We start from the raw sequence: 57,671 nt of genomic DNA, 5'->3' as shown, positions 1-57,671 counted from the left end.
CCAAAATTTTAGGGGCTAAAAAGGTAAAAATCCCGTTTAGTTGGAGATCAATTTTTTAAAAAATGATTTTTATCTCCAACTAAGACGATTTTTTACCACCGTTGCAATTTTTTATCTGCGAAAACTCGCTATGCATAAAAATGAAACTCCAACTAAACGCATTTTTTACCACTTTGACGAAAATCAGCACTCGGTATTACTGGACACCACTCAATCAACTGGGCATCTTTCACTCGGCTGTTCATCGCTTGACTACCGGACACCGTAGAGCATTACTTAACAACACCCGACAGCTACTGCCCTTCAAACTTGTTGATCTTTCGATCGTAAGTAAGCAGGCCGTTTACCTCTTCCTCAACATCAGATACCTGCGTGTAAACGTATCCCGCAAGGCCTTCAACCTGCAGCGATTCCGCCACTGCGAGCAGCTTTTGGACAGCTCCTCGCCAACCCTCAACTGTGGCAAAATCCCCGTATCCATAAGAATGGTCAAGTGACGTATGACCTGATATCATCTGCGCCAGACCACCAAACTCAGAAATTATTGCTGCTCGATTTCCCCGTTGCTTTCCATGCCAACCTGCACGAAGCGGTCGGAAATAATTGTGAATGCTCAGGAAATCGCCGCATCCCTGGTCGTACCAGCCGCTTGTTGCATCAATTGGTCGTGTTGCATCCAAGGCGCGAACAGCCTCAGTAGCAGCCCGTGCATCAAACTGTCCCCAACCCTCGTTAAAGAGCGTCCAAAATCCAATCGAAGGATGTCCATCCAGGAGCTTGACCATTTCCTGACAAGTTTCTGTCCACTCCTCGCGATAGCCATCTTCACCTGCGGATAAAGCCTCGTGATGACTTGGTGTTGTGTCGTCAAATCGACCCCAGGTAAAACTGAACAGCGTCGGCTTCTGACTCGTGTGCCAGGGACTATACGCGCTTCCACCCGAAACGCAATCCTGCCAAACCAGCATGCCGAGTCGGTCGCAATGATAGTACCAACGCTCGCTTTCAATCTTGATATGTTTACGCAGCGTATTAAAACCGGCCGATTTCATAGCCTCTATGTCATATACCAGCGCATCATCGGACGGCGTGGTCATCAATCCGTCAGGCCAGTAGCCCTGATCCAGCACGCCGCGCACAAAATATGGTACCCCGTTCAAGTGCACCCTTGGCACGCCCGCCACGTCTTTCTTTACCTCAACAGTACGAAACGCGCAATAGCTCCGAACAAAATCGACCACCGCACCATCCTGCCAAAGTGTTGCCTCCACGGCATAGAGGTGCGGACTCTCCGGCGACCAAAACAGCGGGTCATCCACATGCTGCTCGGCGGATATCTCCCCTGCCTCGTCCACCGGAAGTGTGGCGAGAAGAACGTCTTGTCCAAGCTCATCTTTGAGCGCCAACTCCAGCTTAAACGCGCCCGTTTGTACACCTTCCAGCCCGCTTACCTGCACGTTCGCCTTAACTTCAAGCGTGCCAAACATATCACCCTTCAGCGTTAGCGACTCAAGGTGAACCGCAGAAACAACCTCGTACCATACGCTTTGCCAAATGCCACTCTGAGCGGTGTACCAAATGTCGCCACGCGAGAGTCGCTGCTTTCCACGCAGTTGAGAGCCAGTGTCACTTGGATCCCAAACACAAAGCACGAGCTCAGCCGTGTCCGCACTGTCTGCCGTTGCCGCACTTTCTGTCCTCGCAGCAGACGCAGCACTCTCTCCCGTTTCAGGTGAGCCAAGTAAATCCGTCACATCAAAGGAAAATGGCAGGTAACCGCCAGTATGCGTACCAGCAAGCTTGCCATTCACAAAGCACGCGCACATCCAGTCAACCACTTCGAAATGCAGAATAAGTCGCTGGTCATCGGCCAGTTTAGGTAATTCGATTTTTCGCTTATACCACAAAAGCTCATTTGGATGTACCGTACGACCAACACCAGAGAGCGGAGCTTCTGGCGAGAACGGCACCACAATCTGTCCGTCCCAACGAGAAGGAATTGCCTGTCGTGCAAGGGTCTCTACATCAACCCCGCCATCTACCGGCACAATCGCATAATCCCACGCGCCGTTCAGCATCACGTAATTGTCGCGCTGCATGCGAGGACGCGGATACTCAGGCAATACGTTCGATGGGTCAAGCGCCTCTCCCCAAACAGTCGTCAGAGAATTCAGTGTCTCCTCCGTATGCTTTTTGGGCGCACTTGCCAAAACGCGACGAATATCCAGCATGGTATCTCTCGTTTCTCCTGAAGCAGCAGGTACAAGCACATGACAAGCCAGCATGACGTATGTATATCATAGCCACTTCGTAAAAGAATTTATATAGCGAGAAAACCGAACAAACCCCAGCTCAATTACGAACTAAGGCTCAAATAAGACTGGAGCTCAAATAGGGCTGAAGCTTAGCACTACTCAAAACCCACCCAAACGTTAGCGCTTGGGAAACCATGGAATGCAGCGATTGACTCGTTTGCAGTACTCTTTGTACTCATCGCCAAACTGCTCGAGAAGCCACTTCTCCTCTGTAGCCTGCATCATCACAGTTAAAAGCGCCCAAAACACAAGGGGTAGTGGTAGCAGATAAAGGTTACTAGAGAGCAGCGCTGCACCTGACATGACAAACGCAAATGCGGAGTAGATAGGGTTTCTGACCAGCGCATAAACACCGCTCGTTACCAGCTGATTTGCAATGATTTTTTCACGAAGCTTTTCTTTGATAGCGGCGGAAACCCAAAGCCAGATGCCCACAATCAGAAAAGCTGTACCTACGGCATGCATTACGCCAACCGTTGCTCGAATGCGAAGATACGGAAGAAATCCCAGTTTAGACAAGGTAATGCACGCAACTGTCAGCGCCGTGATGGCAATCACGTAAGCGGGGCCGACACCGAGTACCGGAAGGTGATCCTTCTTCTCGTTCTGAGCAGGCATGGGTAAACTCCGTTCGATTGGAAGTTTGTTAGCTTTAACTAACTGCGATATTAAGTTTACACTTAAAACTGCACTTTTACGTGGGTTTTTTGTTTGACTTCATTGATTTTGTTTCTTCGAATTTTCAAATCAATCGCTTATCAAGGTATTGAAAAAATACCTATCTAAGTGTCCATTACACTGGACACTCAAAATCTTTTTTGAACCTATGATTATTCAACGATGAGAAATAAATTACCTGTTCAAACGGCTGATTTTTTCTCTAACATCTCTGAAAGGAACATACTATGGAACGAACGATTGACGTATCTACAAAATTGAGCACGCAAGTTCCGCCTGACACCATTAACGTTGATATCACAATTCGAGGAACTTCCAAGATCCGTGAAAACTGCACAGCCAAATATAATACGCTGCTTCAAACAATAAAAGATGCTCTAGAGAAAAACGGGTTACCTGCCTCAATTCTAAAAAACAATAACTATTCAGTTTCTGGACACGAAGTAAACTGGTACAAGAAAGATGATGAGGGTGACTATTATGTCGCCGAGAAAAAATTTCTGGGATATGATTTCCGCGCAGAACTATCTGTTGAAGAACATCTTGAAGAAGATCTTGTCGAGAAAATCTGGAAAGCACTCAGTTCATGTGGTGATGAAGTGACCTTTTCAGTTGAGTTCTCGATAGCACATAACGACACCATTAAAGACAACCTATCTGCAGATGCTATTATTGCCTGTCATCAAAAAGCAAATCTTCTTGCTAAGGCTGCCGGAGCAAAGGTGGTTGGGCTTAAGCATGCAGACTACGACTTTAACGGAAGAGAACTAGCGTATAAAGCCTGCGATCATATAGCTTTTTGTGAATCTGATTATGGAAACCAAGTTCCTACATTTGATTCATCAGACATAGACATCTGTTGCTACGTCAGCACCTCATGGGACATCGAGCTGCTCCCACCGGATGATCTACTGTAGCTGAACAAACCACCGCACTTAAAAGGGTTTCTCGCCTGGCGAGAAACCCTACTTGTAGTACGTCATTTACTTTCAGCAAGCGGTCTGTGACCGCAAGCCGTTTCGAACGCACCCCGTTTACTGGTAGCGAAGCGACTCAACAGGATTGAGCTTTGAGGCTCGTCGAGCAGGCCAGTAGCCAAAGATGAGTCCGATGCCAATGCAGATTCCCGAGGTAATCATCACAATGTTTGGGGTGATGATGGGCGTGATACCAGTTTCAAGCTGTATCATGCTGCCAAACGAGCCGGCCAATCCCCATGCTCCGGCGTAACCCAGGGCAATGCCAATCACGCCACCCATGATGCAGATTAGGATAGATTCGCACAAGAACTGCTTGGTGATGTCGGACGCGCGAGCGCCAAGAGCTTTACGCAGACCAATCTCCCTAATACGCTCCGTCACGTTGGTGAGCATCATATTCATGATGCCAATACCGCCAACCAGAAGTGAAATACTTGCCGTGGCGGTAACCAGAACCTGGAACGACATGAGCGTAGCATTCATCTGCTCAATAATGGACGAGAGCGTCATGACCGTTACGCGGTCTTCTGCCTGCGCGGAAGGAATGTTAAACCAGTCCAGCAACCAGGACTTTGTTTCATCCGCAAGCGCCTTCATGTCAACGTTTTCGCGAGCGTAACCAAAGACCTGGCTGATAGTTTTGGTGCCCGTCAGACGCGCGGAATACGTGGAGTACGGCATGTAGGCCAGCAGCGTATCGCCTTGCCCGCCGCCGTTTACCCCACTGTCAACCACACCAACGATGGTGTAGCTGTCGTTATTAATGCGGACAACCTGTCCAATGGACGCATCTGCACTGCCAAAGAGTTTCTCGGCAGACAATTTGTCGAGAAGAACGTTTCTAGATGTGTCATCTACGTCGGACTTTGTGAAGAGTGAGCCCGCGGATGCCTTGAGGCCCATGACGGTAAAGTAGTCAGGCGTGCAGCCGATGATTCGCGCGTCAAACTGCTTCTCTGCCGAGTTGACGCGGGCCATGGTGGAGTCGATGCCGGTGACAAGCTCGTAGCCAGGAACGCTGAGCTGCAGCATGTCAAGATCTTGCTGCGTGACCTCGCGGTCTGGCCACGCGTATATCATGACCATACGCGACTGATTGAGGCCCAACGAGCTGACCAGCGAATACTTGATGCCGTCGATAAGAGCCGTCATAGCAATAACTGCGCTGATGCCAATAACAATGCCCAGTACTGTCAACAAGCTGCGGCCGCGGTTGGCGTTAAGAGCAGACAGAGTTTCTCGCAGCAGATCCATCAGCCTCATAGCGCACCACCTCCCGTCGTGGCATGTACGCCCGTTGCGGCATGTGCGCCCGTCGCGGCATGTGCGCCCGGTGCGGGTTGCGCGGAGTGTTGCTTCACAAACTCTTTTTCCTGCTCGTCGGTGAGCAGGCGGCCGTCGCGAATATGCACCACTCGATCAGCCCAAAACGCGGTCTCGGGATCGTGCGTAATCAGTACGATTGTCTTGCCACGCTCCTGCATGGACTTGAACGTGTTGAGGACCATTTCACTTGTTGCAGAGTCCAGGTTACCTGTTGGCTCGTCGGCAAAAATGACCGCCGGATCGTTTACCAGCGCACGAGCAATAGCAACGCGCTGCACCTGACCACCGGAAAGCTCGTTTGATTTGTGCTCGTAGTACTCCTCGGGCAAGCCAACGGAGCGCAGCGCCTTCCAAGCTCGCAACTCTCGCTCTTTTGCAGGAATATCCGAGTAGATGAGCGGCAACATAACATTTCGCAGCACCGTTGTGCGCGGTAGCAGGTTAAACGACTGGAAGACAAAGCCCAGACGCGTGGCGCGAATCTCCGCTAGATCGTCATCGGAAAGATCTGCAACCTCAAGACCCTCTAGCTTGTACGAGCCGGAAGTAGGCGTATCCAGGCACCCCAAAATGTTCATCAGGGTTGATTTGCCTGAGCCAGATGGACCCATAATGCAGAGAAACTCGCCCTTCTCCACAGTTAGCGAAACGCCACGTAAAGCGTGTGTCAAACCCGCAGCTGTCTCGTAAATGCGATGCAGCTTATGTACCTCAATTACCTTGGACATGCGCGTCGCCTACTTGGAGTCTTTGGAGCCCGTTGTGTCGGACGTTGTACTGGTCGCCGAGCCAGACGTTGCGCCTGTCGGGGCGTCCATAGCCGCGCCCTGAGATGGACCGCCAGCGCCACCGCCAATCATCACCTCAGTGCCGTCTTCAATACCAGCACCCTCAATGACAGCCGTCGTAGAACTTTGCGCCTTTACGGTCACTGGTATGCGCTCTACCTGAGGATAGCCCTTCTCGTCACGAGAAGTAACCACGTTGACGTAAGCGCCATCGCCGTCGTCCATAACGGCAACAAGAGGCACGGTCAGCACGTTGTCCATGTGCTGAATCATGATGTCTACGTTGGCGGTCATACCCGGCTTGATGGAGGCATCGGGACTGCTGATGAGCAGGTCAACAGTGTAAGAAACAATGGATCGACCGGGGTTATCGTAACTTGCACCTGCGTCGGCGCCGTTGGACGAAACAGCAGAAACATGAGTAACAACTGCATCGCAATACAGATCTCTCAGAGCTGTAAAGCTGACCTGCGCCTTCTGGTCAACGGCGATGCGAGAAATATCTACCTCGTTTATCTGGACGTTTACCTTCATCTGGGAAAGGTCCGCGATAGTAATCAGAGGACCGGCGTTGCCAGCACCTGGCGCGGACGAGCCAACCGAAGCGCCGTTCACCGCGTTCATCACGATGACCGTGCCGTCGCATGGGGCGGTGACTACACGCTTATCTGCCTGGGCAATTGCGTCATTGTAAGCAGATCGTGCCTCCTCAAGCGCAATCTGAGCACTCTCCAGATTTGCCTCCGCTGCTTCCACGGCAGCAGCAATGGACGCAGCGTTTGCCTCCTGTCCATCCTCGCCCGCCTCGGGGACACCGTTGCGTGCGGACGCTAGAGCTGAGCGAGCCTTACTGACCTCGTTCTCGGCTGCTTTTACCTGCTGAGATGCCTTACGAACAGCCTTATCCAGCTCATCATTCTTGATAGTAAAGAGCTTGTCGCCTTTATGGACGTACGTGCCCTCAGAAACCTGAACGTCCTGAATAATGCCATCTACCTCGGGAGTTACCACGGTTGACGACACAGGCTTGATGGATCCAGAAGCGGAAACAGAATCGCTGAACTCACCGCGCGTGACAAACGTAGTGCTTGGCATCACGGTGGTGTTCTGGTTCTGGCCGCCCTGGCACATAGGCAAAATAAACAATATGACGAGAAGAACAAAGACTCCAGCGGTTATTCCCGCCTTAATAAGCTTCTTTTTACGACGAGCTTTACGGTGACGAGCCAAACTTTCGTATGCCTCACGAGCCTCAGCATCCTCTTCAGTCTCACTTGGTGAGATGACGCCTATCTGCGAGCCCAAGTTAGCCGTCTGATCAGCAACCGTTGGCAGCGTGGATGCGAATGCTGCCTGCTGATATCCCTCGGGCGGCGTGGGAATGTTAGGGACCCCGGCGCCCGCGCCTGCGTTGCCGGCGGCACCCGCACCTGCAGCGCCCGCACCAGCAGCACCCGCACCTGCAGCGCCCGCACCAGCAGCATCCACAGCGCCAGCGGAACTCGCGCCAGCAGCGCCCGTGCCTGCAGCACCCGTAGCGCTTGCATTTCCCTCGTTGGTTTCTTGTTTTGAACCGTGGTTGAAGTGAAGCATAGGTCCCTCCGAAGTCCATGCTTAAACACACGAGCAATCCCAGAAGAAATCAGTATGACCTTTCAGTTTATATAAAATTTTTCAGCAAAAGTTAGTTTGCTTAAACAACTACGGCGAGCGGTATAAAAGCAGCGGTCTGTGTCAGCGAGCTACTCAAACACAAACGCGTGACCCTCGTAACTGTCCAACGTGTTTCTCGCCCCTATTGCACCACAAGCTCAAAGTTGTCATTTGATCGCTGAATGCTCCATTTTATCGATGTAGCGGAATCAACCAACGAGAGATCATGTGAGACCAACAACAAAGCTCCTGGATATTCAGACAGTAAACGTTCAAGCGCTACGGTTGAACCAAGGTCCAAATAGTTAGTTGGCTCGTCCACTACGATAAGCTCTGGTAATTCGAGCATTCCCAGCGCAAGCATAAGCTTTCTCATTTCACCTGGACTGGTTGACTCACCTGCAAGAACATAATCGGGATCTGAGTTGAGTTGTGCCACAATAGACAACACTCTTCCACGCTGGGAGTTTGATAGCCCTTTGATTTTTCTTACTGTCTCTGTTTTTTGCAGTTCAGTTGGCTCTTGAGGAATATATAACATCCGCACATCGTCAGAAATACTTGAAATAATTTTCTTTATCAGCGTTGTTTTACCACAGCCATTATCGCCAACAACGCCAATATGATCAGTGTTGCCAATAAATAGCGGTGGGGTTTGTAGGCAGTTCTCTCCCATGAGAATGATATTAGGTTCCATCCTCAACAGAACTTTTCTCTTACTTGCCTCACTATCCAACCAGATATTGGAATCGTATTGTTTCTCAACCTGAATATCTGTGGCTTTACCTGTTGCCTTCTCAAGTCTATCCCACATGCGAGTAGCCAGCTTTCCCGCTTTGCCATCTTGACCTGTGACTATATAACCTCGCTTTTTTGCACGAGCATCACTGTCATGCTTGTCAATAGTTCTTCCACTTTTGCGCGCCTGAACTCTAGAAGCCTCTTCTCTACGTCGCTGGGTTTCTCGCTCAAGGCGAGTCTGCTCTTTTTGCGCCGCTTCCTTTGCGTGTAATGCGCTAGAACGTTCAAGCTCTACCTGTGAGGATGCCTGAGAATAATTACCAGATTTCATGTTTGCCGTGCCGTTAGCTACAAACAAACATTGAGTGCAGAGCTTATCCAACAGCTCCCTATCATGTGAAATAAGCACCCCGATACCCTTGAACTGCGACAAAGCCGCAAAAAGAGCATGTTTTGTTGACACATCCACATGATTAGTGGGCTCGTCTACCACAAGAACATCAGGTGAAGCCCATAAAGCGCACGCTACCTGGAGACGCTTCTGCTGGCCACACGAAAGCGTCTCAAAACGCCAAGGCCAATCTTCTTCTAACGAAAGCTCTCGCTTTAATTTAATTGCCGCATCATCGTAGACAACAGCAAAATCAAAAAGATTCGGTGGGGTCTCCGTTGCATTTTGAGCACAATATACCGAGAAAACCGATGGACTTATAACTCCCTTATCAGGCTGCAATAAACCACATACGATACGGGCAAGGGTTGTTTTTCCAGATCCGTTATTACCAACAAAGCCGGTCCATCCTTGTGGAAGCACAAAAGTCACATCATGTAAGGTAGGCTCCACCGCTGAAGGATAGGTATATTCAATATTTGAAAGATTAAGCTGCATGATACCTCGGTTCTGCCGAAGACCACGCGGAGTAGCATGCAATTATACGCAGATAAATGACGGTGAATTAAGACATGATTAAGCAATACTACACCCGCGGTAGTGTCGTCAGCGACGTTACGTGAATTCGGGTTTTATGAGTATCGCTAGTTGTTCATGCACCTAATCCCTTCTCGCACCAGCGCTTGCCAAAGGCCCTGGTGAATCAATTGAACTTATAGTAGCTTGCAAGACTTACGGTAACAAGAGATATTCTGCGGTCATCTTCCTAAGCAGAATCGTTATAGGCAAAAATCTAGCAAGCTTTTGCGAAAAACAGTCTACTTCTTGCCGATATCGGCAAAATCCAAAAACTGAATAACATAAAAAATACTGTCCACTGAAATGGACAGTATTTTAAATTGAGTATTTGCAACTCTTAACACACAGGATTGCCGTACTCGCGCAACATAGCATCACGGTCAACAATCCACTGCTTACCATACTTACGAGCATCTACTCCTGGAACTATTTTGCCGTATGAAACAGCCTTACGCAAAGTGGACTCACTTAGGCCCCAAAGTTCGCTAGCATCTGAAAACGATATAAGCCCATCAAAGGGCGTTGCAACTTCCGTTCCGTTCTCCCATAGTTCATCACAAGAGAGATCAAGGTCATCGTTCCAGATAATACCGTAGCCGCCCTGATCAACTTCTACGTCTCTGAACAGCGATTCGTTATCCTCCAATGTCTTGAAGACCGGGAAACGATGCATAAGTGGAGCTACATCGTAGATTTTTGTAGTGCCGTTGGTAAACTGAACGCTTAACTTTAAGCTAGTCAGAGCGGAGACATCTTTTACCTTATGAAATTTCATAATCTGCCTCCTTTAGACGAGCGGATCGATCTTCTTAAATTCTTGCGTCTCCCACATATCAAGAAGCTCAGTTTGGTGAATCTCTATCCACTCGCGCACCATACCAGCAGCGCGAGTCGGCAGACTACCATCAATCTCCTCACCCGAATTGATGTCAAAAGCTGCAGTGTCCTCACCATAAATCGCATGGATGTGCGGTGGATTGTGCTCTGAGCCCAAGAAATACATGCGTATAACTATCCCGTAAAACCGTGCAAGTGTAGGCATCTGTATCCTTTCCTTTTTGATAAGTATATCACGATAACGTGATATACTCCATAATTCATCCTTAACCATTACCACCTGCTATTGAACTGCCTCCCATTTCTTGGACACAGTTCACTACATACCTATTGTTTATAATGAGGCTTCGTCATCGCGAGAAGATGAGTTTCAAATTTGCATACCTCATCGCAACAAAACCTCACTAATCTCATGCGCTCCTCAGAGATTGACTCTTTTCCCGATTACGCGAACAGCGTCCATGGCATCCACCACTGAGACCGTGGAGGCATATGGATTAAGACGCGTATACGCACTCCATATGCGGGCAATTTCATCGGAGCCTTCAATCTCTCGACTAACAAGCTCATAGTCTTTCATAATGTCTGAGGAACCGCGATGCTCAGACGTCCGCTGTACAGCCTCCCGCAGCGTCTCCCAGTCAATCATCTGTTCGTATAGTTTTACGAGCGTGGCGAGGTCGTACAGATCTCGAGCACGCGTGGTAGCGACACCACGCTTCACTACCGCCTCGAACTTCTCTGCGATACACGTCTCTAACGGGTACGACATCAAATGAATCAACCTTTCCCCAAACAGGGTGGGGAACTGGTATTCAATCTCCCTCGGGGTGATGATGTCGCCCGTCGTGACATCAACCTTCAATGGTGTCCTCATACGCCCGAATGTCGCAGTCAGATGCGCACGCAATCCGCCGTAGTCGTCGTCCTTGCGGATGGGCTCTACTCGCTCGAACGCAAAGTCAATCCCATCTCCTAAGTTGATGGAACAAATATCTCGCATGGCAGCTGCAACTGTCTCTTCGCTCACTGTCAGAGCTCTAATAGTCGCGTCTAAATCCATGGTGGTACGCTGTGCGACACCCATCATCGAGGAAAGAAGCAACCCGCCCTTGATGACGAAGTGTTCACGGTACTGCGTCCTCTCTAGCCTCATAAGAAGGTGCTCGAAGAAATAGCGCTGCATAATCTCCTGGGCAGAAAGGCCGTGCTCCTTTGCCAGAGCCTTCGCTTTGCCTCTCAGGCTCGCGTCGTTGAGGATTGTCATGACAGCACCTCCAAGTACATCTGAATCTCTGCAGTTGCGTTCATGACCTTTGCATAACGCATCAGCTGGGGCAAGTTCTTCTCGGGAGAGTCAAAGTACGCATTCATGGCCTGTCTGAGAAGTTGGGTGTCAGCCTCGCCGCGTCTGCGCGCCATCACAAGGTCACAGATGCTGCGTTCACGGTCGTAAAGCAACAGCGGTGTGCCCGCGGGAGACTCGCCTTGCACCACACCCAAACCATAGAGCCCCTTGTCCTCATGCGAGACAAGGCAGTTGGGGAACTCCCCTACTATGCCATCTTCCTTGTATCCCCGGGGAAGCGAGACCTCGTACACACCCGGCACGATATCAGTCATGCCGTGAAGGTAGAGCGAGCTACTGCAGCGAAAGACGACCTTCGGCCAGCGAAGCGAGATGACGGCGAAGTCATCTAGCGGTGCATCTGCGAGTGCAAAGACCCCACGGCTCTCCTTGACCGCTATGCCCTGAGAGACGAGCAGCTGCAACATGCTCGATGAGAAGCCCGCCTCACGTGCCTGTTTGGTGGTAACACGACCGGCGCTTTCATGCATGAACTTTATGAGGGCATCTTTCTTCGTTTTTTCCTCCAATGGTAAGACATGCGACAATCATACTTATAATATAGTATATATTGCCATAGTCTTAGATATGATTAGATAATTTAAAGCTTGCATGGGAGGGTGCAGAAAACATTTTAGGCGTGTTGATGTAGGCGCGCGTAGCTACACGGGAATTATTTGACATAAGCAAGCAGACGTTTTCTGCACACTTTTCACTGTGCTACCAAAGCGCTATCCCTTACATAGGTTCTTGCTCAGATAAAAGATTTTCTATGGTTGAACGAACTGCGGCTTGAACCGTTCTTCCGTTTGACTCGGTAACGAGGATTTTTCTTGCCGCTAACCGTATCACCTGCTGGCGATTGATATCTTCATGATTGACAATCTGAAACAACTGCTTATCTGCTTCTATTTCCAATATTTTCAATAAATTGTTTGGAGAAAAGTCTTCGAAGTAGATACTTTTATCAATTCGGAAATAGATCGGATCCCCAAGGTTTCTTCTTGGGGTCGTGTCCCGAAAAGTGGTGTAAGCAAGCACTTCAGGTGTTTAAAAGAAGTGCGGTTATTTCCTAAAATATAGTCACCACAACCAATTCAGAAAGGAAATAACCGCAATGCAAACTCTACACGAAACTGAGCTCTCCTACACCCAAGATCACAAATTAGATTTAAACGGTATGGCACGAACACTGCTTGAAGACTTAGTAAATACCGTAATGGTTGAACAAGTAGAAGAGCTTGGTTGTGTTCGCAATGGATACCGTGAGCGAAAGCTTGTAACCAAGTGAAGCCCTCATATTTAAAGTACCTAAGCTTCGTTTGATAGCGAAAAAGCCCGTAGATCATTCGCCGACCAGGTCCGCACTCGCATGACATGGCGTTACGGTTAACAATCCGCTGCTCCATCTGTCATCATATGCACAGCACGATATGGTTATGTAGATGGTCGGACACCTGACGACAACGACCAGAGCGAGGACAATCACTCCAAGTACCATGCTTGCGAAGCTAGCTACCGCAATATTGTCGATGCAGCAGCTGACTCAGGGTTTTGCGCTCAGCGCTCATAATTCGAGAGAATCATCCAGCCGGCCCCACGACATGCTGAAGTCATTCAGAGTTGTTATTTTCCTCTACCGAACTTGACAGCATCATCGTGCATCGTTCATACAAAAAAGGACCGTCATTTTCTCATTCAGCTATAAACGCTAACTTCTTTAGTCTCATCATTCTCAGTCTCATCATTCTCAGTCTCATCATTCTCAGTCTCATCATTCTTGAAACATTCCTTGTAATTCAGCGGGTTGGTTAGTGGTCGAGAATCATTATTGGAGGATTCTGTTTGTTTGTGCTGCTCTTCTTGCTCAGAAACGGAGCGTTTTAGTCTCGATTTCAAAAATGTTACCAGTTTATAAAACCAAGTTACTACGTAATAAAACCAATATCGAGACAGCTTGCCATTTTCCCTTCTAATCCAACAGCGTCCAGCGGCATCCTCGAAAATGAATACATCAACTTTCCATTTCTCATCGTTGATGATCGGCCGTACTTTACCAATCGTTTCTTTAATTACAGACAGTTCCTCAGGATAGGTCCAAGGACGCTTATCGGGTTTGTTGTTATCAACAACAGCAAATGAGATGAACTCCCCGGGAACCAAGATGGGTTGAAGAAGGAGTGTCTTCACTGGCTTGTCTTTCCTACTACCTTTTTTCATTTTGTATGCTTCCCCATAAACAGCCAGATTTCTAATAGGGGTCTGCGATTGGTTGAGCAATATTATTCCAGCATGGTACTGCAACGCATCTTTATGCGGAGGCTGACCGAACCTATTGCCACTATTTCGCGAATCGTTTTCTTCCTTCTCGTCACAACGGTCATCGTCAACGCGCGCCCACCAAGCACTGATCTGCTCAGCCTGAGCTCTAATCTTCTCCTTATGGCCTCGATAGCCTTGAAAAAGCGCTATAGTCGAACCCATGACAGCCAATACTGGCGTTGCAATATCTTTGATAAACGACATCAAATCCATTAGACGCTCCAAAAAAAACATTATCAATTCGAATATCGTTAGCGCTGTCCCCCGTCATTTGAAAAGGACTGCTTCCTCTATAGTAAAACATCATCATTCTGAACTGCCTCCCATTTCTTGGACATAAGAAATGGGAGGCAGTTCATATTCCAAGGAGTTTCTATTTCAGATGCTTTCATTGCTACTGCAGATAAAACAGTGCCTTATTTTCAACTGGCAGCGTCTACGTACAAAGACAAATACACTCTTTCAGTCCGTACCTATGCGAGTGGGAAAAGTTTTGATTTGCTTTGTTCTGTTGTGGACAATATCTGTAGTGCGCTTGAAAATTTATAGCAATTCTTCAGCTCAAGTTTTGCTTTATCCAATATTTTGATTGCCGTTGCTGGACTTTCAGCCACAACTATTCAACCGTTACTGACTTTGCAAGGTTTCTTGGCTTATCAACGTCACAACCACGTGCAAGAGCCACGGAGCGCGCAAAAAGTTGGAGAGGTACCGAAGCAATGATTGGCGAGAAGGCATCTCTGACTTTAGGCACGTAGATGATATAGTCGGCATGCTTTTTGATTTCCTGATCACCTTCGGTCGCCACGGCAATAATCATGGCGCCGCGTGCTCGAGATTCTTGGATATTGGAGATCATCTTGTCGTATACCGGAGAGTTAGTTGCTACGGCAATGACAGGATAGCCTTTGGACAAAAGTGCAATGGGGCCATGCTTCATTTCTCCTGCAGCATATGCCTCAGCATGAAGATAGCTAATTTCCTTGAGTTTAAGGGCACCTTCGTAGCAAATAGCGGCTCCCATGCCACGACCAATGAACAAAGCATTATTGGCATCTTTGCAGGCCTGCGCGGCAATGTCGATAGCTTTTGTATCGCTGAGGACTTCTTCGACCTGCTCGGCGGTATCGGCAAGTTCTTTAAAGAGCAAGCGTATCTGAGCAATTGAGAGCTTTCCTTTTGCCTGTGCAAGAACCATAGCAAGAAGCGTTAGGCTCACAATTTGGCCAAGGAAAGATTTGGTTGAGGCAACGGCAATCTCCTTGTTAGCCTTAGTGTAGATAACACCGTCAGACTCACGGGCCACGGGACTACCAATAACGTTGGTGATGCCAAAAACCTTAGCGCCTTTGATGCGGGCGTCGCGGATGGCAGCAAGAGTATCAGCGGTCTCACCGGACTGAGAAACAGCAACTACCAGCGTTGACGGAGTAATAATGGGATTTCGATAACGAAATTCACTCGCAGCTTCAACTTCGACAGGTATGCGTGCCCAACCTTCAATAAGCTGACGGGCGATAAGACCAGCATGATAGCTAGTTCCGCAGGCAATGATATAAACGCGATCAATTAAACGGAGCTGTTCCAAGGACATGCCCAGTTCATCAATGGAAAGTACACCGTTGGTCAGACGTCCTGCAAGGGTATCGCGGATGACACGAGGCTGCTCATGGATTTCTTTGAGCATGAAATCGGGGTAGCCGCCCTTCTCGACAACATCAACATCCCAATCAACATGCATGACCTTAGGTTGAATGGGATTTCCATCAGCATCGGTATAGCTGATACCATCGGGCTCCATAACAGCAAACTCATTGTCGCCAAGAACAGTGACATCTCGGGAGGCTTCGATAACCGCAATGATGTCAGATGCAACGTAGCTGCCCTTCTCGCCATGTGCAAGGACAATGGGAGAATCTTTGCGAGTAACTACAATGCGACCGGGTTCCTGAGAGCATATAACAGCAAGGCCATAGGTTCCTACAATTTGCGAGCATGCCTTGGCAACAGCATCGCGAAGGTTGCCTCTGTAGGCTTCTTCAATAAGGTGAGAAACGACTTCAGTATCGGTATCGCTGCGGAATTTGTGCCCCCGAGCCTCAAGCTGCTCACGGAGTTCGGCAAAGTTCTCGATGATGCCGTTGTGTACGACGGCAATTTGATTGTCACAAGAGGTATGTGGGTGGGCGTTGCGCTCACTTGGAGCGCCGTGCGTTGCCCAACGGGTATGTCCGATGCCACAGGGGTTTGCATTATTGAGGTACTCCACCGCTTCAGCTAATCCCGCAACTTTTCCTACGCGATGTACGACCGTAAGTTCTTCGTTGGTTGTGTTTTGCAAAGCAATACCGGCAGAATCATACCCACGGTATTCGAGACGTTTAAGACCTTCAATGAGGACATCTTTTGCACTTTGGTGTCCGGTTAAACCAACGATGCCGCACATATATAAACTCCAATCGTGTGCTTCTGGGAGTGTCACAGAAACGATTAGTTTTAATCAACCCACTCTATTTTAGCGAGTTATATAGGCGAACTTGTATGGTATTAAAAAGGCAGTTGGCAAATACTTATCAGAAAGCGAATAGCAGCTATACGATACAAACGGGACATAATGATACAGATGGGCTATTGACTGCGTTTCTATATGTCTATCCTTTATAAGTTAGATAGAGCTAACCGAAGGGAGACGTATTATGCCTGAAACACCCTCAGTCAAGAAAAAAGGACTGCAACCAAAAGACCTTATAAACATCGGTATCTTCACTGCTCTCTACTTCATAATCATTATGGCTGTGGCAATGCTGGGCTACGTTCCTATATTCATTCCATTGCTCTCCGTCATCTGTCCGCTTATCGGAGGCATTCCGTACATGCTCTACATCACAAAAGTAAGGCATTTCGGAATGGTTTTCATCATGGGAACCATCCTCGGCCTTCTTATGGGTCTCGGCGGCATGGGCGTATATGCCTTTATTACGGGGCCAGTATGTGGTTTTCTCGCCGACCTTGTCCTCAGAAGCGGTAACTATAACAGCGTAGGGCGCGCCATACTTTCACACGGAGTCCTGAGCGTATGGTTGATAGGCAACTATATTCCCATCCTCATGAATCGCGTGAGCTATTTCGCAGGTATCGCCTCTGGCTACGGACAGGAATATGCCGACGCGCTCTCTAGCTACATCCCTGACTGGAGTCTTCTGCCTCTTGCTCTTGCTGCATTTGTCGCAGGGTGTATCGGAGCCGTCATTGGCAAGAAACTTCTCCAGAAGCACTTCGAACGAGCCGGCATCGCATAATGAAACAGGGGCTGTTCCTCTCAACTGCCAACAACCGAGGGCTGGTACTTGATCCACGCACCAAAGTGCTTGCCACACTTATCGTCTCAACAATTATGCTTGGGTCTTATAACGTGGGACCTCTTCTCGTGATAAAGCCGCTGCTTGTTGTAACACCTTTCATCATGCTAGCCCTCTCTCACCATTTCCGCTCAGCAATCACATACCTCACGTTATACGGGGCTGCAAGCGCTGTGGCTGCAATCGCGGAATCATGCCTCACTGGAGTTGCTCTCTTTGCCACGCTAGGCACCTCAGGAATCGTGAGACAGTTTGCTCCAGGTATTGCCATGGGAACCTGGCTGGTCACAACCACGTCAGTGAGTGAGTTCATGGCAGCGTGTGACCGTATGCACATGCCTCAGGCCGTAGAAATTCCTCTTGTTGTAATGCTTCGATACTTTCCGGCAATAGCCGACGACTATCGACAGATAGCTGCTGCAATGCGCATGCGCAGCAGCAAGACGGCCAGAAATCCTATCTCTGCCATCGAGAATTGCCTGGTACCGCTGCTTGTCTCGGCAGTGCGAGGCGGTGAAGACCTCTCTGCTTCAGCGCTTGTGCGAGGGCTCGGTGGACCAACAGCTCGCACAAACATAAACGAAGCACGCATGCGCGCAAGAGACTGGATAGTAATCGCCCTTCTCGCCATAGCTGCTATCTGCGCGGTGATCACGCCGTTGCTCTACTACTAGGATCAAAATGATAGAGATAGAAAATGCGTGCTACCAATATCAAGCAAGCGAGAAAAACAGTCTCTCCGAGGTCAACCTTAACGTGGCTCCTGGTGAGGTAGTCTGCCTGACGGGTGCCTCGGGATCTGGAAAGACCACCCTGACAAGGCTCGTCAATGGCCTCATCCCCCATTATTATGAGGGGAAACTCTCGGGAAAGATTGAGGTCTGTGGTCTTTCACCTTCCAACTGCGAACTTTGGAAACTAGCACCAAAAGTCGGATCGGTCTTCCAGAACCCTAAAACCCAATTTTTCTGCTTGGATACAACCGGTGAACTTGCATTTGCATGTGAGAACCAAGGAATAGCACCTGACAAGATACGCACACGCTTAAAGAACGTTGCCAACGCACTTGAGCTCTCAGACCTTATCGACCGCAGCTGCCTCTCACTTTCTGGTGGAGAAAAACAACGCGTTGCCTGTGGCTCAGCCACTATGCTTAACCCAGATGTTCTTGTCCTTGACGAGCCATCCTCCAACCTGGACTTTGCTTCCATTGGGCTTCTCCGAAAGATTGTTGCAACATGGAAAGCCGAGGGTCGCGCCGTGCTCATCTCCGAGCATCGACTCCACTGGTTAGAGGGCATCGCCGATCGCGTTGTTGTGATGCGCTCAGGAAGCGTGGAACGTGAGCTTGCCTCCAAGCAGTTTTACGCGGCAACAGCTGCCGAGGCGCGTTCGCTTGGTCTGCGCGCACCAACCTTCGCAGCTATTGCAGCTGAACAGTGCTGCACACGGGGCGAGAAAAACGAGTTTGTAGAAATACGGGATATGAGCTATCACTATCCACAATCAAACCGTGGCATCAGCGTTTCTCACATACCTTTTAGACGAGGTGGCGTCACCGCTATCATCGGAAGCAATGGTGCCGGAAAGTCCACCTTCGCGCGCTGCATCTGCGGTCTTGTTCGCAATTGCAAGGGAACCGTAGACGTCGGAGAAGGTCCTCACCCTCTCTCAGGCAGATCAAGAAATGGCTACTTGGTTATGCAGGACGTGAGCCATCAGCTCTTCCAAGAGAGCGTATTTGATGAGGTACTTGCCTCCACAAGACGTGCCGACGAACACCTCACCCGTACTATACTTGCATCGTTGGACTTATCCGACCTGGCACAACGCCATCCACTCTCGCTTTCAGGCGGGCAGATGCAACGCGTTGCGCTTGCTGCAGCGCTTGCATCAGAACGAAACCTACTTGTACTTGACGAGCCCACAAGTGGACTTGACCTTGCTCATATGGAGCAGGTTGCCGCAAGCGTTACCGCCGCAGCGGCAGAAGGCCGAGCTGTCGTGGTTGTAACACACGATCCTGAGTTCATCAGAGCATGTTGCACCGACTTTGCCCGCATGGAAGACGGATCGTTTGTAGACCAAGGCACGCTCGACGATGTGGGCTGGTCAAAGGTACTGTCATTTTTTGAGAACACTCTTCAGAGAAACGAAGGGGATTGGAGACACGATGGACATTGCTAACTATGCTGACATGGGTGGCAACGTCCGTCGCGTGACGCACGATACAGATCATTCTGTATGGAGGGCGGAAGGTACTGACGGACAGGGCATCATGACAATGCACGACGTCATGCCTGGAATTACCCTCATGTTCAATGACTTTACAAGCGTATGGAACCTTGAATCGGGCTTTAAGCTTACCCCAGGATCACGCATGCTCTGCCTGAACTATTGTCGAGAAGGAAGAATTGAGTGGGAATCCGGGACTGACTCATGCCTGTACCTTGACGTAGGTGATCTTGGCATTGACGATCACGCAAGACATGAAAGTCTCTTTCGGTTTCCGTTTGGACACTACCGTGGTGTCACCGTCTGTCTTGATCCCGACATAGCAGATAAATCGCTGCAATCAATGTTTCCCGAGGGCTTTCCTGTAAGTGTTAAGCAACTCTACGAGAGGTTCTGTTCAGGCGATGAACCAAGTGTGCTCCGTAGCGGACCGTCGGTCGAGCATATTTTCTGCGAGATATACAACGCTCATGACCGCTTTAGAGATGCTTACCTAAAGCTCAAGATTATGGAGCTTCTCTTGTTTCTCGGCAGTAATATTCCTGAAGGCGGACGTATTGGACAGTACGGTCTCACACGCGCACAGGTTGATAAGGTAAAGGAAATAGAACGAGCTATAACCTCTGATCTTTCTTCCCATAAGACACTCAAAGAGCTCTCACAAGAGTTCGAGTTTCCCTACGCCAGCATGCAGCGGTGGTTTAAGGAGGTTTATGGCACCAGTGTGCACGTATACCTCACACGCTATCGCATGGCACAAGCTGCAACACTCCTTCGGACAACCTCCAAGCCAATTGGTGAGGTGGCATTTGAAGTCGGATATACCAATGCCTCAAAATTTGCTTCCACATTCCGTAATGTCGTTGGCATGGCACCTGGCGATTACCGTGAAAGCGCTGGGCAAGAAAGATAATCCACCCGCATAGATACACTTGGAGCTAACCGCGACAATCGGGCTTTTCTCATGCAACGAGCTATGAATACAATTTGCTCATACTCGTCGTTTGGGAGGACCCATGGACCCTAGCAAAAAGAAAAAGAGCAGTTGGATAGGGCAGCTTGCTTCATTTACACGCGGACAGCGTCTAAAACTTGGAGCCTCGCTGTTATGTGCTGTGGTAGGTGTTGTTGGAGGCATTGTTCCCTTTTTTGCCGCCTACAAGTTGATTGCGCTCTCAATATCAGGCACCCTTGCCATCAGTGAAGTTGGACACTGGGCACTCATTGCCCTTCTCGGAGTGGCAGTTCAGACAATAGGCTATCTAGCCTCAACATCGACATCACACAGCGTTGCCTACCATACGCTTGAAAACTTGCGAAACGCCGCTTGCAAACATCTTGCTGCATGCTCCCTCGGCGATGTTCAATCAGCGCCCTCTGGAGCACTTAAGAAAATAATCATTGACGATATTGAGCAAATGGAGCTGCCCATTGCCCACGTTATCCCGGAATTTACCAGCAATATGCTTCTTCTCATCTTGTGTTTTGCAATCGTGTGCTCAATTGATATCCGGCTCGCTCTCTCTATGCTCATCGCACCAGCCTTGTCAATTGTGCCCCTTTCGCTCCTTTTTAAAAACTTTGAACGAGACTATGCAGCGTACTGGACAGCAAGTGAGCGCGTTAACTCAACACTCGTCGAATACATTGATGGAATCGAAGTCATCAAGACTTTCAACCAAGCCGACTCCTCGTATGCTCGCTTTCGTAACGACATCTCTGAATTTGAGAAACTAACGCTTGCCTGGTATAGGTCTGCTCGTATCCCCATGAACGCCATGTTTGCAATACTGCCAACGCTTCTTCTGGGTGTTGTACCAGTTGGATGCATTCTTGTAGCTTCGGGCAGTATCGACGTAGCTCAGATGGCTCTTGCATGTATGTTGTCAATCGGCGTCATTGGTCCTCTCACTAAAATTACGCAGTACACCAATATGTTCAAGGAAATCGAGAAGGTAATGGACAGCGTTAGTAAGCTGTTAGAGATGAAACCCTTACCCGAAGTCTCCTCTCCCGCACTCATCACGTCCCACGATGTCTCATTCAAGAACGTCCGATTCTCATATTCCAACGAAGAAGTGCTCCACGGCATCTCTCTTGAAGTGCCTGAAGGTACCTCGTGTGCTCTGGTGGGACCAAGTGGTTCTGGAAAGTCAACAATGGCCAAGCTCATTGCACGATTCTGGGACGCGGGATCAGGAGCAATCCGCATCGGGGAAACTAACGTGCGCGATATACCACTTGATCAGCTCGCTGGTCTTGTAAGCTTTGTGACTCAAGACAATTTCCTCTTTGATCGAACAATCTTTGAGAACGTAAGGCTCGGACGTGAGGGCGCAACTGACGCCGAGGTAGAGCGCGCGCTTGCTGCTGCGCACTGTGAAGAGTTGGCGGATAAGCTTGCAAATGGATTTGAGACCCTTTCCGGAGAAGCCGGAGGAGCTCTTTCGGGTGGAGAACGCCAGCGTATCTCTATCGCACGCGCCTATCTGAAAGATGCACCGATTCTTGTGCTCGATGAGGCAACTGCGTTCATAGACCCCGAGAGTGAGGAGCTCATTCAACAGGCACTCTCAGAACTTGCACGTGGAAAGACGCTGATAGTAATCGCGCACAGAATCTCCACGGTACGTAATTTTGACAAGATAGTAGTCATGGATTCCGGAAACATTGTCGCCGAGGGAACGCATACGGACCTCCTTGGCTCAAGTGAGCTCTATCGCCGCATGTGGGAAGCACATATCTCCAATGGAACTCATGAAGTAAGAAAGGGGTAGCGTAATGTTTAGTGCGCTTATAAAAGTGGTGCGTTGGACGGGCAACAAGAAAACGCGAATTCTCTTTGGCTTTGCATACTCTTTTCTTATCTCACTTGTTTCTGCAGCACCCATTGCTATTGCTGCCTGGGCCATGTGCGGGTTTCTCGGCTTATCATATGGCGAGAAACCCGATCTAAAAATTGCACTTACGGCTGGACTGGCCATTATTGCTTCGATTTCGCTACGCGCTGCACTTATGTGGTTAAGAGCACGGGCCGAGGAAACCGTAGCTGCAGAACGTTCCAACGAGGTGCGTATACGTATTGGAGAAGCGCTGAAACGCGTCCCACTTGGTTACTTTGACAATCATCCATCAGGAGAAATTCTCTCGGCACTCACAACCGAACTGTCATTCGTGGAAATCCACGGTATGCGCATGGTAGACATGCTTGGCAACGGATACATAACCGCAGCTGCAATGGTGGCGTTTCTCGCCTTCATGGATCTGCGGTCCTGCATCCTCGCATTGGCTGCGATTGCGGTAGCAACGGTGGTACTGGAGCTGATGTTCAAAAATTCCGCGCGTTTGTCGCCCGCGCAAAATGACGCACGCGAGGATATGGCTCAAGCAACGTTGGAATACATCCACGGTATGCCCGTTGTTAAGAGTTACCGGCAGGTAGATGCTGCTGTTTCAGCAGTACGCTCCGCATACGCACGTTCTAGAAATGTAAATCTCAAAACCGAGCTTGCTTTCCAACCCTTCAACGCCTTGCTTCTCTTTGTGACACGCAGTGCTTCGATTGGCGTCATTGTTATCGTATGTATCTCTTTCCTGAACGGCACGATATCTCTTCTTAACTTCTGCACGCTGGTGATGTTCTCCTTTATGCTGTTCCAATCAATCGAGGCTTGTGGCGATGCTGCCTACGTAATTGGACACATCGGAGAAGTTATCGACCGTCTTGACGCTATCGAATCCGCACCTGCAATCGATGACAATTGCAAAGCTGTAAAACTTGAGCATCACAATCTTGAGATGCATGACGTCTCATTTGCTTACGGAGATGGACCTCTTGTACTCAACGGAATGTCTCTGACTATTCCCGAGGGAACAACTGCAGCTCTTGTTGGAGGAAGTGGTTCAGGTAAGACAACTGTTGCCAAGTTGTTTGCACGTTTCTACGATGCAACAGGCGGCTCCGTACGCATAGGAGACCACGATGTACGCGAGCTTTCTTGCGACAGTATTCTTGCGGACTTCTCCATGGTTTTCCAAGACGTCTATCTTATGGATGACACGATTGAGCGTAATATTGCCCTAAGCAGGCCTGATGCACAATTTGAAGAGATTGTAGAAGCGGCAAAGGCCGCACGCTGCGATGAGTTCATAAAAGCTCTGCCCGAGGGCTATAAGACAAAAGTTGGAGAAGGTGGAACGCGACTATCTGGAGGCGAGAGACAACGCATCTCAATTGCACGCGCAATTTTGAAGGATGCGCCTCTTGTTGTTCTCGATGAGGCAACGGCAAGTGTTGACCCAGAAAACGAAGCAGAAATTCAATCAGCCCTTGCCCAACTCTGTAAGGGAAAAACGGTGCTTGAAATTGCGCATCGTCTCTCAACAATTGAGGAAGCTGACCAGATTTTCTTCCTTAGAGATGGACGTGTTGCAGAACAGGGCACCCATGAGGAGCTTATCTCGCACAATGGTCCCTACCATGACTTTGTTGAAGCTCGCTCACGTATTGAAGGCTGGCAGATTTCTAAGTAATAACGAGCTGAATGCGAAGTATTGGGACACAGTTCACTCGCGGGCATGTCCACAGGTAATGCAACTGAAATAGAAAAAGATTAGATTAGCGAAACACGCGCAATCTCAATTTATTGTATGGCGACGAGAGCCTCCGATGCTCCTTGGGTCATCAGCAGCCATGGAGCCATCCTGCCCATCTTTCGACTTTCTTGTTGCGAGGCGTCCCTTAGACAATTCCCGCCTTCTCGAAGTGCTTCCTCATGACCCTCAGCGAGACGAGGGCTCCCACCAGGCTCGTCGCCACCGTAAGGACAACCATTCCGACGTACATGGGACCCGAGAATATCGCGACGAACTGCGCCATGGTCTCATCGGTGAGTCGCAGTATTTCTTGGCGCTCGGAAAGATACTGAGCAGCTGAAAGGTATATGGGAAGGGTGTAGAGCGCCGACTGCAGCGTGCAACCGACGACGTAAGCCGCAACGAGACCTTTCCTGTTCGAGTACCCAATCCGCGTGGCAACTACCTCCGCAAGGGCCCAGCCTGCGATACTGCCGATGACACCGAAGACGTTTGCCGCCATCAGGCCAGGCAGTACGTTTATGGTTCCCATGATGAAGAAGGTTCCGGTCTTCCTGACCTTTGCGGCAAGGAGCAGATAAGCTATCGATGTGAAGAAGCAGACGATGGGTATGTTGGCGACTGTCCCCACGACGGTAAGACCAGCGACTCCTCCTACTACGAAGAAAATTAGGAGGGACAGCGCTCCGAAAACTCCAATGGATACGAGATCTCGAGCACCTATAGTCGAGGTTTCATCTTTTTTCATAATGAGCCCTTTCTTCCGTTCTGGTTTAAGACGTACAAGTTTGACGAGGCAAGTCTCGTCCTGAGCCCTTCTATCGCGGTCCGAATTGAAGCCACGCAAGTACTCCGGTTGCCAGGAGGGTCAAGGCGGCCGCCACGGCGTCCATTCCTCCGAAAGACAGGGGCTGCAGTACCGTCGCTTGGGTCTCGCCATCTAAGCCGCGGGCAAGCGCGGATGCCGCCAGCTCGTCGGATATCCTTACGCTCCTCATGAGGAGCGGAACTATCAAAAGCTCGCATGTGAGAGCTGGGTGTCGGAATGCGAACCCTCCTCCTGCGAGCACGCGCCGCGTTTTTAGACTTTCCATGAGATGCAAGGCGTCCCTGCGTATAGTTGGGAAGAACCGAAGAATGACTGTGCACGGAATGAGAACTACCTGCGGAGTCCTCATAGACTGCAACGCAGCGAGAAGATCCTGCATCGAGGCCAGTTTAGAAAGGGAGACGCCCAGTAGAGCCAGAACTACAAACTTCTGAGCCATGTAGCTCAGCATGACCACAGCGGTCATAAGCGTTGTGCTTCCGACTCCCTCGGCAAGAGCCATCACGGCGGCTATGAGGCCATAGGCCGCAGATAGGGCGATGCACGACCGCCATGCCCCGGAGACGAGCGCGCATGCCGCACCGATGACGCATGCCGCATGGGCTGCTTCCGGTCGGTTGGAAAGCATTGCAGCAGTGCCCAGAAGGCAGATTGAGAGCAGGGCAGTTCGCGGGTCTATGCGTCTGTATGAGCGTTCCATTGCGCGTCTCCTTTCCAAAGCGAACTCAGGAGTCTCTCCCTCGTCGGACCGCCAAGAGCGAAGTCATCAACAATGAGTCCACCGTTCAGATGGAGAATGCGATTACAGGTAGAGAGGAGGAACTCAGGATCGTGCGAGACGGCGAATACGACGCTTCCCGATTGTGCGAGCGATCGGATTGCGGAAGAGACTCTCTCCATGTTCTCCCTGTCCAAGCCGCTCGTCGGTTCGTCGAAGAAATAGGCGGCAGTCTCATCGACAAGGGCACATGCTATTGTGAGGCGCTGCTTCTGCCCTCGCGAAAGCGTTGCGGGATGAGCTTCCCTCATATCCCATAGCCCCAACCTTCTGAGTGCTCGCTCACAGACATCGGCGTCTCTCCGCCCGCCCAATGAGAGCTCTCCCAGAACGCTATCGGAGAAAAGCTGGTAGTCGGGGTCCTGCATGACTAGTCGAATGCGCCCCAACCGCTCCTTTGGCGAAAGGGGCTTGCCGTATAGAGACACGGTGCCCCTATCCTCTTTCTCAAGTCCGCAGCACAGGCGCGACAGAGTTGTCTTCCCCGCACCGTTTTCCCCTATGATTCCGATTACCTCGCCGAATCGGACGGAGAAGCTCAGCGGGCCGATGGTGCGGGGGTCGCGCGGTGTCGACCCGCCGCTCCTCGTCGAATGCTGTGAGCCGTATGAGAACGTAAGATTATTTATCTCGAAGGCCGCATTCTCACACTTTGACAAAGCCGGCTTATGGTCGGGCATAGCGCTTAGCGCCGACTTCAGCTGCAAGCTCCTTAGACCCATATGGGCGAGCGTGGCGTCATCGAGAGACAATGCACTGGCTGCGTCGTATACGTGGGATACGGCACCGTCTTCGATAACAATCATCCGGTCGATGAGGTCGGACAGATAGAAGAGTCGGTGCTCCAGAACGATGACGGTCTTTCCTTCGCGTTTCAGCTCGGATAATGTCTTCCTGAGGGTCTCCACGGCCCCCATATCGAGGTTTGCAGACGGTTCGTCGAAGACGTACACGAAAGGCCCCATCGCATAGCAGGAGGCTATGGCCACCAGCTGCATCTCTCCACTCGAGAGCTCGAACACGCTCCTATCCCGCAGACGCTGAATGTTCATGCGTCGGAATGCACTTTCGACCCGTTGCGCGACATCGTTGCGTGGCAGTCCCGCGTTCACGCAGCCGAATGCCACCTCGCTCGTCGTGTCGGTCATGAAGAACTGGCTGCGCGGGTCCTGGAAAACCGAGCCGACCATCTTTCCGATGTCTCCGATTCCCATCTCGCGCGTTTCCGTTCCGCCGACTTTCGCCGTTCCTTCCAGCTCGCCCTCGTAAAAATGAGGGATAAGACCATTTATGAGCCGTGCGACCGTGGTTTTCCCGCAGCCGCTTCTTCCTGTCAGGAGCACGAACTCGCCTTCATGGATATCCAGGTCGACGCTGTGGATAGCATCACTATCCTTCCCCGCGTATTGGAACGTCACCTTGTCGAGGGTTATATGCGCGAAGGCGCTCATTCCTGGCCCTCCGTCTTGGCCCCACGTTCCCAGAGAGTCCGATAATAACCGGCGCTCTCCTCGAGGAGCTGTTCGTGGGTGCCCCTCTGCACGATTTCCCCCTGTCGCATCACGATTATCTGGTCTGCAGAGCGGATGGTGCTCAGATGGTGCGCCACCACAAGCACTGTTCTGTTCTGCGCGAGCGCAGAAACGGCTTTCTGCATAAGCACCTCGTTAATCGGATCCACACTGCTCGTCATCTCGTCGAGTACGAGGATGGGGGCGTCTTTTAGAAACGCCCGAGCGACAGACAACCTTTGCTTCTGCCCGCCTGAGAGACCCACGCCGTTCTCCCCGATGAGTGTCTCGTAGCCCTGTGGAAGCGACATCACGAACTCGTGGATGCACGCCTTCTTGGCTGCCTCCACCACTTCCTCATGCGTCGCATCAGCCTTGCCTATGCGGATATTACCCTCAATAGTGTCCGCGAAGAGCCGTACATCCTGCATAACGATGCTGATAGAGGCAAGAAGATCGTCGTAGGGGATGTCCCTCACGTCCACGCCGCCGATGCTCACGCTTCCCGCATTTACGTCCCAGAATCTCAGCAGAAGGTTGGTCAGTGTGCTTTTGCCCGACCCGGACTCGCCTACGAGTGCTGTCATAGTATGTTCGGGGACCGTAAACGTTGCCTCGGGCAACTCAAAAGAGTCCCTTCCATAGGAGAAACGCACCTGATTGAACCTAATCGAGTGCGACGTAGGCACGCGCGGCTCATCGGGCTCGGGAACAGAGGATGCTCGGATGATCTTCTCTATCCTTCGGAAGCTATCCCTCACCTTGAGGTAGTTCATCCAATGCGACTCCATTGCAAAGAAGGGCTTGTAGAACTCCACGCTCGCAATAATGAAGCCGATGTAGACAAACAGGGGCAGAGAACCACTCTGCACGAGCAGGGCACCGCACGACGCCATGACTACGAAGGCAAGGTCCGCTACCAGACTGTAAGTGGACAGGACCAGCGCTATGTTCCGCGACGCTGCCTTGCTGCTCTCGCCGAAGCTCGCCACCGTCGCCTCGAGCCTACGGTCGAGGGCCTCGCTTTCAGCAAAAGCCTTCAGAAGCGGGATGCCCTTCACGTACTCGACGAACAGGCTCGTCATGTCCGCCGCGTCATCCCCGCATCTTCTTTCGAGGGCTTGAGCCTTCCTCAGTCCTGCTGCAAGGAGCGCAAGCGCAGCGGGCAAGGTTGATACCGTGAGTAGCGCCATGCGCCAATCAACGAGGACCGCAGCCACGAGCAAAATCGCCGCGACGATGAAATCAGCTGCCATCCTCGTCCAAAGGTGCCCCACCACCATCTCCATGTTGTCGATGTCCTTATGAACAATATCGCCAATCTCGCCTAGTCGCTCTCCCGTGTAGAAACCGAGAGAAAGTGACTTCATCCGTCTGACGACGGCAATCCTAATCTCAAGCACAAGGTCGAAACCCGCACAATGCTTCTGTTTGTCTGCCACAATGCTGCTGACCCCTTTGACGAGGAGAAGGCAGATGAGCGCCACCCAGTAGGGCGCGAGGTCGACCGGTCCGTCCAGAACCGAATAGATAGCCGCGAGGACAACGAAGGCCATCGCCACGCTGGCTAGTGCATAAATCGTGAATGCGGCGATGCTTATGGACATCATGCGCCGACCAGCGGGGGTCATCCGTTCTAGGATCTCTCTTACCATGATACGACCTCCCTGATATCCCAGTTGTCCACCTGCTTTTGCTTAGCAACCATCTCCTGATAGAGAGGACAGGTAGACATGAGTTCTTCGTGGGTTCCAGCCCCGGCGATGTGGCCTTCACTCATCACGACGATCTGCTCCACTCCACGAACGGCGTTCAGGTGGTGAGCTATGGTCACGACAGTCTTGTCGCGAGACAGGTCGTCTATCGCCTCCTGTATGAGGGCCTCGTTCTCGGCGTCGACCGCGGCCGTCGCTTCGTCAAGGATGATGATGGGAGCATCTTTCAGCATTACACGGGCAATCGAAATGCGCTGACGCTCGCCGCCCGAGAGCTGAACACCGCCCTCGCCAGGGACCGTAGCGTAACCGTGCGGGAGCCTAGAGATGAAGTCGTGGATACGCGCCCTTTTGGCCGCCTTGACCACCTCCTCATGCGTTGCTCCTGGTCGGCCGATGAGGATGTTTTCCTCGATGCTCTGGTTGAAGAGGAACACGTCCTGCTGGACTATGGAGAAGAGGCTCGATATCTGCCTTTCGGAAAGTTGGGAAAGGTCCTGTCCGCCCACAGTGACGCGCCCGCTGTCAGGTTGCCAGAATCCCATGATCAAGCTCGCGAGGGTGCTCTTCCCGCATCCCGAGGAACCTACAAGCGCGTTGGTACTTCCCCTGCGGAGCACGAGGTCTATCGAGTCGAGAGCCTGCTTCCTTTCGTTGCCGTCTTCCTCGCTCTGCGGGTAGGAGAACGATACTCCGTGCAGCTCTATATCTCCCATGCGAGGCTCCTCGGAGCTCTCGATGAGATCTGGGGTCTTGACGCCCAGCACCGATTCGATGCCTGTCATCGCCTGGTCGAACATGAAGCGGTAGTGTTGCAGGGTCGCCGTTTTGGCCACTGAGGAAGTGAAGGCGGCTGCGAGCACCATGGCCAAGATAAGACGTTCGATGGATATACCGCCCGTGGAGAGAAGCCACGTTCCCACAATCAGCACGAGTACCGTCCCGAACTCCATGAACAGGGCGATAAGAGCCATAGGGACCGAGACATCGTTCATCGAGCTCGTTGCCCAGCTCACGTAATCACGCGCCGCTCCGACCGTCTCATCGGTCTTGCGTTCTTCCTTTCCGAATGCCTTAACGACCGCTATGTTGGCGACATATTCCATAAGGCTGTTCTGCATGCGGGAGGCGTACTGGGCTACTATCTCGAAACCTCTAGCCCAAGCGGGCGCCGCCGCCTTCTTCACGAGCCACATGAGGGGCAGACCCGCCATCATGCACAGGGCAAGCCGCCAGTCCACTGCAAGCATGAGGATGAACGCGGCGGCGGAGAACAGAGTGGCTGAGGCCGATTCGGGTAGTCCGTGGGCAAGGTACACCTCCACCTGCTCCACGTCATTGCGCATGACGTTCGCGAGGTCTCCTGGCCTTCTGATCTGAAAGAAGCCGAGAGGGAGCTTTTTCAGATGGCGCACGATGCGCAGACGGATGTCCGTCAGGCACGAGTACGCCACCCGATGTGCTTTCCATGTTGCCGTATACATGCACAACGCCTTCCCCGCCACACATGCCGTCATTCCTGCAGCGACATAGGCAATTGCAGCAGGCGAGAGGGACCCTTCCAAAAACAGGTGGACAAGGAAGATTACGAGAACTGTGGGAACAAGCCCAAGAACCGCCCTGGTCAGAAGCAAGGCATTAGCTAGCCGGCTTTTCGCCGTCATCTTCCTGACCAGCTCCCTCTTGTCTTTCATAGAATCTCTCCTCCAATATTAAATTCAGATTCGATATTGTAAGTAGATTAAGGCCTATCTCAGTTCGACTAGACTAACTATATCAATATTGAATCAAAATTCAATATTGAATGTAAGGGTATCCGAGTGGGGTGGCAGAAAATTCTGTCACAGGGAGTTCACTCCTTCGTAATAGCACTGGGCGATGAGCGCAAGCATCTCACGAGCTTCATTTTCACTGCTGTAGTGGCGGGCTACCTCCATTAGGCTCTCCACGAAATTGCTTGCTAGTACGTGGGTGAGCAAGTCTGGGTAGTGCAGAACTGCACGTTCGTTCATCATGTATCGGATATGCCGCTCGATGCTCTCTACGAAATCGTCCTTCGCATGCTCATAGGCGGTACCCTGGCTCTTGTCAATTAGGATAACCAGCAACTTGTGATGGGCCAGCATGTTGAGCAGGGGTCCCTCGGCGGCAATCTGATACCTCTCAGAGGGCGTATCCGCAATGATAGATTCTTCTTCACGTGCAATCCGGTTGAAGTCGAAGGGAGCAGACGAAACGACGCCCTCGAATAGCTTTTCCTTGTTTTTGAAGTACGAGTACAGCAGGCTTACCGACACGTCTGCGAGCTTCGCGATGTCCTGCAACTTCGCGCTACGGAAGTCCTTCTCGTAGAACACCTGGACGGCGGCGGCAAGTATGCGCTCGCGCACCTCTTCCTTGAGAACCTGCATGATTTTTCCTCAAATTCTCTCAATGCTGAATATTAATTCAGTATTGTTTATTCTAGGTGACGCCGAACAAATGTCAAAGAGTGGGAAGACGGTAAGCCTCGCATGGGCATGTCTGCTGAAACTGAAATCTCCCATAGGGCCTGTTCCGTTTTCCGTCGACCTACGTCCCCGATGTATGTCGCAAAAAAGAAAAACACGATAGCAGAGGAGACGACATGGCGACGACAAGGGTAATGCCCTGTTCGTGATGAAGCTCATGCAGCAGCCCGTCCTGCCATAGGACATCTATTCCGTGGCAGAGGTTACGAGGCTGCTGGGGTCAAGCCGATTATGATCTACCACTACGTGAAAGACAAGGTAATCCCCTCTTCCCCTGAGAAAGTGGTGCAACGGCTCACGAGGGTCTTTCGTTATCCAAAAGGAGCTCATCGACTGCATGCGCAATATGATGACGCCTATTAATCTGGTTCAGCAATATAACGCTAAAACGAGAAAAGCAGTTAAACCTACTTATCACCGTACGGAATTCGGAAGTAATCCAACGTTGCTTTGAATCTATCTTGAGCTGTAAGGCACGTATCAAGAAGATAGCCGTTCTCCTTATCCCACTTAGAGAGTCCACGATAGTAGAAAGACTTCATATCATCAGAAATGACAAACGGAACAACGTCATAAGTAAGGCATTCTTTGAGCATGATCAACCTGCCGACACGCCCATTGCCGTCTTGGAATGGATGAATGCGCTCAAAGCGAACATGGTAATCAACAATGTCTTCAAAGGAATGGGAGCTGTTTGAGTTATAAGCCTTTAACAGCGACTTCATCTCTTGAGCAACATTTTCTGGAAGAGTGGTTTCTCGCCCACCAACCTCATTTGGAAAGCGCTTGTAATCTCCAACGGCAAACCAATCCTGTAAAGAATCTGTAGTTCCCGTTTTCAGAATACGGTGAAGCTCTTTGATAATGCCCTCTGTGAGGGAATCTTTTGCATGGTCAATCACGTAATCGATGGCACGGAAATGGTTCTGAGTTTCTACAATGTCGTCAATGTGAACAGGATTTCCATCAACGTCGATAGTCGCCGTTTCAAAAATCATACGTGTCTGATCGAGGGAGAGCTTGCTTCCCTCAATATGATTAGAGTTGTAGGTAAGCTCAACCTGGAGCTTATGGTAAATGCCACCCTTTATTTTTGAGGTCTTTTCTTCAATCAAGCGCGTAAGCAGCGGACTTGTTGACGACGCTTTGGCATTTTTTCGAGAAGGTTTTACGGCATCGCCTGGTATGTTCCAAGTTTTTCCCACGAGAAAAGCGCCTGGTACACGACCTGTTGAACAGTAATTGCGAACACTTCTCTTGGATATGCCCCAGAGCTCAGCAATCTCTGTTGCAGAAAGAAATCCCATCGAGCTTCACCTCCCTATCGGCAAAAACTGACGAGATTATTATAGCAAAGGAAGCTGTTTCTTGCCGATAACGGCAAAATTCGAAACTACAGCTAGTTCCAATCATGCTTACAATCATTGCAATGAAACTTGGGGTCATCTCCACATACAACGCAACCGCCTAAAATAACACGGCCTTCTTCAATATCACGCTCTAATTGATCGTCCAGCAGTCGTAAACCCCAAAGATATTTAGCGACATTCGTGCTGTTACACTTAGGACATACGGGGTTACTTGAATTTTGCTTTTCCATTGGTACTCCCATCTCACGAGGTCTACTAAAAGACACGCTTTATAGAAATACCAGTCTACGTAATGACATAAAAAATACTGTCCGCTGAAATGGACAGTATTTGAGGTTGAATATTTGTAGCCCCTAGCATACAGGATTGCCATACTCACGCAACATAGCGTCACGGTTAATAATCCACTGCTTACCATACTTGCGAGCATCCACGCCTGGAACTATCTTACCGTACACAACAGCCTTACGCAGAGTGGACTCGCTTAAACCCCAAAGCTCGCTAGCATCCGAAAACGATATGAGTCCATCAAAGGGCGTCACGACCTCGATTCCGTTCACCCACAACTCGTCACAAGAGAGATCAAGGTCATCGTTCCAAATAATACCGTAACCTCCCTGATCAACCTCAACATCTCTGAACAGCGATTCGTTATCCACCAATGTTCTGAAGACCGGGAAACGATGCATAAGTGGAGCTACATCGTAAATTTTTGTGGTGCCGTTGGTAAACTGAACGCTTAACTTTAAGTCAGTCAGAGCAGAGACATCTTTTATCTTATGGAATTTCATAATCTGCCTCCTTTAGACAAGCGGATCGATTTTCTTAAATTCTTATGCCTTCCCTATTTTCTCTTATTTTTAGGATATCACGATATCGTGATATCCTAAAAATTCATTAACTATGAAACCAAAGAGAGGCCTGCGACACTGCCTCTCTTCGGTTTCCTCTTTAGAGTGCTGGATCATCGAAAACCGGGCTTCTGTTTTCCCGGATAAATCATTAACCCGCTGTGCATATTGAGCGACAGCTCAAGCTTGTTTGGCTCATGGCAAAGCTCACCCAGCAAGCGCCCGCTCACAAGGCTGCCTCGACCTTCTCAGCGATCATGCCCTGCAGTCTCTTGCCGTACTTTTCTTCCATCTTTGCATTCATCTCGTCTACCGCTTTCGCCGAGTAGTTGCCATCGGGTTTTTCCTTCCTGATTCTGTCTATCTCGCTCGCGGCCGCCTCTTTGGCTTCCGTAACGATCTCGTCGTCGATACCCGCAGCTTCAGCCATCCAGAGCAGCAATTCCGGACACCTAAGCTGGCCTACGTTTTCGCGGTTTTTCTTGAACTTCCATGAGATATACGCCTCGAATAGATGCCACTTTTGATTCGGCTCGCATTGCTCGGCGGATACTGTATGGCCCGTCGTGCGAGCAAAATCTATATAACTATCTCCCGTCGGCTTCTGTTGATACTTCTTTATGAACTCGTCGCTAATCGGGTAATGTTCGTTCTTCTCGCAGTAGAACTTAATCAAGTCAATGAGGCTAATCGCCACGTCAATCTTCCTTCCGTTTCCACTCGCCGCAACAATAACGTTGGAACTGTGTATGTCATACCATGCCCCGATCTGAACTGCCTCCCATTTCTTGGACACGAGAAATGGGAGGCAGTTCACCCTTAGAAGGTTCTCTCTTTCTGCATGAACTCGGGGATGTTGGCATGAATGATGCCGTCCCTTTGCTGAATGGGATCGCTTCGCGTCAGCAGGTACTTGGGGTAGTTGTCTTTAATCTGCTTGAACGGTCGATATTCGCGCTCCTCGGTGGACCGGTCGGCCATGATGGTCATTGCGACCTGAACGTATGCATAGCCCATCTCTGGGTTCCTCAGGATGAAATCGCACTCCAGCTTTCCGATGCGTCCGACACTGACCTTGCAACCCTGTGCGAGAGCGTAACGATAAACGATGTTCTCAAGGACGGGCCCGTAGTTGATGCGGTTGTCGGTATTGAGGGCAAAGTAGAAGCTCAGGTCTGCCAGGTAGTACTTTTGCTCGCCCCGCAGCGATTTTCGGGACTTCAGGTCGAAGCGGGAGCACTTACTGATGATCTTCGCATCTTCGAGAATCTGGAGGTATCGTGCAAGCGTCTCGCGCTTGACCTTCACACCCTGTTTGCTCTCGAGGTCGGATTGGATGTTCGCAAGCGACGTGGTGGCGCCGAAGTTGTTGATGACGTAGTCGCGCACATGGTTGAACACGGAGACGTTCTTGATTTTCACACGCCTGCGGATATCCTTCTCGAAGATTTCCTGGATTACCGCAGCAACGTAGGCGCGCTTGTCGGCGAGCCGAGGGTAATCCATCGCTTTCGGGAAGCCACCCTCGAGGATATACGCATCGAACTCCGCGACCGAATTCGGGTTCACAGGTAGTCCCAAGAAACGCTTCATCTGGCAATACTCGCCAAAGTCCAGCGTCTGCATCTCGAATTCGATGTAGCGGCCAGTTAGTTTCGTGGCCAGCTCTCCTGAAAGCAGATAGGAGTTCGATCCGGTGATGAAGATGGAGAAGCCACCCTCAGTGCGAAACCCATTGAGCACGTCCTCGAAGCCCTCGACGTTCTGTACCTCGTCAATAAAAAGGTACTTTGTCCCCGAGATGGCAAGCAAGGGCTCGATGAGGGCCTCAAGCTGCTCTGGAGCCTTTACAGATCGGTACCCGTATCGGTCTAGGTCGAAAAAGACGATGTGCTCGTCATCGACACCTTCTGTCCTCAACTCTTCGGCGATGCACTGCATGAGGCAGGATTTGCCGCAGCGGCGGACGCCGGTGATGACCTTGATCATCCCTTCGTCATGGTAGAAGCCACGGATCTTTTTCAGGTAGTTTTCTCTAGGAAACAAACGCATACTGGCTCCAATCTTCATTGGAGTCAGTATATCAAATTATAGGTTTATTGGGGTATTCTTTATCTCTAAAACGATTTATACCCCTATAACTAAGGAATTCTCTATTCCCACTCAATGGTCGCAGGTGGCTTTGGAGTGATGTCGTAGGCTACGCGATTAACACCAGCAACCTCGCTAACAATGCGAGAAGAAATGCGGGTCAGCAACTCATAAGGAAGCTTTGCCCAGTCAGCGGTCATGGCGTCACTAGACTCAACGGCGCGCAAAAATTGCAGCGAAAAAATGTTCAACATTTTGTAGATTAAACCAATATGGAGACAACTCCGCCTTTGCTGGTCTCCCATGCAAACGACAAGACAAAACAAACTCAATAGCATCGAGAACTGTTGACTTACCGGCAGAATTGCCGCTAACCAAGATATTTATTCCATCCTGGGGACACCATTCAAATTCTCGAAGCTTCCTGAACCCCTTATGACAAGCCTTTTAATCATCTCGTATCTTCACTTTTAAAATTACACACTTGCAGAATCAATTGAAGGCGTCTGTTTGTGTTTACACATATCCAACCTTGTTGAACGCTATAAGGCCCCTACGTGGGTACCTAACCTCGAACTGCTCCGCGGCAAGCCGATTGAGACCAAAAGATTCAGGCTCAAAGAGCTCGAGATCAGAACTTTCAGGTTGGAAGCTCTCGTACTTGAACACTTCAAGCCCTAAATCTTCGATTGCCCAGTCCGGCAGTTCATAGTCCTGCTCCACCAATCCGAAGAAGGTCATGCCTCTATCCACGCAAAGCCCAACGAAGACACTGCTGCCGATTTCGTAGGTAACACCTCCAATGAGAGATCCCACGAGGCTGCCAAGCATGTAGCCCAGAGCGGGTATCGGGATCAACCCCTGGACCAAGGTTCCTCCTCCCAATGCAAACACCGCGTAATATGACTTCTGGAAAATGTCCTCCGCAAATTGCGCTTGACTAATTTCCCCCTTTGCAAGCTTGACACCGTCCTTGAGGGCGATTCCGGCTAACACGGTCGCAAGGGCGACGACTCCCGGGGAAACGCCCTTGACGGCCTCGCCCAATAGCCCTGACTTGATGGATTCGGTCAGCGCGGCGGAAATCGTTCCTGATACAAAGGATTCGAATCCGAATTTCGCGACATCACCCGTGTCACTCAAAAGCTGATCGACGTCAGCGCCTTCGCCCGACGCGAGATCATGCACAGCCGCACAAATAATCGGAGCAGCCTTGACGGCCATCGCGATCAATGCTGCAGTAACGCCGACCTTGAGCGATGACCTCATGACGTGGTCTAGCTTCACGAGCTCCTCGGTGCTTACGCCTTTGGAAGCAAGCTCGACTTTTCCTTGCTTCACATCTCTTGCGAGTTCCTTGGAGGCCTCACGAGAAAGCGTCTTCGACTCGACGCCATCCTGGCGGACACTTTCAGACAACGATGCCCTGGTCTCCTCGAGTCTTCCAACCTGCTCAGGCCTCGTGACGGCTTCCTTGTAGATTTTCCTGTCAAGAGCCCGTACTGCCTCTGCGCCTTGCCCTTCGGGAATCAAACGCTTCATTCCCTTGTAAACGGCGTCGTATTGATCGGTGCCAGCCGCGATAGCCCTGACTGCCCCATTCGACGTTCCTGGCGTCTTAGACGCTTCTAGGAACGACTTAGCCTGCGCCATGGCGCTATGGGCTCCATCTTGGTAGTACTTAACCTGATACTTGGAAATCACCGCATCGCCAGCCTTGACCACAATGTCGGGCGATGCGAAGTCCGTGACCCTCGGAACCTCTGCTCGAAGCTTTGCTCCCTTCAACACCGCGTCGATATTGAAGGTGCCCGCATGCCAGATCTCGGCGATGTCTCCACTCAGCGTATCGATGGTCTTCGCGCTGGCCGAAAACTTATTAAGGTCCCTCTCGAGAGTTTCTATCGCGGTCTCCACCTCGCCGACCCAAGCATCTCCCATCTGAGCGGCAAAGGCCGGCCCAAACGATTCCGCGTAGAATGAGTATCCTTTCTCGAAGCCGTCCATGCTATTCGCCCAAGAACTTGCTGAGGCCATCCAGGTAAAAGACAAGGGTTAGAAGCGTGTACTGTTGGTCGAGCGCCTGCGACGACTTCGTCATGTCGACTCCCTTATCAATCGCGGATGAAAGCCTTTCGACGAACTTCGATTTTCCTCTGTTCAAAGCAAGATCGAATAGGAGCGCTGGCGGGAAAGCAAGCTCAGCCAACAAAAGCGCGTGATCGTCTGGGGAGTTTCCGTCTTCTGCGTCCTTCTCGGGACTGAAAAGGAAGGAGAGCTCTTCCTCGAACCGCTTTCCATAGTGTTCTGCCATCTTGTAGAAATCATGGGCGTTGTTTTTGTTGAGCGAGTCCTTGGTAACTCGCAGATTCGCATGGTTTCCGAGCCAGCCATAAGACATACCGAATTCGAAATACTCGTTCGACGCCTCGGAACAGTTCTTTCGTACGTACTTGCTGTCACCGAAGAACACTACGGGATTGCCCGAGGTCAAGGACTTTAAATTCGCCTTATGGTGTTCCTCGTCCCAGATCACCGCAGACACCGAGCCGTCCTTCGTCCCGACATGCCTTCCTTCCTCGTCATCAGTACTGCTGATAAGCCCCTGCAGATAGGTGGCATATTTTAAATACTCGTCATTTGCAACAATAATCAATTGCTTTTTCATTCGGGTCTCCTTGTCAAGCATATTGAGTTTTCTAAATTGTCGCTACCTTATACGTCGTCTTTACGTCGTAGATAAAGTCGTCGTCGAGTCCGAGGGTTGCAAGGTGTTCCTGGGCACATTTAATCTTCATACGCTCGGCATCACGAAGAGCAGGTTCACCGTTCTTGCCAACCTTCGTCTCGGTGACGAAGTAGACGCGGCGTCCACGGCCAACCACCTTGCAACTTAATGCATAGTTATGAGTTGTCGCAAGTAGCTGTCTGAACCGGGAAAATAGCTATTCCCACTCAATGGTCGCAGGTGGCTTTGGAGTGATGTCGTAGGCTACGCGATTAACGCCAGCAACCTCACTGACAATACGGGAAGAAATGCGGGTCAGCAACTCATAAGGAAGCTTTGCCCAGTCAGCGGTCATAGCGTCGCTCGACTCAACGGCGCGCAGGATAACTGGACGAGCATACGTACGCTCGTCACCCATAACGCCAACGGACTTAATGTCGGGTAGCACGGCAAAGTACTGCCACACACTGTGCTCGGAGTTACGATCGCCTGTCTCGTCAAAGAGCTGGGCGTTGTAAGCGTCAATCTCTTCACGGACAATAGCGTCGGCGTTGCGGAGAATCTCAAGCTTTTCTGGGGTAACGTCGCCAATGATGCGGATAGCAAGGCCAGGACCTGGGAATGGCTGCCTGTAGACAAGGTTCTCTGGCAGGCCGAGAGAAACACCCAGCGCACGGACCTCATCCTTGAAGAAGTGGTCCAGGGGCTCAATCAGGTCAAAGTGAACGCCCTCTGGGAATGGAATCAGGTTGTGGTGGCTCTTGATGGTTGCAGCTTTGCCGCCGGTCTTACGAGCACCAGACTCAATAATGTCAGGATAGATGGTACCCTGTGCCAGGAACTGAACGCCGTCTAGCTTCTGAGCCTCGTCAAAGAAGACCTTCCAGAACTCGGTACCAATCAGGCGACGCTTCATCTCTGGCTCGGTAACGCCAGCTAAAAGCTTAGCGTAGCGCTCCTCTGCGTGAACGTGAATCAGAGGCACGTTAAACTGCTTGCGGAAGACCTGTTCAACCATCTCTGGCTCGCCCTTACGGAGCATGCCGTGGTTCACAAACACGCAGGTTAGCTGATCGCCGATAGCACGGTGGACAAGGGCAGCAACAACAGAAGAGTCAACGCCGCCGGAAAGCGCCAAAATAACGCGACCATCGCCAACCTTCTGGCGAATCTCCTCCACCTTCTGCTCAATGATGTTATCCATGGTCCACGTCTTCTCAAAACCACAGATATTGAACAGGAAGTTAGAAAGCATCTGAGAACCGCACTCGGTGTGGTTGACCTCTGGGTGGAACTGAGTGGAATACAGGTTCTTAGCAGCGTTTTCCATAGCTGCGATGGGGCAAACATCGGTAGAAGCGGTAACGGTAAAGCCCTCTGGGACCTCAGACACTGCATCGCGGTGGCTCATCCAAACGGTCTGCTGCTCAGCGGTGCCGTCAAAAATGCGACTCTCCCCTGCGCGGGTCAGATGAGCTGGGCCATACTCGCCCTTCTCGGTATGTCCAACGGTACCACCCAGGGTAACCGCCATAATCTGCTGTCCATAGCAGAAACCAAAGACAGGAAGACCAAGCTCCAGAATCTCTGGGTCAATCTTTGGCGCGTCCTCCGCGTAGACGGAAGCAGGGCCGCCGGACAAAATAAGCGCAGATGGATTGAGCTCACGAAGCTCATCTGCGGAAATATCACAAGGAACAATCTCGGAGTAGACGTTAAGATCGCGCACGCGACGTGCAATTAACTGGCCGTACTGGGCACCAAAGTCTAGAACTGCAACAAACTGCTTGGGCCTGGACTCGCTCATGCATGACTCCGCTTCTCCGGTTTCCCGGTCACTCTTAGATTCTGCGCCAACGCAATGCCGCACGTATGGACACATATCTCTACCACGAATTTATTGCTATTAATAATACCTTCAACCAGCCGATAACACCACGAGAGATTGCGCGCGCCAAAAACTCTTCTTATTCTGCGCAAACAAAAGACGGCAAAGTTCTATAATCTGACGAGAAATGCTACTAATTTCTAACAATTATAAAACACAAAATATGGCGAGAAGAGCAGGTCAAAGACACTATAACTTGAAATGTAATTGTTTTGTGACGACCAAGACTGGTAACAGTTTTTAAGTATCTATCTGCAATAATTTTCTCACGCTCGCAAGACGAATTGGAGTTTGGTTTATGAAAAAAGTACTGGTCAGACTAGGTGCATTTCTTGTGCCATTTATGATTGTTGTTACTTTTGTGACAACATTCGCTTCTGCTGCAACTGTTTCACCGGTTCAAATTACCAGCATGTCTGTGGCTGATGATACCTATACACCAGTAAATGAGATTACCACTGATAATCTGTATCATATTACAATTAACTGGGAATCTACCGCATCTACCGTGGCAGAAGGTGACTATTTTGATATTACTCTGCCCGATAAAGTCCAGTTCACTGCCACACAAAACACAACTCCAATTGAAGTTAAAGATCCTAACGGTGCAACCGTAGCGTGGGCTTATCCAACTCCAGCAGCAGGTAGCATCTTCGGTGGAACTCTGCATGTTGTTTATACAGACTATGCAAACACCCACACCCAGATTAGGGGTACTTTCTCGCTGTCCGCTCTCTACGACCGCGACGCCATCAACGCTGGCGATAATACCCACATTGATTTTGGCGTTAACGGCACCGCTGTTCCTCTCAACATGATTATTCGTCCAAAGAACACCATTGGCCAAGAGTGGCTCAACAAGTGGGGCGGCCCTGTTACCGGTACCGAGTCCGAGGTACTTTGGTATGTTCGTCTTAACTACTCCGCTTCTAACATGACTGGCGTTGAGTTCTCTGACTCCCTCTCTGATAGAAACGGCGGCGACCTGCCAGCATCGGTAACCTACATTGCTAACTCTTTCCACCTCTATCGTGCAGACTTTGATGGAACGGGTAACTTCAGCAACCTTCAGGAGGTCACCATTCCTAATGGTGCACTTTCTATTGCAGCTGACGGCCACTCCTACCACCTTAACCTGAGCGGCGTTGACTTCTCCCAGGGTCAGCGTTACCTCCTGCAGTATCGCACCACCTTTATCCCAGGTATGGCTCTGCATAACTATGGTGTGCTTACCAACGCTGGCGGTGCTCCAAGAAGTGAGATTGGCTTTACCTACTACTCTCCAAGCAACTCCGGCGGCGCAATCGGCAATCTTGTCGGCCGCATCCGCATTATCAAGGTTGATGCTGACAACGCAACTACCCAGCTTCCAGGCGCAACTTTTAAGGTAACAAGCGTTGCTAACCCAGCTGATTCTTGGACTCTTACTACAGGCGCCGATGGAACTGCAACCTCCGAGAGGCTCACTACCGGCTCCTACACCATCGAAGAGATCACCGCTCCAGATGGCTATGTGCGTGACGCTACGGTCTACACCGTAAACGTTGACAATCAGTCCGGCACTATCAAGATTATTGAGAACAAGAAGAACGCTCATGCAGACATTCCTGTGCAGAAAGTCTGGAATGGTGCAGAGGGCGGAGCAGTAACTGTTCACCTGCTTGCAAACGGCGTTGACACTGGTAAGACCCTTACCTTGAGCTCTGACAACAACTGGCAGGATTCCTTCACAGGTCTTGAGGCTTATGCTGCTGACGGCTCCGAGATTACCTACACCATCTCTGAAGACGAGGTAGCCGGCTACACCAGCCAGATTACTGGCGACGCAACTCAGGGCTTTGTAGTCACCAACACCCAGGTTCCTCCAACTCCAGAGAAGCCTGCTAAGACTCGCAAGAAGTCCAACCTCCCCTACACCGGAGATGCATCTTCTGTCGCAGGCGTCCTCTTTGGATCTTTGGCAGCACTGGGCAGCGCAGTTGCACTTAAGCGTCGCAAGTAAGTCTGGCACGCAATTGTAGCAGCACAGGCGCGCAGCTCCACGCAACGTTACAAGAACGTCTTGTCCTCGTGGCAAGGCGTTCTTTTTTGGCGAGAAAACCGTCTATTTTGCAAGGCTCCACAGAACTTCTCGCCTCCTTAATTGCATACAGAAAAATGACCTATTCGGAATCACGTATAAAAAGTGACTAATGTCCAGCATTTGAATTTACTAGAGGTAATATTTATCCATTTTTATTACGTTAAGCTGCACATAGTGCAGAATGTTTGTTGTGAACAATTGTGAAGAACCTGTGAATTTAGCTGTACTTTATTTAAAAGGTATCAGAAAAAGAACCGATAAATTCCTTGTACCTGCATAAATATTTGAACTTTAAAAAAGCTATATAAATATATACAGAATCTCAAATAAATTCTCTTTGTAATAGGTGAGAATAGACGTATCTATTGCAAAGGAGTCCTGATGAACAAACGACTGTTTAAGCTGTTAAGTTTTGTCTTCATGCTGGTCCTGGCGCTTCCGCTTGCGGCAAAATCAGCTTTTGCTGAGACTGCAAGCACTGAAGCTGCTACAGGCACCCCTAAAGCGGTTGTCGCAACCATTACAGACTTTAGAGTTGAAGATCGTTTTGGCAATCCAACTACCGTTGTTAACAAGGCAAATGTGTATGCCATTGCTATGACGTGGGACGCCTCTGCAAACGCTAACGTAGAGCCGGGCGATTACTTTGACGTCACCCTCCCTAACGAGATGAGGTTTACCGCAGCTCATCCTGCATCTACCTTTAACATCACCGATGCAGCAACCGGCGAGGTCATGGCAGTAGCTCACGTCACCCCTGGTACCGATGGTTTTGGTGGAAACATGCGTGTTGTCTTTACCAACTACGTTAACAACCACACTGACCTGCGCGGTACCGCTCGCCTTGGCTTTACCATTGATTCACATCGTGTTCAGACAGGTACCGGTAAATCTTTTATCTTTACTGTCTCTGGCAGCCCTGTTCCTGTAACGTTTGACGTCACCGCTCCTGGTACCATTGGTACTGAGTACCTCTCCAAGTGGGGCAAGATTATTGAGGGCAACGCAAACGAGATTCAGTGGACCGGCCGCATCAACTACTCTGGTGGTAACTTCCACAACGTCCGTCTACACGACCAGCTATCCGACCAGGGCGGCGGTGACCTTCCTTCCGAGATTACCTATGTTCCAGGAACCTTTGAGCTTTGGAGCGCTCGCTTTGACGAGTACGGCTCAACCATCCCAGGAACCGCTACGCGCATCCCTATTACCCCAGGTATGCTCACCATTTCTCCTGATGGACAGTCGTTTGATCTTGACCTTTCTGGCATAGACCTCAGCAACGGTCAGAGCTTTAAGTTCACGTATCGCACCACGTACGTTCCAGGTGTTGCTCTGCGTAACCTCATCAAGATGTACTCCGATAACCCTGAGTACAGCTCCGATTGGGTATATCGCAACGCAACTTCCGGCGGAGAAGGTACTTCTACCCTCATCGCTCGTATCCGCATCGTCAAGGTGGATAAGAACGACCACAACACCAAGCTTGCGGGTGCAGTCTTTAAGGTAACCAGCACCACTGATCCAACCAAGACCTGGACCATTACCACTGGTGCAGATGGTACCGCTACCACCGAGAAGCTCCCTGCTGGCACCTACAACGTTCAGGAGATTACCGCTCCTGCTGGCTACCAGCTCAATACTGATACGTATAACCTCACCGTTTCTGCAACCACCGGCGTTATTAAGACCGTTGAGGACGAGAAGACCCCAACAGTTGATGTACAAGTTAACAAGACATGGGTAGGAACTGTCGGCGGTCCTGTTACCGTCAGGCTCTACAAAGACGGCGTTGCTAGCACCGAGACAGTCACTCTTGACCAGACCAATAACTGGGCTGCAACATTTAGCGGTCTTCTCCGCAACGATGCAACAGACGGTCACGTTATTGCTTACACCGTAGTAGAAGAGAACGTTCCTGCTGGATATACCAGCGCAGTCTCGGGCAACCAGACTGATGGCTTCACGGTTACCAACACCGAGATTCCACCAAACACTCCTCCTACCACGCCTCCAAATACGCCACCAAACACCCCACCAGCAACTCCTCCATCAGAGACTCCAAAGAAGCCAAAGAAGAAGCAGCCTAAGCTTCCTGAGACTGGCGACTTCTCCGAGATTGCTCTTGTTGCAGTAGCTACCGTGGGCAGCGTTATTACAACGCTTGGCTATGCTCTGAAGGATCGTCGTAAGTAAGACAGCGTTGCGCAGTAAGTAACGCCATGAGCAAAAGTTGCTCGTACTTCTCGCGCCAAGCTCCACGAACTTCTCGCACACGTCCCCGCTTCACACGTTGAAGCGGGGATTTTTTGTGGCAGGTTTGTTTCTATGCAGCACAAAGACGCAAAATTGCGTATAGTAGATGTTTGACAAAACGCATTGGGCAAAACACAGATTAAACACAAAGGAGCCCCAATGGCCAGAAGGTCACATTCATCTCAGAATCACGGTCACAACAGCCGTGATAGGTACGAAGATACCCCTGAGTACGATACAGAGGACTTCGCACAGGACGATTATGACGCTTATGATCAGGACGCATATCAACCTCGTACGCTGGGCAGCGTTCGCAGTGCAGGTGCAAGCTCTGCACGCAACAATCACGAATCTCACGGCTCCAGGTTTACGCGCGAGCCTTTGATTGGTCAGACCAACGTTGGCGACGAATGGCCCGAAGAAGCCCCAGCTCAACAGCAAAAACACACCCACTTTGCTGCACATCGAGCGGGTGCGGTAAGCCATGCTCCTTCTCGCGCAGAAGGCGTTGGAGCATACTCCAAGAAGCGCCAAGGATCTTCTCGCGGTCGCGGTCTTAAGATTTTTGCGGGCATCCTGGGAACGTTGCTGCTGGTAGCAGGCGTAGCGTTTGCGTGGTGGATGCTGGATACCAACTCAAAGCTCCGACAGGGCTTGGACGCAAACCTGCAGGCCACGCTGGTACAGGTTGCTCCATCCGATCCGTTCTATATGCTGCTTCTGGGCGTGGATAAGGACGAGGGACGCGCAGAGAACTGGGGCGATTCCGACGCAAACTTCCGCGCAGACACTATCATCCTGGCTCGCGTAGACCCTAAGAACAAGAAAATTACTCTGATTTCCATCCCCCGAGACACTATGGTTGACCTGGGAGAACACGGAAAGCAAAAGATTAACTCCGCGTACAGCTATGGCGGCGCGTCTGGAATGGTCGAGGCCGTTTCCAAGCTGGCGAACGTCAACATCTCGCACTACGCCGAAGTAGACTTTGAGTCGTTCACCAAGATTGTGGACTCCATCGGCGGCATTACGGTCAATCTGCCTGTTGCCGTTTCCGACATGCAATACTCGGGCATCGACCTGCCCGCAGGAGAGCAGCAGCTCAACGGCCAGCAAGCGCTTGGCCTTTCTCGCAGTCGTCACGCATACGACAACTACGGTGCCGGCGACTTCTACCGTGCGGCTAATCAGCGCATGATTCTGACAGCCATTGCCAAGAAGGTCCTGCAGCTGGACCCCGTTTCTATGTCGGGCGCCGTGTCTACCATGGCCGAGAGCGTGACCACTGACCTTAACGTCACCGATATCGTGGGCCTGGCCATGTCGTTTAGAGGTATGGACACCTCCAAAGATATGTATTCTGCACGCACGCCAACAACGTCCGAGCTCATCGATGATGTTTGGTACGAAATTGTCGATAAGAGCGCGTGGAAGACCATGATGGACCGCGTGAACCAGGCGCTGCCTCCTCTGGAGGATGCAAGCACCGATGAAACCACAGGTATCGTTGGTACGGTTGCGGGCGACACCTCCGCGACGGACAGCATCAAGCCGGACTATACCGGAGAAGTTGCCGTGCTCAACGGCACCGATGTTCAAGGGCTTGCAGCTCAGAAGGCTGGTATCCTGAAGACTAAGGGCTACACCGCCTACGCCGACAGCTCTCTGGAGCATCCAACCGACTCGATTATCATCTACGACGGCACGCGCACCGGTCTAGCAAAGGCCGTTGGCGTTGCAAAAGCGCTGGACATCCCTACCGCCAACATCAAGGCAAACGACGGCTCCTATCCCACCGACGTGGACATCACCGTGGTTCTGGGCACCGATCAGGCCCCAAAGCGCTAACGGCTCGCAACCCGCGACGCGCAGCGACGTGCAACCCACAGCGACGCGCGACCTGCGACCTGCGACGACCCGCGACACCACCCCACACAAAAACGGGCGAGAAGATCGATCTTCTCGCCCGTTTCATGTTAACTATCAGCAGTTTTGTGGCTTAGACGTTAAAGCGGAAGTGCATGACGTCGCCGTCCTCGACCACGTACTCCTTACCCTCGATGCGTAGCTTGCCCGCAGTCTTGCAGCCGGCCTCGCCGCCCAGCTCAACGTAATCGTTGTAGCTGGCAACCTCAGCCTTGATGAAGCCGCGCTCAAAATCGGAGTGGATGACGCCGGCGGCCTCGGGAGCCTTAGCGCCAATGCGGACGGTCCATGCCCTGACCTCCATAGGGCCAGCGGTGAAGTAGCTCTGCAGACCAAGCAGCTTGTATGCTGCCTGAGCAAGCGTCTCAAGGCCGGAGTGCTCAAGTCCCAGGGACTCCAGATACTCTGCAGCCTCCTCTGGATCAAGATCAGCAAGCTCAGCCTCGACACCTGCGCAAACAGGGATGGACTGAACGCCGTTGATGACAGGAGAGGGCTCGGTGAGCATGTCTTCGTCGACGTTTGCGACGTACAGGATTGGTTTCATGGTAAGCAGGAAGAGGTCGCGAGCAGCAAGACGCTCCTCGTCGGTCATCTCCATGTCAGCGGCGCGATTGCCCTCGTTCAGCCACTCCTGAAGGCGCTTTGCCACGTTGAGCTTGGGCTGGAGGTCCTTATCGCGCTTGGCCTCTTTCTCCAGCTTAGGCAAGGCGCGCTCAATGGTGCCTAGGTCAGCGAGGATGAGTTCCGTCTGGATGATGTCCACGTCCTCGTCAGGATTGACGCGACCCTCAACATGAATGACGTCGGGGTCTTTGAAGTAACGAACAACCTCACAGATAGCGTCAGTGTTGCGGATGTTTGCCAGGAACTGGTTGCCCAGGCCCTCGCCCTCGTTTGCACCCTTGACCAGGCCAGCGATGTCCACAAACTCAACGGTTGCAGGCATGATACGGCCAGGATTGACAATCTCGGCCAGCTTCTGGAGCCTTGCGTCGGGCACGTCAACAATGCCCACGTTAGGGTCGATGGTGGCAAACGGGTAGTTTGCGGCTAGGCCACCCTTGCGGGTCAGCGCGGTGAACAGCGTGGATTTACCAACGTTTGGCAGGCCAACGATACCAATTGAAAGCGACATGTGAGTCCTCTTGTTGTCGGTGGACGGTTACGGTTACTTGCGTTTCTGGCGAGAAGAACGAGCAGCTAGAAGCGTTGTGCTGTGTACGCAGCTACTTGCTACTCCCCATTATCCTCTTTTGGAGGTTGTTGTGTGTCGGCGGAGTCCGCGGAGTCAGCGGCGTCCGCGGCGACTTCCTCATCCGAACCCTCGGTGAGCGAGCCTGCCAGGTGTTTGAGCTGCTCCTTGCCGGTGTCAAAAATGAAGCGAGCTTTACGACGAGCCAAAACCTCAAGACGCTCGGCCTCCTCGGCCTTGCGATCACGAACAACCAGCTCAGAAGTGTTCATCGGCACCATCGTAAGCGCACCAGGCTCTGGGCAGACAATTTCGCAGGCGCCGCAGTTGACGCAGAACGGCATCTTAATGGTCAGCTTACCGCGCTCGTCGATGTCGATTGCATGTGTTGTGCAGGTATTTTTGCAGTCTCCGCAAACCGTGCATTTGCTGGAATCCCAGATAGGAGCCTCGAGCTTCACGTAAGGAGCCAGCTCTGGATCGTGCTGGAGGGCACCCATGACCAGGCGGCGATCCTGCGTGAGCATGGACTGCCTCATATCGGTGGTGCGCAGGCCCATCACGTCATCAAGCTGCGTCTGAAGCTTATCCAAAGAGCGAGCGTGCGAGTTGATGCGGTCAGCGATTGCTTTGGCGCCCGCAAGAACAGGCGTTGACGCAGATACCAGGCGTTCTGCACCGTTCATCGCGTTGGAGATGAACTGAGAACGGATGTACGCACGCGTGAAGTTGTGGTTGAGGTTATTGCCGTCGACCTCGAGGCCAACCGTGGCGCCCGTCCACTCCTCAGCGGTAGCGATTGCCTGGGTATATGCTTCCTCACCGGTGGTGGTGCGACAACGGTCGCAAACACCTAACGGCAGGTAAACGCTTACGTTGTCAAAGTCCGTAAGGATCGAGAACCAAATGTCGGCTGAGAGCATACCCACACAAGGCAGGCAAATCTCGTTGCCCTCAGGTTTTCTCGCCAGAGCACGCGTACAGGTAATGTAGCACTGCTCGTACGCGGAGGCCGCGCGAGCTACCTGGTCATACAGCATGCGGGACGTGTGGCGGCGCGTATTGAACGTCTCGGTTGGGCACGCAGCAACACAGAGGCCGCATTGCAGGCAAGCTTCGTCGTCGATGCGTACGGACTGGTTGTGGATATCAATGCAATTAGCTGGGCAAACGTCAAGACAGCGAGAGCATGCCTCAGCTTTTCCGGAGGCGCACCTCAAGCAGCGATTGGCGTTTGACCAGGGGATTTCCTTGTAGTCCATTGGCTCGAACGGCTTGTCCGAATTTGGGTCAATAGACAGGCTTCCCATCAGCGCGTCGAGCGGGTTAGAAAGCACCTGTAGGGAGTCCTGGATATCAATGAGGTCGTCGAGAAAATCTCGCTCCTCGTTACGATTCTGGTTCTGAGCCATGGTGCCTCCTCTCCTTTGGCGCGTGGTGGATGGTTCAAGTATGCGAGCTGGTCGCATGGACGAGCGTAGTCGCAAATAAATATTCTAACCTGTAGCGACCAATAATTCCGCTCAAATGACGTCACATTCATACGATTTCGATTAATGGACGCTGAGCGGGAAAACGTTGCAGTTACGACAAGACGGGTTTCTCGCCCACAACAAAACGGGTTTCTCGCCCACGACAAGACGGGTTTCTCGCCAAGTGGGCGCAGCGGCAAAAAAATCGGGCCCAGCGAGAGGCTGGACCCGATTGAAGTTCCTTGGAGGTGCGGATTAGTACATGCCGCCCTGGCCGCCCTGAGCAGCTGCGCGAGAAATGGACTCCTCGATGGTGGTGTCCTTTGGCATCTCGGAAACAGTTGCCTCGGTGATGAGAATGAGGGATGCAACGGAAGCTGCATTCTGGAGCGTGGTGCGGGTGACCTTAACTGGGTCAAGAACGCCCATCTCAATCATGTCGCCATACTGGCCGGAAGCGGAGTCAAGACCCTGACCGGTTGGGAGTGCCTTGATCTTCTCGACAACTACGCTGCCCTCGAAGCCAGCGTTGTTAGCGATGGTGCGGACTGGAGCCTCAAGTGCCTTGCGGATGATCTCAACGCCGATCTTCTCGTCTGCGTCAGAGGTCTGAACGCTGTCGAGGACAGAGGAAGCAGCCAGGAAGGAAACGCCGCCACCTGCGACGATGCCCTCCTCGACAGCTGCGCGAGTTGCCTGAAGTGCGTCCTCGATGCGGTGCTTGATCTCCTTGAGCTCAACCTCGGTAGCTGCGCCAACCTTGATGACTGCAACGCCGCCGGCGAGCTTAGCAAGACGCTCCTGGAGCTTCTCGCGGTCAAAGTCAGAAGTGGTGTTCTCAATCTCAGCCTTGATCTGAGCGATGCGCTCGTCGATTGCGTCCTTGGAACCAGCGCCACCAACGATGGTTGTGGTCTCCTTGGTAACCTTGACGGACTTAGCGCGACCGAGCATCTCTGCGCTGATCTCGTTAAGGTTAACGCCGAGCTCCTTGATGACTGCCTGGCCGCCGGTGAGAACAGCGATGTCCTCGAGCATGCGCTTACGACGGTCGCCGTATGCAGGAGCCTTGATTGCGCAGACGTTCAGAACGCCGCGGAGCTTGTTGAGGATGAGGGTGGTCAGAGCCTCGCCGTCGACGTCCTCAGCCATAATGAGCAGAGGTGCGCCCTGCTTCTGGACAGCCTCAAGAATAGGCAGGATATCCTGGATGGAGGAAATCTTGTTGTCTGTCATGAGGATATAAGGATTGTCCAGCTCAGCGGTGAGAGTCTCGTTGTTGGTTGCGAAGTAAGGGGAAACGTAGCCCTTGTCAAACTGCATACCCTCAACGGTGTCGATGTCGATGCCGAAGGTCTGGGACTCCTCAACGGTGATGACGCCGTCCTTGCCGACAACGTCCATAGCGTCGGAAATCTTGCCACCGATGACTGGATCGCCTGCGGAAATGGTACCAACGGAAGCAATCTGCTGCTTAGTTGAGACCTCCTTAGCGATGCCCCTCATCTGAGCGACGACAGCCTCAACGGCCTTGTCGATACCGCGGCGAATTGCGATTGGGTTTGCGCCAGCTGCAACGTTGCGGAGGCCCTCGTTAACGATGACCTGTGCAAGCAGAGTTGCGGTGGTGGTACCGTCGCCGACGGTGTCGTTAGTCTTGGTTGCAACCTCTTTGACCAGCTGAGCACCCATGTTCTCTACTGGGTCCTTGAGCTCAATCTCGCGAGCAACAGAGACGCCGTCGTTAGTAATGGTTGGTGCGCCGTAAGAACGCTGCAGTGCAACGTAGCGACCCTTAGGTCCAAGAGTAGTGGTTACAGCATCTGCCAGGGTGTTTACGCCCTTAGCAAGCTTGGCACGAGCATCTGTGCCAAAATCGATATCTTTAGCCATGGTATTCCTCCAAAATAGCTGAACTTACAAGTAAAAAGCGGTCGAACAAGCTGCAATCGGACAGCAAGCGAACGAGCTGTGGGCAAACGAGCTGCGAGCGGATGAGCTGCGATCGATTAGTCCTCGAGGACTGCAAGGATGTCGTCAGCACGAAGAAGCAGAAGCTCCTGGTCGTCTACCTTGACCTCGGTGCCGCCGAACTTGCCATAAAATACCTGGTCGCCGACTTTAACATCAAGAGCGATGCGATTGCCATTCTGATCAAGCTTGCCAGTTCCAACTGCGAGGACCTCGCCACGCTGAGGAAGCTCCTGTGCTGCGGATGCAATGTAGAGACCAGAGGATGTCTTCTCCTCTTTTGGAGCAGGCTTTACCAGAACACGATCTCCAAGTGGCTTCAAATTCATAATGAAAACCTCCCTTTCGGGCCAAGCCCGATATTGGCGCCAAGCGCCCTTTTCCAACGCTATTAGTTATTCCACACGGGAAAACAATTTATACGAAATATTGTGAAAATCTTACAAAACCGACTTAGATTTTCTGTAGGCGTGCAGTATAAGCCGTCAACGGTTATGCGCAGACTAGTGAGTGCGGGCAGAGCGCGGGCGACGTGCGGGCTGCGTACAGACGCGCGATGCTGCTGGGCTGCTGGTAGACGCGGTTTGCGTCGGCAGGCGCGAGCGCCAGGTGGTATCCACCTGCGATTTCTTGCCATTAGCATAATTTTTGGTGCAAATATTCGCTGCGTGCATATTCTGCTAGTGATATTCGTGATTTTGCATAGGAAAAATGAGCGCCTCTTTGGCGAGGTCCAATTTGGGTAAAAAACGCGTTTAGTTGGAAATGAAATGGAGTATTCAGAAAAAATGCACCCACGTTTTGGCAGGTAGAAAATTCTATCCAGATTTCTGATTTTTTTATCCAGAACAAAACAGCAGGTAGATTCGATGCATAGAATCCCGCAATTTCTGTAAACTCCAACTAAACGCATTTTTTACCACTTGGGAGTCATTTTTGGGGCAAAACCACCTCTTCCCTACTCGTAGCAAAAATCCACCTGCATAAAAGTACCCGGCTATTCATATACATGAATAGCCGGGTACTGAACGTCTAAGAAATACGTCCTACCGCGCTACGCTCTGCCGCGCTACGTCCTACCACGCTACGACCCACGCGCACTACGCGCTACCACGCACGCTTACGCCTCCAAACTCTCCAGTTCAGAGAGCCAAAGCGAGCTAGAAGCGTCGGATGGCATGCGCAGGTCGCCGCGCGGAGACAACGAAACCGAGCCAACCTTTGGTCCGTCAGGCATCGCTGAGCGCTTGAACTGCTGCGAGAAGAAGCGGCGGTAGAATACCTTCAGCCAGCGCACGATAGTCTCGTGGTCGTAAACCTCCTGGTCAGTGTCTGTACCAAACGCACGCTCGGCAAGACGCAAAACCTTGAGCGGGCCACTTCCGTGACGAAGCACATGGAACAGGAAGAAGTCATGCAGCTCGTAAGGGCCAACCAGGTCCTCCGTCTTCTGTTCAATGGAACCGTCTGCCGCGGATGGCAGCAGCTCAGGAGAAACCGGTGTGTCCAGAACGTCGCGCAAAACGTGAGCAATCTCGTCCTCGCCCTGCTCCTCATAAGCGTCCGCGCAGTAATCGACAAGGTACCTGACCAGCGTCTTTGGTACCGAAGCATTTACGCCGTACATGGACATCTGGTCACCGTTATACGTTGCCCAACCAAGCGCCAGCTCGGAAAGGTCGCCCGTGCCAATGACCATGCCGCTCACCTGGTTGGCAACGTCCATCAGAATCTGCGTGCGTTCGCGAGCCTGGGCGTTTTCGTACACAACGTCGTGAACGTCCTGGTTGTGGCCGATGTCGGCAAAGTGCTGCAGCACGGAATCTACAATGGAAATCTCGCGCAGGTCGGCGCCAAGCGACTGCACCAGCTCAATCGCGTTAGTGTACGTGCGATCCGTGGTGCCAAATCCCGGCATCGTCACAGCTACAATGCCCGAGCGGTCGTATCCCAGCTGGTCAAACGCTCGCACCGTGACGAGAAGTGCCAGCGTAGAGTCAAGTCCTCCCGAAATGCCAATAACCGCATGGTCAGAGCCAGTATGTGCCAGTCTTGAAGCCAAACCGTGAGCCTGAATCGACAGAATCTCCTCGCAGCGTGTTGCGCGAGCGTCATCCATCGCGGGTACAAACGGATGCGGGTCAACGTACCTGGTCAGGGGCGTGCGGATTGCAAGCTCGACGCCCTCGCCCTCGCTGTCGTGGCCGTGACCTGCGGCGGCGTGCTCGTTGCCACCCTCGCCGTCAAACTCCAGCGAGAAATACGTGGTCAGGTGCTTGTAATCCTCCGGCGTCGGAGCAACCTCAAACGTCGACGTGCGCCTGCGGTCAGCCGCCAGCGATAGCACGTCAATCTCGGACACGGCAATACCCTCGCCAAACACGCCAGAGTCAGCGAGCACACGGCCATTCTCGACAACAAGATCATGGCCCGAGAAAACCAAATCAGTCGTAGACTCGCCCTCACCTGCACTGGCGTAAACGTAGCCGCAGATCAGACGCGCGCTCTGTTGTGCAACCAGCTGACGACGGTACGCGGACTTGCCGGCCAGCGCGGGCGACGCGGACAAGTTGCAGATCAGCGTGGCACCAGCGACTGCGTGCGCATTTGACGGCGGCATGGGAACCCAGAGGTCCTCGCAGATCTCCGCGCCCACGACCAGCTCAGGGATGGTGTCACACGCAAACAGCTGGTTGGTACCAAACGGAACCTCACCCAGCAGGCCAAAGTCCACACTGGTGACCGTCTTGGGGCCAGAAACAAAGTGTCGGCCCTCGTAAAACTCGTTGTACATGGGCACGTAGCGCTTAGGCACCAGGCCCAAAAGCTCTCCCCTAAAGAGAACGGCGGCACAGTTGTAGAGCTTGCTGGCCACGCGAACAGGCAGTCCTAGCAGCAGCAACGCGTCGACGTCGGCCGTGCGGGCAGCAATGGAAACCAAGCCACGCTCGGCAGCGTCCAGGAGGGCATCCTGCCAGAACAGGTCCTCGCAGGTGTAGCCCGTGATGCAAAGCTCGGGCAGCACGACCACCTTGGCGCCGCGATTACCTGCGGCTTCTTCGATGGCCGCCAGACAGCTCTCCACGTTAAACGCCACGTCGGCCACGCGGACGCGCGGCGTGATACTTGCAACTTTGATGAATCCGTCTTGCACAATGGCCTCCTTACATGCCGCTTGGGACAACGGGTGCCGCATCCGACGACCACAATCCCAGCTGCGCGTTGGGGTTTGCGTCCAAGGTCAATGGCGAGAAACCCTGTGTACGGTAGCTACGAAGCGCGCCGACGGCAATCATTGCGGCGTTGTCGCCACAAACCGACATCGGAGGCACCGTCACTCGAACGCCCATACGACCAAAGGTTTCCTTATATGCAGCTCTAAGTGCGGGGTTTGCAGCTACGCCGCCTCCCACGCAGAAATCGGAGACGCCCGTCTCCTCAACAGCGGTTTTAGCCTTTGCAACCTGCACGTCAATAACTGCCTGCTCAAACGAGGCAGCCAAATCAGGCAGATTGATTGCTCTACCTGCGCGATTCTCGCCCTCAATGTAGGTGATAACGGCTGTCTTCAGGCCAGAAAGGCTGAAGGAATAGTCACCGCTGTGCATCATCGCGCGCGGGAAGTGGATAGCCTTAGGGTTGCCCTGAGCTGCAAGTTTGCTGATTACGGGGCCACCTGGATAGCCCAAGCCCAGCGCCTTAGCAACCTTGTCAAAGGCCTCGCCCACGGCGTCGTCGATGGTGGAGCCCAGGACCACGTAATCTCCCCAGGCACGTACATGTACCAGCATAGTATTTCCACCCGAGACCAAGCTGGCCACAAATGGCGGCTCCAAGTCGGGCGTCTCAAACAGGTTGGCCAGCAGGTGACCTTCCAGGTGATGAACGGGAATAAGCGGCAGGTCAGTGGCCACGCAGAAGCCCTTAGCAAACGCCACGCCCACAACAAGCGCGCCGACAAGGCCTGGACCTGCGGTAACACCAACGGCAGCCAGGTCAGACGGCACCAGCGTGTCGCAACCAAAATGCGCGCCCGCGCGGGCCATGGTCTCCTCGAAAAGACCCACAATAGCCTCGGTATGCTTGCGAGAAGCAATCTCGGGCACGACGCCGCCAAAGCGAGCGTGGAAGTCAATTTGAGTTGCAACGACGTTTGCGCAGACCACGCCGTGTGAATCCATAATGCACATAGCAGTCTCGTCGCACGAGGACTCCAGGCTGAGAATCAAATCCCCCGCCTCGCGCAGTGCCGCAAGCGTCTTTTCAGAGCGCTCACCTGCAACAATAGGCCACGGACGCACTGATGCGTGAGGCTCGGGGTTTCTCGCCTCAAAGCCAACACCAACCGCCAAAGGCAGCTGCGCCGTCATCAAAAGCGCCGCGCAATTTGGACCGTAATATCCCGGGCGACGACCAACCTCGGCAAATCCCAGCTTGCTATAGGCACCCTGAGCTGGAGCGTTATCCTCCTCCACCTCAAGAGTAATCGCGGATGCGCCCAGCATCTGGGCATCGTATGCCACGCGTTCTACCAGCTTGGATGCAATTCCCTGGCGGCGACGCTCGGGCGCAACCACCACTTCTTCCACCTCAAACTGAGCTCCTGCCAGGCGACCACCCGCAAAGCCAATAACCGTTCCGCGATCGTGAGCCAGCCACCAGCTACGCCCAACGCCCGAAAGCTCGTCATAGAACGTCTGCTTTGACCAGGCCGAATGCGCAGCGTCGGCATATGTTGCCGCCTCAAGCTCCGCCACCTGATCCAGATCGTTCACCGTCATCGGACGAAGCTGCAGGTGAATATCAGCCAGCGCATCATCCACGCCGGTCAGGGCCACCGTTGCCGGCTCCTTGAGACCCAAACGCTTGCGCTCCGACTCCTCCGCGTCCGAAAGTCGCGTGTAAATGGGCAGCACCAGCGCCGGATCGCCCGCGCCCGCCTGCTGATACTCGGGCATACACACCGCGCGTACCAGGCCTTCTCCTGTTGGGAACCACGTTGCTTCATCGGTGTATGTCGAGAAACCCGCGCGCTCAAAACGCTCACGGTACTTCACTAAGCCATTTCCCGTAAGCGTGAGCTGGTCCTTATCAGTCCTGCTCGACCACTCCTCCACACAAGCGTCTGCCTTGAGGACGGTCTCCACCGGGAACGTTCTATGTGCTCCAGCATTATCCAGCAGGTAGATGCCCGGATAGACCTCGCCGCGCATGGCGTCTGCAACAACACCAACGGTGCCGCGAACGCCCACCTTCCACGCGCTGAACGCCATGGCATCAAGCGCGCTTGCACCGTACAGTGGCAGGCCAGAGCCGCATGCAATGCCCTTTGCGGTAGCAACGCCAATGCGGACTCCCGTGAACGAACCAGGTCCTCTACCTGCGATAACAGCATCAACATCAGCCATAGTCAGACCAGCAGTTTTGAGCGCTTCCTGAACCGAACCCACAAGCTCCACGTTTGCCTGACGACGGCACAGGTGATCCGTTGACGCCAGCACCTCAACGTCGAACCCGCCGTCTGCGGCTGCCGCAGCGGCATCGCGCCTGGTCAGACGCGTGACCGTACACGCCAGCATGTCTGTAGACGTATCAACCGCAAGCACCACGTTTGTTTCATTTTTTATAGCAAGCATAAACACTCTTCTCGGCGTAAAAACGCCTTGTATCACGCCAATATTTCTTCTTGTAACTCTATAACTATACGCCAAGCCACGCCCGCAAACAGCGCGAGTCCCAACCCCGCAAAACTTTTACGCAACAGCTGTTTGAACAGGAAAAATATTTGCTTTAAATCACTCGAATTCTGTACTTAATACATACAAAATGGCGAGAAAACCTTCGTTCTCAGACTTCTAACGTTAGCCTGCAGAAGCAGCTTAAATGGAGCGTAAGCTACCCATTTTGCACTATGAATTTTTTGTTAAGCTGAAATCTTAAATTTGTATATAGATAAAACCTGTATAATTATTTCAACATGACCGGTTCCGCTATAGCTTTTGCATAGTCCAGGGCCGGTCCTACTTTTTATAAAGGTGATTATATGTCTGAAGCTCATCTAATAAAAAGTTTTAAAACCTATGCTGATCAGGTCTGTATTTTAAAAGACCGAGGCATGATTATTGATGACCCACAAAAGGCAAAAGCAATATTGTCCACCATTAATTACTATAGACTGAGTGGATATTGGTATCCCTTTATGGACAAAAAACATAGTTACTTTAATCAGAAGATTTCATTTCAGGATATTCTTGATCTATACAACTACGACATGCAGCTCAGGATGTATTTATTGGTCGTGTCCCGAAAAGTGGTGTAAGCAAGCATTTCAGGTGTTTAAAAGAAGTGC

The 57,671-nt window shown here is 51.7% G+C and carries 45 protein-coding genes and 3 pseudogenes; 12 read left to right on the top strand and 36 right to left on the bottom strand.

Going from position 1 to position 57,671, the window contains the following annotated elements:
* Positions 1–293: 293 nt before the first annotated feature.
* Positions 294–2,231: a glycoside hydrolase family 2 protein gene (locus ACO5GU_RS04610; protein ID WP_484930302.1), complete on the bottom strand. Its 1,938-nt coding sequence runs from the start codon at positions 2,229–2,231 to the stop codon at positions 294–296.
* A 201-nt stretch (positions 2,232–2,432) separates the two neighbouring features.
* Positions 2,433–2,933 carry a methyltransferase family protein gene (locus ACO5GU_RS04605; RefSeq protein ID WP_484819716.1) on the bottom strand — a complete coding sequence of 167 codons (501 nt, stop codon included), beginning with the start codon at positions 2,931–2,933 and terminating at the stop codon, positions 2,433–2,435.
* Between the two features lie 287 nt (positions 2,934–3,220).
* On the opposite strand from ACO5GU_RS04605, the gene ACO5GU_RS04600 reads away from it, so the two are divergent.
* Positions 3,221–3,910 (top strand): SIMPL domain-containing protein, encoded by a 690-nt coding sequence (locus ACO5GU_RS04600; protein WP_484882429.1) that lies wholly within the window; start codon positions 3,221–3,223, stop codon positions 3,908–3,910.
* A gap of 117 nt (positions 3,911–4,027) precedes the next feature.
* Here the strand turns inward: ACO5GU_RS04600 and ACO5GU_RS04595 are convergent, their stop codons facing one another.
* The 9 genes from ACO5GU_RS04595 to ACO5GU_RS04555 form a co-directional block, all read right to left on the bottom strand.
* Positions 4,028–5,236 (bottom strand): ABC transporter permease, encoded by a 1,209-nt coding sequence (locus ACO5GU_RS04595; protein WP_484845860.1) that lies wholly within the window; start codon positions 5,234–5,236, stop codon positions 4,028–4,030.
* The gene (locus ACO5GU_RS04590) at positions 5,233–6,027 is read right to left on the bottom strand and encodes an ABC transporter ATP-binding protein (protein WP_484869142.1); all 795 of its coding nucleotides are present in this window, start codon (positions 6,025–6,027) and stop codon (positions 5,233–5,235) included. The genes ACO5GU_RS04595 and ACO5GU_RS04590 overlap by 4 nt, the downstream gene beginning before the upstream one ends.
* Before the next feature lie 9 nt (positions 6,028–6,036).
* A complete protein-coding gene (locus ACO5GU_RS04585) occupies positions 6,037–7,680 on the bottom strand; it encodes an efflux RND transporter periplasmic adaptor subunit (RefSeq protein WP_484930301.1) in 1,644 nt (547 codons plus the stop codon).
* Positions 7,681–7,882: 202 nt separating this feature from the next.
* Entirely contained in the window at positions 7,883–9,370 is a 1,488-nt protein-coding gene (locus tag ACO5GU_RS04580) for an ATP-binding cassette domain-containing protein (RefSeq protein WP_484930300.1), read from the bottom strand.
* Positions 9,371–9,788: 418 nt separating this feature from the next.
* Positions 9,789–10,226 (bottom strand): DUF2442 domain-containing protein, encoded by a 438-nt coding sequence (locus ACO5GU_RS04575; protein ID WP_314007597.1) that lies wholly within the window; start codon positions 10,224–10,226, stop codon positions 9,789–9,791.
* A gap of 12 nt (positions 10,227–10,238) precedes the next feature.
* The gene (locus tag ACO5GU_RS04570) at positions 10,239–10,493 is read right to left on the bottom strand and encodes a DUF4160 domain-containing protein (RefSeq protein ID WP_315572712.1); all 255 of its coding nucleotides are present in this window, start codon (positions 10,491–10,493) and stop codon (positions 10,239–10,241) included.
* A 216-nt stretch (positions 10,494–10,709) separates the two neighbouring features.
* A complete protein-coding gene (locus ACO5GU_RS04565) occupies positions 10,710–11,555 on the bottom strand; it encodes a nucleotidyl transferase AbiEii/AbiGii toxin family protein (RefSeq protein ID WP_484930299.1) in 846 nt (281 codons plus the stop codon).
* Positions 11,552–12,166 (bottom strand): type IV toxin-antitoxin system AbiEi family antitoxin domain-containing protein, encoded by a 615-nt coding sequence (locus ACO5GU_RS04560; RefSeq protein ID WP_282741962.1) that lies wholly within the window; start codon positions 12,164–12,166, stop codon positions 11,552–11,554. Before ACO5GU_RS04560 ends, ACO5GU_RS04565 begins: the two co-directional genes overlap by 4 nt.
* 208 nt (positions 12,167–12,374) lie before the next feature.
* Positions 12,375–12,554: a hypothetical protein gene (locus ACO5GU_RS04555; RefSeq protein ID WP_314019254.1), complete on the bottom strand. Its 180-nt coding sequence runs from the start codon at positions 12,552–12,554 to the stop codon at positions 12,375–12,377.
* Between the two features lie 199 nt (positions 12,555–12,753).
* Here ACO5GU_RS04555 and ACO5GU_RS04550 point away from each other — a divergent pair, with 199 nt between their 5' ends.
* The gene (locus tag ACO5GU_RS04550) at positions 12,754–12,927 is read left to right on the top strand and encodes a hypothetical protein (protein ID WP_314019256.1); all 174 of its coding nucleotides are present in this window, start codon (positions 12,754–12,756) and stop codon (positions 12,925–12,927) included.
* Between the two features lie 407 nt (positions 12,928–13,334).
* On the opposite strand, the gene ACO5GU_RS04545 is transcribed toward ACO5GU_RS04550, so the two are convergent.
* Positions 13,335–14,171 (bottom strand): hypothetical protein, encoded by an 837-nt coding sequence (locus ACO5GU_RS04545; RefSeq protein WP_484930298.1) that lies wholly within the window; start codon positions 14,169–14,171, stop codon positions 13,335–13,337.
* A 403-nt stretch (positions 14,172–14,574) separates the two neighbouring features.
* Positions 14,575–16,404, bottom strand: a complete 1,830-nt coding sequence (glmS, locus tag ACO5GU_RS04540) for a glutamine--fructose-6-phosphate transaminase (isomerizing) (protein ID WP_484930297.1) — start codon at positions 16,402–16,404, stop codon at positions 14,575–14,577.
* 250 nt (positions 16,405–16,654) lie between these two features.
* On the opposite strand from glmS, the gene ACO5GU_RS04535 reads away from it, so the two are divergent.
* From ACO5GU_RS04535 to ACO5GU_RS04510, 6 genes are all read left to right on the top strand, one after another.
* Entirely contained in the window at positions 16,655–17,257 is a 603-nt protein-coding gene (locus tag ACO5GU_RS04535; protein WP_484930296.1) for an MptD family putative ECF transporter S component, read from the top strand.
* The gene (locus ACO5GU_RS04530) at positions 17,257–17,991 is read left to right on the top strand and encodes an energy-coupling factor transporter transmembrane component T (RefSeq protein WP_484930295.1); all 735 of its coding nucleotides are present in this window, start codon (positions 17,257–17,259) and stop codon (positions 17,989–17,991) included. The genes ACO5GU_RS04535 and ACO5GU_RS04530 overlap by 1 nt, the downstream gene beginning before the upstream one ends.
* Before the next feature lie 7 nt (positions 17,992–17,998).
* The gene (locus ACO5GU_RS04525; RefSeq protein WP_484930294.1) at positions 17,999–19,504 is read left to right on the top strand and encodes an ABC transporter ATP-binding protein; all 1,506 of its coding nucleotides are present in this window, start codon (positions 17,999–18,001) and stop codon (positions 19,502–19,504) included.
* Positions 19,491–20,465: a helix-turn-helix transcriptional regulator gene (locus tag ACO5GU_RS04520; RefSeq protein WP_035432571.1), complete on the top strand. Its 975-nt coding sequence runs from the start codon at positions 19,491–19,493 to the stop codon at positions 20,463–20,465. Before ACO5GU_RS04525 ends, ACO5GU_RS04520 begins: the two co-directional genes overlap by 14 nt.
* A 103-nt stretch (positions 20,466–20,568) precedes the next feature.
* Complete coding sequence (locus ACO5GU_RS04515; protein WP_484930293.1) at positions 20,569–22,329, top strand: ABC transporter ATP-binding protein; 1,761 nt, start codon at positions 20,569–20,571, stop codon at positions 22,327–22,329.
* A gap of 4 nt (positions 22,330–22,333) precedes the next feature.
* Positions 22,334–24,085: an ABC transporter ATP-binding protein gene (locus ACO5GU_RS04510; protein ID WP_484930292.1), complete on the top strand. Its 1,752-nt coding sequence runs from the start codon at positions 22,334–22,336 to the stop codon at positions 24,083–24,085.
* A gap of 208 nt (positions 24,086–24,293) precedes the next feature.
* Here ACO5GU_RS04510 and ACO5GU_RS04505 read toward each other — a convergent pair whose 3' ends face one another.
* From ACO5GU_RS04505 to guaA, 17 genes and pseudogenes are all read right to left on the bottom strand, one after another.
* Positions 24,294–24,896 (bottom strand): MptD family putative ECF transporter S component, encoded by a 603-nt coding sequence (locus ACO5GU_RS04505; protein WP_484930291.1) that lies wholly within the window; start codon positions 24,894–24,896, stop codon positions 24,294–24,296.
* A gap of 70 nt (positions 24,897–24,966) precedes the next feature.
* Positions 24,967–25,677, bottom strand: coding sequence for an energy-coupling factor transporter transmembrane component T family protein (locus ACO5GU_RS04500; protein ID WP_484930290.1), 711 nt, complete (start codon positions 25,675–25,677; stop codon positions 24,967–24,969).
* Positions 25,653–27,206: an ABC transporter ATP-binding protein gene (locus ACO5GU_RS04495; RefSeq protein WP_484930289.1), complete on the bottom strand. Its 1,554-nt coding sequence runs from the start codon at positions 27,204–27,206 to the stop codon at positions 25,653–25,655. The genes ACO5GU_RS04500 and ACO5GU_RS04495 overlap by 25 nt, the downstream gene beginning before the upstream one ends.
* Entirely contained in the window at positions 27,203–28,921 is a 1,719-nt protein-coding gene (locus ACO5GU_RS04490) for an ABC transporter ATP-binding protein (RefSeq protein ID WP_484912215.1), read from the bottom strand. The genes ACO5GU_RS04495 and ACO5GU_RS04490 overlap by 4 nt, the downstream gene beginning before the upstream one ends.
* On the bottom strand, positions 28,915–30,675 hold the full coding sequence (locus tag ACO5GU_RS04485; protein WP_484930288.1) for an ABC transporter ATP-binding protein: 1,761 nt from the start codon (positions 30,673–30,675) through the stop codon (positions 28,915–28,917). Before ACO5GU_RS04485 ends, ACO5GU_RS04490 begins: the two co-directional genes overlap by 7 nt.
* Before the next feature lie 147 nt (positions 30,676–30,822).
* Positions 30,823–31,392, bottom strand: coding sequence for a TetR/AcrR family transcriptional regulator (locus ACO5GU_RS04480; RefSeq protein ID WP_484885157.1), 570 nt, complete (start codon positions 31,390–31,392; stop codon positions 30,823–30,825).
* Positions 31,393–31,898: 506 nt separating this feature from the next.
* Positions 31,899–32,798, bottom strand: a complete 900-nt coding sequence (locus ACO5GU_RS04475; RefSeq protein ID WP_484930287.1) for a Fic family protein — start codon at positions 32,796–32,798, stop codon at positions 31,899–31,901.
* A 92-nt stretch (positions 32,799–32,890) separates the two neighbouring features.
* Complete coding sequence (locus ACO5GU_RS04470) at positions 32,891–33,091, bottom strand: hypothetical protein (RefSeq protein ID WP_484859474.1); 201 nt, start codon at positions 33,089–33,091, stop codon at positions 32,891–32,893.
* Positions 33,092–33,214: 123 nt separating this feature from the next.
* On the bottom strand, positions 33,215–33,652 hold the full coding sequence (locus tag ACO5GU_RS04465; RefSeq protein WP_484930286.1) for a DUF2442 domain-containing protein: 438 nt from the start codon (positions 33,650–33,652) through the stop codon (positions 33,215–33,217).
* Between the two features lie 286 nt (positions 33,653–33,938).
* Positions 33,939–34,529, bottom strand: coding sequence for a hypothetical protein (locus ACO5GU_RS04460; protein ID WP_484859471.1), 591 nt, complete (start codon positions 34,527–34,529; stop codon positions 33,939–33,941).
* A gap of 2 nt (positions 34,530–34,531) precedes the next feature.
* Entirely contained in the window at positions 34,532–35,764 is a 1,233-nt protein-coding gene (locus ACO5GU_RS04455) for an ATP-binding protein (RefSeq protein ID WP_484930285.1), read from the bottom strand.
* Between the two features lie 101 nt (positions 35,765–35,865).
* Positions 35,866–36,030, bottom strand: a pseudogene (locus tag ACO5GU_RS04450) (GMP synthase (glutamine-hydrolyzing)); the annotation flags it as partial.
* A pseudogene (locus tag ACO5GU_RS04445) lies at positions 36,017–36,226 on the bottom strand (hypothetical protein); the annotation flags it as partial. The pseudogenes ACO5GU_RS04450 and ACO5GU_RS04445, both read right to left, overlap by 14 nt.
* Positions 36,227–36,319: 93 nt before the next feature.
* Positions 36,320–37,810: a hypothetical protein gene (locus ACO5GU_RS04440; RefSeq protein ID WP_484930284.1), complete on the bottom strand. Its 1,491-nt coding sequence runs from the start codon at positions 37,808–37,810 to the stop codon at positions 36,320–36,322.
* A 1-nt stretch (position 37,811) separates the two neighbouring features.
* The gene (locus tag ACO5GU_RS04435) at positions 37,812–38,471 is read right to left on the bottom strand and encodes a hypothetical protein (protein ID WP_484859465.1); all 660 of its coding nucleotides are present in this window, start codon (positions 38,469–38,471) and stop codon (positions 37,812–37,814) included.
* A 31-nt stretch (positions 38,472–38,502) separates the two neighbouring features.
* Positions 38,503–38,694: pseudogene (locus ACO5GU_RS04430) on the bottom strand (restriction endonuclease); the annotation flags it as partial.
* Between the two features lie 54 nt (positions 38,695–38,748).
* Complete coding sequence (gene guaA / locus ACO5GU_RS04425) at positions 38,749–40,338, bottom strand: glutamine-hydrolyzing GMP synthase (protein WP_484867386.1); 1,590 nt, start codon at positions 40,336–40,338, stop codon at positions 38,749–38,751.
* Positions 40,339–40,717: 379 nt separating this feature from the next.
* Here guaA and ACO5GU_RS04420 point away from each other — a divergent pair, with 379 nt between their 5' ends.
* The 3 genes from ACO5GU_RS04420 to ACO5GU_RS04410 all read left to right on the top strand — a co-directional run bounded on the left by ACO5GU_RS04420 (position 40,718) and on the right by ACO5GU_RS04410 (position 46,606).
* The gene (locus ACO5GU_RS04420) at positions 40,718–42,421 is read left to right on the top strand and encodes a Cna B-type domain-containing protein (protein WP_035432532.1); all 1,704 of its coding nucleotides are present in this window, start codon (positions 40,718–40,720) and stop codon (positions 42,419–42,421) included.
* A gap of 462 nt (positions 42,422–42,883) precedes the next feature.
* A complete protein-coding gene (locus ACO5GU_RS04415; protein WP_484930283.1) occupies positions 42,884–44,698 on the top strand; it encodes an Ig-like domain-containing protein in 1,815 nt (604 codons plus the stop codon).
* 219 nt (positions 44,699–44,917) lie between these two features.
* Positions 44,918–46,606, top strand: a complete 1,689-nt coding sequence (locus ACO5GU_RS04410) for an LCP family protein (protein WP_484930282.1) — start codon at positions 44,918–44,920, stop codon at positions 46,604–46,606.
* Positions 46,607–46,757: 151 nt separating this feature from the next.
* On the opposite strand, the gene ychF is transcribed toward ACO5GU_RS04410, so the two are convergent.
* From ychF to tsaD, 6 genes are all read right to left on the bottom strand, one after another.
* Positions 46,758–47,822, bottom strand: a complete 1,065-nt coding sequence (gene ychF, locus ACO5GU_RS04405) for a redox-regulated ATPase YchF (RefSeq protein ID WP_484930281.1) — start codon at positions 47,820–47,822, stop codon at positions 46,758–46,760.
* Positions 47,823–47,920: 98 nt separating this feature from the next.
* Complete coding sequence (locus ACO5GU_RS04400; RefSeq protein ID WP_484930280.1) at positions 47,921–49,291, bottom strand: 4Fe-4S dicluster domain-containing protein; 1,371 nt, start codon at positions 49,289–49,291, stop codon at positions 47,921–47,923.
* Between the two features lie 315 nt (positions 49,292–49,606).
* On the bottom strand, positions 49,607–51,244 hold the full coding sequence (gene groL, locus ACO5GU_RS04395; protein ID WP_313996157.1) for a chaperonin GroEL: 1,638 nt from the start codon (positions 51,242–51,244) through the stop codon (positions 49,607–49,609).
* Positions 51,245–51,360: 116 nt separating this feature from the next.
* Complete coding sequence (locus ACO5GU_RS04390) at positions 51,361–51,651, bottom strand: co-chaperone GroES (protein WP_313996160.1); 291 nt, start codon at positions 51,649–51,651, stop codon at positions 51,361–51,363.
* Positions 51,652–52,442: 791 nt separating this feature from the next.
* Positions 52,443–54,476 carry an NAD(+) synthase gene (locus ACO5GU_RS04385; protein ID WP_484930279.1) on the bottom strand — a complete coding sequence of 678 codons (2,034 nt, stop codon included), beginning with the start codon at positions 54,474–54,476 and terminating at the stop codon, positions 52,443–52,445.
* Positions 54,477–54,486: 10 nt separating this feature from the next.
* A complete protein-coding gene (tsaD, locus tag ACO5GU_RS04380; protein WP_484863981.1) occupies positions 54,487–56,958 on the bottom strand; it encodes a tRNA (adenosine(37)-N6)-threonylcarbamoyltransferase complex transferase subunit TsaD in 2,472 nt (823 codons plus the stop codon).
* A gap of 407 nt (positions 56,959–57,365) precedes the next feature.
* Here tsaD and ACO5GU_RS04375 point away from each other — a divergent pair, with 407 nt between their 5' ends.
* Positions 57,366–57,641, top strand: coding sequence for an Abi family protein (locus ACO5GU_RS04375; protein ID WP_484930278.1), 276 nt, complete (start codon positions 57,366–57,368; stop codon positions 57,639–57,641).
* Positions 57,642–57,671: the final 30 nt, after the last annotated feature.

It is taken from the genome of Lancefieldella sp., from assembly GCF_057237245.1.
This window is presented reverse-complemented; position numbering and strand designations above follow the sequence as displayed.

What these genes read in the sequence shown, in the direction of transcription:
- ACO5GU_RS04610 (WP_484930302.1), bottom strand. Translation starts at nt 2,231, where the DNA reads ATGCTGGATATTCGTCGCGTTTTGGCAAGTGCGCCCAAAAAGCATACG.
- ACO5GU_RS04605 (WP_484819716.1), bottom strand. Translation starts at nt 2,933, where the DNA reads ATGCCTGCTCAGAACGAGAAGAAGGATCACCTTCCGGTACTCGGTGTC.
- ACO5GU_RS04600 (WP_484882429.1), top strand. Translation starts at nt 3,221, where the DNA reads ATGGAACGAACGATTGACGTATCTACAAAATTGAGCACGCAAGTTCCG.
- ACO5GU_RS04595 (WP_484845860.1), bottom strand. Translation starts at nt 5,236, where the DNA reads ATGAGGCTGATGGATCTGCTGCGAGAAACTCTGTCTGCTCTTAACGCC.
- ACO5GU_RS04590 (WP_484869142.1), bottom strand. Translation starts at nt 6,027, where the DNA reads ATGTCCAAGGTAATTGAGGTACATAAGCTGCATCGCATTTACGAGACA.
- ACO5GU_RS04585 (WP_484930301.1), bottom strand. Translation starts at nt 7,680, where the DNA reads ATGCTTCACTTCAACCACGGTTCAAAACAAGAAACCAACGAGGGAAAT.
- ACO5GU_RS04580 (WP_484930300.1), bottom strand. Translation starts at nt 9,370, where the DNA reads ATGCAGCTTAATCTTTCAAATATTGAATATACCTATCCTTCAGCGGTG.
- ACO5GU_RS04575 (WP_314007597.1), bottom strand. Translation starts at nt 10,226, where the DNA reads ATGAAATTTCATAAGGTAAAAGATGTCTCCGCTCTGACTAGCTTAAAG.
- ACO5GU_RS04570 (WP_315572712.1), bottom strand. Translation starts at nt 10,493, where the DNA reads ATGCCTACACTTGCACGGTTTTACGGGATAGTTATACGCATGTATTTC.
- ACO5GU_RS04565 (WP_484930299.1), bottom strand. Translation starts at nt 11,555, where the DNA reads ATGACAATCCTCAACGACGCGAGCCTGAGAGGCAAAGCGAAGGCTCTG.
- ACO5GU_RS04550 (WP_314019256.1), top strand. Translation starts at nt 12,754, where the DNA reads ATGCAAACTCTACACGAAACTGAGCTCTCCTACACCCAAGATCACAAA.
- ACO5GU_RS04545 (WP_484930298.1), bottom strand. Translation starts at nt 14,171, where the DNA reads ATGGATTTGATGTCGTTTATCAAAGATATTGCAACGCCAGTATTGGCT.
- glmS (WP_484930297.1), bottom strand. Translation starts at nt 16,404, where the DNA reads ATGTGCGGCATCGTTGGTTTAACCGGACACCAAAGTGCAAAAGATGTC.
- ACO5GU_RS04535 (WP_484930296.1), top strand. Translation starts at nt 16,655, where the DNA reads ATGCCTGAAACACCCTCAGTCAAGAAAAAAGGACTGCAACCAAAAGAC.
- ACO5GU_RS04530 (WP_484930295.1), top strand. Translation starts at nt 17,257, where the DNA reads ATGAAACAGGGGCTGTTCCTCTCAACTGCCAACAACCGAGGGCTGGTA.
- ACO5GU_RS04525 (WP_484930294.1), top strand. Translation starts at nt 17,999, where the DNA reads ATGATAGAGATAGAAAATGCGTGCTACCAATATCAAGCAAGCGAGAAA.
- ACO5GU_RS04520 (WP_035432571.1), top strand. Translation starts at nt 19,491, where the DNA reads ATGGACATTGCTAACTATGCTGACATGGGTGGCAACGTCCGTCGCGTG.
- ACO5GU_RS04515 (WP_484930293.1), top strand. Translation starts at nt 20,569, where the DNA reads ATGGACCCTAGCAAAAAGAAAAAGAGCAGTTGGATAGGGCAGCTTGCT.
- ACO5GU_RS04510 (WP_484930292.1), top strand. Translation starts at nt 22,334, where the DNA reads ATGTTTAGTGCGCTTATAAAAGTGGTGCGTTGGACGGGCAACAAGAAA.
- ACO5GU_RS04505 (WP_484930291.1), bottom strand. Translation starts at nt 24,896, where the DNA reads ATGAAAAAAGATGAAACCTCGACTATAGGTGCTCGAGATCTCGTATCC.
- ACO5GU_RS04500 (WP_484930290.1), bottom strand. Translation starts at nt 25,677, where the DNA reads ATGGAACGCTCATACAGACGCATAGACCCGCGAACTGCCCTGCTCTCA.
- ACO5GU_RS04495 (WP_484930289.1), bottom strand. Translation starts at nt 27,206, where the DNA reads ATGAGCGCCTTCGCGCATATAACCCTCGACAAGGTGACGTTCCAATAC.
- ACO5GU_RS04490 (WP_484912215.1), bottom strand. Translation starts at nt 28,921, where the DNA reads ATGGTAAGAGAGATCCTAGAACGGATGACCCCCGCTGGTCGGCGCATG.
- ACO5GU_RS04485 (WP_484930288.1), bottom strand. Translation starts at nt 30,675, where the DNA reads ATGAAAGACAAGAGGGAGCTGGTCAGGAAGATGACGGCGAAAAGCCGG.
- ACO5GU_RS04480 (WP_484885157.1), bottom strand. Translation starts at nt 31,392, where the DNA reads ATGCAGGTTCTCAAGGAAGAGGTGCGCGAGCGCATACTTGCCGCCGCC.
- ACO5GU_RS04475 (WP_484930287.1), bottom strand. Translation starts at nt 32,798, where the DNA reads ATGGGATTTCTTTCTGCAACAGAGATTGCTGAGCTCTGGGGCATATCC.
- ACO5GU_RS04470 (WP_484859474.1), bottom strand. Translation starts at nt 33,091, where the DNA reads ATGGAAAAGCAAAATTCAAGTAACCCCGTATGTCCTAAGTGTAACAGC.
- ACO5GU_RS04465 (WP_484930286.1), bottom strand. Translation starts at nt 33,652, where the DNA reads ATGAAATTCCATAAGATAAAAGATGTCTCTGCTCTGACTGACTTAAAG.
- ACO5GU_RS04455 (WP_484930285.1), bottom strand. Translation starts at nt 35,764, where the DNA reads ATGCGTTTGTTTCCTAGAGAAAACTACCTGAAAAAGATCCGTGGCTTC.
- ACO5GU_RS04440 (WP_484930284.1), bottom strand. Translation starts at nt 37,810, where the DNA reads ATGGACGGCTTCGAGAAAGGATACTCATTCTACGCGGAATCGTTTGGG.
- ACO5GU_RS04435 (WP_484859465.1), bottom strand. Translation starts at nt 38,471, where the DNA reads ATGAAAAAGCAATTGATTATTGTTGCAAATGACGAGTATTTAAAATAT.
- guaA (WP_484867386.1), bottom strand. Translation starts at nt 40,338, where the DNA reads ATGAGCGAGTCCAGGCCCAAGCAGTTTGTTGCAGTTCTAGACTTTGGT.
- ACO5GU_RS04420 (WP_035432532.1), top strand. Translation starts at nt 40,718, where the DNA reads ATGAAAAAAGTACTGGTCAGACTAGGTGCATTTCTTGTGCCATTTATG.
- ACO5GU_RS04415 (WP_484930283.1), top strand. Translation starts at nt 42,884, where the DNA reads ATGAACAAACGACTGTTTAAGCTGTTAAGTTTTGTCTTCATGCTGGTC.
- ACO5GU_RS04410 (WP_484930282.1), top strand. Translation starts at nt 44,918, where the DNA reads ATGGCCAGAAGGTCACATTCATCTCAGAATCACGGTCACAACAGCCGT.
- ychF (WP_484930281.1), bottom strand. Translation starts at nt 47,822, where the DNA reads ATGTCGCTTTCAATTGGTATCGTTGGCCTGCCAAACGTTGGTAAATCC.
- ACO5GU_RS04400 (WP_484930280.1), bottom strand. Translation starts at nt 49,291, where the DNA reads ATGGCTCAGAACCAGAATCGTAACGAGGAGCGAGATTTTCTCGACGAC.
- groL (WP_313996157.1), bottom strand. Translation starts at nt 51,244, where the DNA reads ATGGCTAAAGATATCGATTTTGGCACAGATGCTCGTGCCAAGCTTGCT.
- ACO5GU_RS04390 (WP_313996160.1), bottom strand. Translation starts at nt 51,651, where the DNA reads ATGAATTTGAAGCCACTTGGAGATCGTGTTCTGGTAAAGCCTGCTCCA.
- tsaD (WP_484863981.1), bottom strand. Translation starts at nt 56,958, where the DNA reads ATGCTTGCTATAAAAAATGAAACAAACGTGGTGCTTGCGGTTGATACG.
- ACO5GU_RS04375 (WP_484930278.1), top strand. Translation starts at nt 57,366, where the DNA reads ATGTCTGAAGCTCATCTAATAAAAAGTTTTAAAACCTATGCTGATCAG.